Origin of the sequence: Chelatococcus sp. YT9 (genome assembly GCF_018398315.1) — a bacterium.
Taxonomy (GTDB): Bacteria; Pseudomonadota; Alphaproteobacteria; order Rhizobiales; family Beijerinckiaceae; genus Chelatococcus.
Window position 1 is genome coordinate 1,399,803 of the sequence record NZ_JAHBRW010000001.1, and the last position, 57,671, is coordinate 1,457,473.

Consider the following 57,671-nt stretch of genomic DNA (forward strand, 5'->3'; position numbering starts at 1 on the left):
ATCTCGATGCCGGTCAGGGCGCCACCGCCGACCGTGCCGAGCACGCCGTGCCCCATCGATGCAACGTAGAGGCGGTGCCATAACCGGTCGATGTCCCCCGCCTCCTCACCCACGAGGATGGAGGCATAGTCGTTGACCGCCGTCTCGATGACGCGCGGCCAGCCGGAGCATTCACCGACGCCCGTGATACCCTCGTCGGTAAAGATCTTCACAAACAGCCAGTTGCGCGATCCCCGGAAGTCGGCATCGGCGCCTAGCGCGGCTCCTTGTTGCGAGGCGCTCGTCGCGGCCGGACGTGAGCCAACCTGCATCAGATAGGTTTTGACGGCAGTGATCTTCATGGGACTACGTTTTCACCCTTCACGGTTCACGATAACGGAAACGATGCGTCATGCCGCGCCGGCGCGGGTCGGCGACCGGGACAGCCGAAAGCAGGGATTGCGTGTAGGCATGTTGGGGGTTGGAGCAGACCGTCTCCGTTTCCCCCGTCTCCACGATGCGCCCCCGGTGCATGACCGCGATGCGATCGCAGAAGTAGCGGATCACCGCGATATCGTGGCTGATGAAGATGAAGCTGAGATCGAGCCGCTCCTGAAGGTCGAGCATCAGATCCAGGATCTGCGTCCGCAGGCTCACATCGAGCGCCGATGAGGCTTCGTCAGCGATGATGATGCGCGGATCAGGCGCGATTGCCCGGGCAATCGAAATGCGCTGCCTTTGCCCGCCTGAGAAGGCATGGGGATAGCGCTCCGCCGCCGAAGCCGGCAGGCCGACGAGCCCGAGAAGCTCGGCGACGCGCGCCTTGAGCGCAGCACCGCTCAAAGTGCCATTGACGAGCAGCGGCTCGCCGATGATCTGGCCGACCGTCATGCGCGGATTGAGCGACGAGAAGGGATCCTGAAACACCATGCGGATGTCGCGCCAGGGCGCCTTCAACTGGTTGTCCGAAAGCGGCGCCAGATCAGTCGTCTTGCCGTGACGGTCCGTATAGAGAATATGGCCGGCCGTGACAGGATGGACGCGCTGCAGGCAGCGGCCGAGCGTCGTCTTGCCCGACCCGGATTCGCCTACGATGCCGAGGTTTTCGCCGGCCTTCAGCTCGAGACTGGCATCCTGGACGGCCACGATGGAATCGTGCTTCAACCCGAGAAAGCCGGTGGAGAAGGGAAATTCCTTGCGCATGTCCGACATGACGAGGATAGGCTTGCCGGGTGCTGCCTTCGCCCGCATGGCGAGGCGCCGCTCCGAGGGCCGGTCGAGCTCCCGCACGGCATTGAGCAGGTGGCGCGTATAATCGTGCTGCGGCCTCTCAAAGATCGAGAACACGTCGCCGCGCTCCACCATCTTGCCAAAACGCATGACCGCGATGTCGTCGGCGATTTCCGCGACCACGCCCATGTCATGGGTGATGAACATCACGGCCATGTCGCTGTCGCGCTGGAGCTGGCGGATCAGGGCCAAGATCTCGGCCTGGATCGTCACGTCGAGGGCGGTGGTCGGCTCGTCGGCGATGAGCACTGCCGGGTTGCAGGCCAGTGCCATGGCGATGACGGCCCGCTGGCGCATCCCGCCGGAATACTCAAAGGGATAGCGGTCGATGGCGACCTCCGGCCGGGGGATCTCGACCTTCCGCAGGAGCTCAATGGTCCGGGCCCGCGCCTCCTTCTTCGAGACATGCTCGTGCAGACGGATGACCTCTCCGATCTGGTCGCCGATGCGATGCACTGGCGATAACGAGCTCATCGGCTCCTGGAAGATCATCGCGACGTCACGCCCGCGAATGGAGCGGATTGCCGACGAGCGCGGATCAAGACTGACGAGATCCACCGTGTTCTCGGCGCCGCGCCCCCGCGCCGTGAGATGGCGGTGCAGCAGCACCTGACCCGACGCGACCCGCCCCGGAGGATCGACGATCTGCAGGATCGACCGGGCCGTGACGCTCTTCCCGGAACCGCTTTCGCCGACGACACAGAGCGTGCGGCCGGGGAACAGCGACAAGGTCACATCATCGACCGCGCGGAATACGCCGCGGCGCGTGGCGAATTCGGTGACGAGGTTCCTGACTTCCAGAACCGGCAGGGCGTCACCCTGGGCGACGTCCCGTGGGGCGGCAGAATGATCGGCGTTCCCGCTCATCAGCGGCCCTCCTGCGCATAGGGATCGGCCGCGTCACGCAGGCCGTCGCCGAGGAAATTGAGGGCGAGAACCGCGACGCAGACGGCCACGCCCGGTGCGAACAGCCAGGGCGCCTGGGCAATGCTGCGGACGTTCTGCGCTTCCTTGAGAAGCACGCCCCAGGAGATCGTGGGCGGCAGAAGGCCGAGGCCAAGGAAAGACAGCGACGTCTCGGCGATAATCATGACCGGGATCGCGAGACTGACCGAGGCGATGATGTGGCTGACCATCGATGGCATCATGTGGCGGAAGATGACGCGCGCCTTGCTGCCACCGTCGAGCCGCGCGGCGACGACGAAATCCTCGGTCCGCAGAGCCAGGAAGCGCCCGCGCACCACACGTGCCAACTCCGTCCAGCCGACGAGCGACAGGATCAGTGTGATGGCGAAATAGCGGGTCAGCGGCGCCCAGTCCTGCGGCAGGGCGGCGCTCAATCCCAGCCAGATGGGGATCGTCGGGAGGGACAGCTTGAGCTCGATAAGCCGCTGCACCCCCGTATCGACCCAGCCCCCATAGTACCCGGATAGCCCGCCGAGCACGAGGCCGAGCAAAAGGCTGACGGCAACGCCGGCGAGACCGATCGACATCGAGACGCGCGTTCCGGCGATGATTCGGCTCAACATGTCCCGCCCCAGCCGGTCAGCCCCCAGGAGGTAGAAGCGCTCGCCGGGTGTGACCGCGGCGATCAGACGCTTCTCCATCGGGATGAGACCCCACAGCTTATAGGGCGTGCCATTGCCGAACAGCGTGAGATAGATCTTCTTGTCCGGGTCTGGCGCGAAGGTCGTCTTGAGGGTGAAACGGTCCCGCGACAGCTTCATGCCGTTCACATGGGGGCGAAAAGCCCAGCTTCCGTCCGCAGTCGTGTCGAACAGATGGATCATCTGTGGCGGATGGTAGACATCGCGCGATGATGGCGCGTCAGGATCGAACGGCGCCAGGAACTCCGTGAAGAGCGCCACGAGATAGAAGGCGATGACTACGACCGCGCCTGTCATAGCAAGGCGATGCCGGCGGAAAGACCCCCAGATCAACCGCCATTGCGACGCGCTGTCCTCGCCGGCGATGGCCCGGGGATCCGCATTCGGATCAATATGTGGATCGGCGACGACACTCATTGGCGCGATCTCCCATCACCGGTAGCGGATGCGCGGGTCGATGACCGCAAGCAGTATGTCTGAGACAAGCATCCCGACGACCGACAGGCAGCAGAGCAGCAGGATGAACGCGCCGGCGAGATACATGTCCTGCGCCAGCAAGGCTTGCAGCAGGAGGGGCCCCGATGTCGGCAGGGAGAGCACGAACGCCGTGATGACCGCTCCGCTGATGAGCTGCGGGAATGCCCAGCCCAAGGTCGATACGAAGGGGTTCAGCGCCATCCGCACGGGATATTTGAGAATGAGCCGGAGCTCTGAGAGCCCCTTGGCGCGGGCAGTCGTTACGTAAGGCTTGTGCAGTTCATCCAGAAGATTGGCGCGCATGATGCGCGTGAGGCTGGCGGTGGAACCAAGCCCAAGGATGATGACCGGCAGCCAGAGATGGGACAGGAGGTCGCCGACCTTGGCGAGCGACCAGGGCGCCTTCTCGAACTCCTCCGAGAACAGACCCGATACATCGCTGCCGAAGAAGACGACCGCAATATACATGAGCACGAGCGCTACGAGGAAGCTCGGCATGGCGAGGCCGATAAAGCCGACCGCTGTGATGACATAGTCACCGAGCGTGTACTTCTTCACGGCGGAATAGACACCGATGGGAAAGGCGACCGCCCAGGTGAACAGCAGGGTCGACAGCGCCAGCGTCACGGACAATGCCATGCGCTCCCAGATGAGATTGGAAACAGGCTGCTGCCACTCGAAGGAAATGCCGAAATCGCCAACGAGTACGCCGGTAATCCATTTCCAGTATTGGACAATGAAGGGCTGATCGAGCCCATAGCGCTCCCGCAGAAGCTCCAGGCGCTCCTGGTCGACCACATCACCCGACTGCGCGAGCGTCGCGGCGAATGTCGTCAAGTAGTCGCCGGGCGGCGCCTGAATGAGGGCGAAGGCAATCAGCGACACGACGAAGAGAAACGGCACGGACCACAAGATGCGGCGAATGATATAGGTGATGAGCATCAGCGATCATCTCCGGCGATCATGTCTGGCCCCGATTGACTGCCGCAATCCGCCGGGGCGTTCCTGTCACGGATCAGGGATGTGCTCGCCCCGGAAAGCCACCCGGCTCCGCGGAGCCGGGGGCATGATCGGCACATGGCCAGCCCATCGTGCATTTCGGCCGAAACCGTTACTTTGAGGCGCTACGAAGCGCTACTTGGCCCAGAACCACGTCTGCGGCAGGGTTGGCGCGGGCGTGGGATAGTACCAGGAGCTTGGCATCGTGGCGGGGACGTTCTTGAGGTTCGTCTTGGCGATGCCATAGGTCGGCAGGGCTTTCGTCACCGAGAACACCTCGAACTCGTCCGCGGCGATGTCGGCGATCTTGAGCATCAGCGCCCGCCGCTTTTCCGGATCGGTCGTCGCGCGCGCCTCGTCATAGAGCTTCATGCGCTCCTTCACCGAAGCCGGCGGTTCCTCGCCCTGCTTGCCACCCGTCTTGTACCACTGCACCCACGGGATGCCCCAGCGCGAGTCGTGGTGCACAGGCACGATCTGCTGCGGGATCTCCCCAGGCACCCAGCTCGCCTGGCCGCCCCAGACCGCGGCGTCATGGTCGTTGCTGTTTGACGTCCGCTCATAGAAGAACGTGCGCTCCAGCGAATTCACATCCATGTCGATACCGATCTTGGCCCATTGCCGCTCGATCAACTGCAGCATGTCCACCTGTTCTGGCTGCAGCGTGGGAATAACGTCGATCTTGAACTTGACCGGCTTGCCGCTGGGGAGAAGGCGGGTGCCATCCGGGCCGCGCTTGGTGAGGCCGAGGCCGTCCAGCAACGCGTTCGCCTTGGCTTCGTCATACTCCAGATACTGCGTCGCGATGCGCTTGTGGAAATTCGGGTGATTTTCAAAGGGGCCGTTCTGCCAGGGCTCACCATCGCCGAGCAGTGCCGTGTCGATGATTTCCTTGCGATTCATGCCGTGCGACAGAGCGATGCGGAAATCCTTCTTGTTGAAGAGCTCCCTCAGCTCCTTGTCCTTCGACATCAGGTTGAGATTGATCACCATATTGGTGCCGCCGACGGCCGAGGCCTCGAACATCTCGTAGCCGCCCTTGGCGCGGTTTTCCGCGAGCACGGCGCGATTGGCTGGCGCGTCGAGATGGCGAAGGCCGAAATCGATGCGGCCGCCGATGGCTGCGAGGATCAGACTTTCCACATCCTGAGCGATGGGCGCATTCAGCTCATCGATGTAGGGCAGCTGGTTGCCGTCCGTATCGACCTGCCAGAAATAGGGATTACGGACCATGATCACGCGGGTCGCCCCGCCGGTGTAGGGATCTTTCACCACCCACGGATCGAGGGTCGGACGATCGACATTGCCCCAGCGCGCCGGGATTTCGATGTCGCCGCATTTCTGGAGGAACAGGTTCTTCCAGTCGGAGGCGTTGTTCGCCTTGACCGTATCCGCGATATTGGCGTTGTACTTCGGGTGGAACTGCGAACAATAATGCTTCGCATAGAGGACCGGATGCTGTCCAAGCGGGCTGGCGAGCTCCGCGAGGAAGTCACCATACGGTTCCGTAAAGGTGAACTTGACGGTGGCGTCGTCGATCTTCTCGACCTTCATCGGTACGCCACCCGTCATATAGCGGGGTTGCGGAGCCGCAAACTCTGCGTTGAGGATGAGATCGTTGACATTGAACAGAATGTCGTCGGCGGTGAACGGTTTGCCGTCAGACCATTTCATCCCTTTGCGCAGAGTGAAGGTGAAAACCTTGCCGTCCGGGCTGACGTCGATCTTCTCGGCGACGTTCGGCACGATCTTCGTATACTCGGGGTCCCAACGCACCAGGCCCTGGTTTCCAACCATACGCAGGATGTGGTTGTGGTCCGAGGAGCCGCGCAGGCCGAAGCGCAGCTGCCCGCCATAGGTTCCGATGGCATTCAGCGGCTTCACCACCTCTGGATGCTCAGGCAGGCGTTTGTCGACCGATGGCAGTTGGCCGGCCTTGACCGCCGCGGCCAGCGCCGGCGCCTCCTTGTAGTCAGCAGCAAGGACAGGCAGCGCGACCGCCAAGAACGCCCCCGCCGCGCAAGAACGTAATAATGCTCTCGCCGTAAAGATCATCTCGTTTCACTCCCCAGTGAATTATTCTTATTTGCGACAACGATGATTTATACGTTTTACTAGAAAAATATGGGCTTTTTACATCATCAAAATCCAAGATCCTTGCACATATACAAGCTTGGATCGAAGAGCTTGCCCAAATACCACCCGATCAGTTTCGGCGCGCTCTCGATTGGGTCCCGGGCGACCGTTCTCTGCGGTCGTCTCTCTCTCGCCGGCCCGATCATCGCCGCCCGTAGAAACAAGGTTGCCGGCTCAGGATGGGCTCGTTCCGCTAGGTCTTTCGGCCGATCAAACCGTGTCTCAAGTCCTCCGTTCAACGCACCGGACAGGAGCCTATCTCGTATGTCATCTTACATCGATACAACTGGAACGCCAGCGCGACGTGCCCATGTTCGACGAAAGCCTTAGAAAGGCGACGCGTGCGCCGCGCCCGTGCCCCCTTTCCGGGTTAAGGCACGCCGCGACTTTCCCGCACTGCGACGTGCTTTAACATATTGGTTATACGCGGTCCTTCTCGAACCGGTCCCGCTGCCGCGAGAAGACATGCTTTAGTGGATCTCCGGCTCGGCAGTCGGCGCTCCAGCGTGCAGGAAATCGAAGTCACAGCCTTTGTCAGCGGAAGTTATATGCTTGGCGAACATCGCGCCATAGCCCCTTTCGTAGTGGGGTTTGGGCTGCACCCATGCCGCCTTGCGGCGGGCGAGTTCCGCGTCGTCCACATGTAGCTCCAGCCGGCGGGCGGGAATGTCGAGTGTGATGAGATCGTCGTCCTTCACGAGCGCCAGTGGACCTCCGAGGTAGGATTCCGGCGAGACATGGAGCACGCACGCGCCGTAGCTCGTGCCGCTCATCCGCGCGTCGGATATCCGCACCATGTCGCGGACGCCTTTTGCGAGGATCTTCTGCGGGATCGGCAGCTGGCCCCATTCGGGCATACCAGGCGCGCCGAGGGGCCCGGCGTTCTGCAGCACGATCACGCAGGTCTCGTCGATATCAAGCGCCGGATCATCGATGCGTGCGGCCATATCATCATAGTTGCGGAACACACGGGCCCTGCCGGTGTGCACGTGCAAATGCGGCTCGGCTGCCGGCGGCTTGATCACCGCGCCGTTGGGAGCGAGGTTGCCCCTAAGCACGGCCAGCCCGCTCGACACCGTGAGGGGATTGTCGCGCGGGCGGATCACCTCGTCGTTGTAGACCTCGGCGGCGCGCAGATTCTCGCCAAGCGTGCGGCCGTTTGCCGTGAGCGTGGTCAGGTCGAGGTGGTCGGTGATGCGGCTGAGCAATCCCCGGAGGCCACCAGCGTAATAGAAATCCTCCATCAGGAAGCGGCCGGAGGGACGGACGTCCGCCAGCACCGGCGTGCGCTTGGCGATCTCGTCGAAGCGCTCGAGCGGCAAGTCGATCCCGACGCGGCCGGCCATCGCCACGAGGTGGATAATGGCATTTGTCGAGCCCGACAGCGCGATGTCAGCGGTGATGCCGTTGTCGAAGGCCGCCGGTGTGAGAATATCGCTCGGCTTCAGGTCCTCCAGGATCATATCGACGATCCGGCGTCCGCTCTCCGAAGCCATGCGGGCATGGCCCGAATCCGGCGCGGGAATGGACGATGCGCCCGGCAGCGTCATCCCCATCGTCTCGACAATGGCGGTCATGGTCGAGGCAGTGCCCATGGTCATGCAATGGCCAGGCGAGCGGGCGATGCCTTCCTCGATCTCCTGCCAGGCCTGCTCGGTCAGGTTGCCGGCGCGCTTCTCCGCCCAGTATTTCCAGGTATCGCTGCCGGAGCCCAGCACCTTGCCGGCCCAGTTGCCGCGCAACATCGGCCCGGCGGGCACGAAGATGGCCGGCAGGTTCATGCTGATCGCGCCCATGATGAGCGCCGGGGTAGTCTTGTCGCAGCCGCCGAGCAGCACGACGCCATCCATGGGATGGCTGCGCAGGAGCTCCTCGGTCTCCATGGCGAGGAAGTTGCGGTAGAGCATCGTCGTCGGCTTGACGAAGGGCTCGCTCAACGACATCGCTGGCAGTTCAACGGGGAAGCCGCCAGCCTGCCAGATACCCCGTTTCACCTCTTCCACGCGCTGCTTGAAATGACTGTGGCAGGGATTGATGTCGCTCCAGGTATTGACGATGGCGACCACCGGCTTGCCCATGAAGTCAGCACGCGTATAGCCCATCTGGAAGGTGCGGGAGCGATGGCCGAAAGCCCTGAGGCCTGGATCACCGTACCAGCGCTGGCTCCTTAGCTCGGAAATGGCACGCCGCGGCCGGATCTTCGCTTTCCCCGGGGTGGTCGGAACGTCGTCGTCGGTCGTCTTGCTCACGCGCTTCTCCCTCGCGCAGCGCCATCGCCGCAGAGGCGCGCCGCGCTTGTTGTAACGAGCAGGTTATAAAGGTGCCGACCCACTCGCAAGGATCGAGATTGGAGACGATACAATGAGCCGCAGACCCGATCTGCATGCGCTTGCTTCGCTGGCAATGAAAACTGGTGGTTGACTGTCCTGAGGACCGGTCTTCGCGGATCAACAACGATAGGATCAGAAATTCACCATGTGAGGCTATAGGCTATTGACAGAACAACCATGAAAGACGAAGGCTTCGCCGTAAGCAAAATCATCTGAATACGGACAGGGATTCGCTTCAATGGCGTTTGAGCTGAATCGGCCGGGCCGCGTGCGTTTGGGAGCGGTGCTCGCCATAGGCGTATCACTCTTCCTTCCGCCGCTAACAATCACCGCATATGCACAGAACGCGCAGGGGACACCCCCGGCATCTCCCGGGGCCACGCCCGCGCCTGCGGACGGCAGCAAGCCGATCCTCGACCAGGCGGTGCTCGACCTATTGAAGAAGGCGACGGGGCGCATCGCCGAAGCGAAGTCCTTTTCTGTCGAGACATTCGGCTCGCGCGAGGTTCCTTCCAGCCAGGGCCAGATGCTGACCTTCTTCGACACCGCCGAAGTGGATGTGAAGCGGCCCAACAAGCTGAAGGCCGAGATCAAGGGCGGCAACGGCGAGGTCGACGTTTACTACGACGGCAAGTCGGTCACCATCTCCGACGATAAGGCGAAGCTCTATGCTGTCGCGGATGCGCCGGACACGCTCGATGCCTTCCTGACGGATGTCGCGCAGAAGCGGGGCATCCATTTTCCCATGGCGGATTTCCTCGGAAGCGACCCCTACAGCCAGCTCGCCAGCGGGCTGACGAACGCCTATGACGTTGGCCAGACCACCGTCGACGGTCGGGCAGTCCGACAGCTCGCCTTCGCGAAGCCCGGCGTCGAATACCAACTCTGGCTCGATGCAAGGACCGACCTTCCGCGCCTCATGACGGTGACTTACCTCGACGTGCCGAAGGCACCACGGTTCACCGTGTCCTTCAAGGACTGGGAGTTCCGCAACCTCCCTGATTCGGCATTCCGCTTCTCCCCCGGCAAATCAGACGCGAAGATCGACTTTCTGCCAGCTTCGCAATGATCGACCAGCCACGACTTTCTATTTCCAACGAAGAGATATGTCCGATGCGGTGTGAAATGACTGGTCAGGACACGACGGCGATCAGCGGCGCATCCCGGCGGCGCCGGATGCACCGTCACATTGCGCTGGCGATCGCCGCGGCCGGTGCCGCTCTTGCGGTCGTCTCGGCGACGTCGCCAGCATCAGCATGGGTTGCCTATCACGGCGGCGGCGTCTGGCGCGGACCCGCTGGAGGCTTTCACGCCTGGCACGGGGGAGCCGCCTGGGGCGGTCCGGTTGTTCGGCCCGGCTGGGGCTACGGCTGGGGCTATGGCGGCCCATCCCCGGGGGCCGCGGCCGCGGTTGGCGCGGCGGCGGGGCTTGCCGCGGGGGCGGCGCTCGGAGCCGCGGCTGCAGCGCCACCGCCTGTCTATTACGCGCCACCGCCTGTCACAACGAGTGCGCCGATCGGCGCCATGTTTGCCAGCCTGCCAGGTGGCTGCACATCGGCGACGGTAAGCGGCGTGCGCTACTATCGTTGCGGCTCGACGTTCTACAGGCCCTACTACTCCAACGGCCGTGCCGTTTATCAGGTTGTCGCCAACCCGTTCTAAAGCGTTTCCGAAAGCGGGAACGCTGCTTCGCTTCGCGAGAAATGCTTGGCCGGCTGCGCGGCGGTCCCGAGCTGTGGCGAAATAATAGGCCGGGACCAAGTATCTCGGCCTCCTGGACTTCTTGACCTCCGTGACCGCAGGAAGTGCGGGCTCGGAGTTGTTTGGTTTGAGCATTCCGCCCGCGCGGCGGGAATCTGCAGTCGCGGGCAGTGTTGGGGGTTCGCATGGCGTTTGAGAGGCTTGTCACACACACCGGCCGACATGCCGAGGTTTCGGGTCTTTGCGGTATCGCGAGCGCTCAGCCTCGTCGCATGGCTGGTCCGGGCGTCGGCGCTGTCGCGCTGATGCTTCTGGCGCTGGCGGCCTGCAACGATAAGAATACCTACGTGCCGCCGCCTCCGCCGCAGGTCTATGTCGCAACACCCGTCCAGCAGCCGGTGCAGCGCTATCTCTCCTTCACCGGCAATACGGCAGCCGTGAACTCGGTTGATCTCGAGGCGCGGGTGCAGGGCTTCCTTGAGAGCATCAACTACAAGGACGGCGCGCTGGTCAAAAAGGATACGCTGCTGTTCACCATCCAGCGTGACCAGTATCAGGCGCAGCTCGACCTGCAGAAAGCCGAGCTCGCCTCGGCACAGGCGACACAAGCCAATGCGCAGACCGAGTACAACCGGCAGGCGCAACTCGGCAGGCAGGACTTCGCATCCCAACGTGCGATCGACGATGCCAAGACCAATCTCGACAAGGCCACCGCGCAGATCGCGGCCGATCAGGCCAATATTCAGCTCGCGACGATTACGCTGGGCTACACCCAGATAAGCGCCCCCTTCGATGGCATCGTGACACGCCATCTGGTAGATGTCGGCGCGCTTGTTGGGTATTCCGGCCCCACCAAGCTCGCGACGATCGTCCAGGTAGATCCCATCTACACCTATTTCACCGTCAGCGAGCAGATCGTGCTCCAGATCAAGGCGGAACTCGCTCGCCTTGGGCGCAATCTTACCGAGATCCACAACGTTCCGATCGAGATTGGTCTCCAGGATCAGACGGACTTTCCGTATCGCGGCACGATCGATTACATCGCGCCGCAGGTTGATCCGAGCACCGGCACCCTCGAAGTCCGCGGCGTTTTTCCGAACAAGGACCTCGCCCTCATTCCCGGCCTCTTCGTGCGGGTACGTATTCCCGTCGGGCAACCCGAGAACGCGTTGCTGGTGGATGATACCGCCATTGGCAGGAACCAGCTTGGCAGCTACGTGCTCGTCGTGGGAGCGGACGGCGTCGTTCAGCAGCGCCCGGTCACGGCGGGGCGGCTCGAAGGCCAGCTCCGGGTGATCGAGAAGGGAATTGAGGCCGGCGACAAGGTGGTCATCAACGGTCTCCAACGCGCCGTGCCGGGCAGCAAGGTCAATCCGCAGACCGGCACCATGGCGGCGAATAGCCCGGCGCCGGCCAGCCCGGCACCGACGCCGACTCCCGCGCCTGCCCCCACAAAACCCTGACGCTCCGGCCAGAAGGCGGTTCCCATGATTTCCCGCTTCTTCATCGAGCGGCCGGTCCTCGCCAACGTTCTCGCGTTGGTCATGGTTTTGATTGGCGCGGTGGCGCTCTTCAATCTTCCGGTTGCGCAGTATCCCAACGTCACACCGCCGACCGTGCAGGTGACGACACGCTATCCGGGCGCCAGCGCCAAGACTGTCGTCGACACCGTTGCCCTGCCTATCGAGCAGCAGGTCAACGGCGTCGACAAGATGATCTACATGCAGTCGACCAGCGCCAGCGACGGCTCCTACACGCTGACGGTGACCTTCGCCATCGGCACGGATCCGGATTTCGCGCAGGTTCTGGTGCAGAACCGCGTCAGCATCGCCATGTCCTCCCTGCCCCAGGCGGTGCAGGTGCAGGGCGTGACGACGCAGAAGAAGTCCACGTCAATTCTGCAGTTCGTGACCCTGTCATCGCCCGACGCACGGTATGACAGCCTGTTCCTGGCGAACTACGGCGTCATCAATATCCAGAACGAGCTGGCCCGCCTGCCCGGCGTGGGCAACGTCAATGTGTTCGGCGCCGGCGAATACGCCATGCGTGTGTGGATGGACCCGCAGCAGATGCAGGCCCGGGGCTTGACGCCGCCGGACGTCATCAGCGCCATCCAGCAACAGAGCCAGGAGGTCACGGCAGGCGTGGTCGGCATGCCGCCGGCGCCCGCTGGCCAGAATTTCCAATATACGATCAACATCAACGGCCGCCTCGACAACGCGCCGGACTTCGAGAACATCATTGTCAAAGTCGACAATGCCAACGGCGGGCAGATCACGCGCGTCCGGGACATCGGCCGCGTGGAACTCGGCGCGCAGACCTATAGCCAGTCGTTCACGTTGAATGGTAAGCCGGCAGCCGGCATCGGGATCTTCCAGCTTCCCGAAGCCAACGCCATCGCAGTGGCGGAGGAAGTCCGCGGCAAGATGGAGGAATTGTCGAAGAACTTCCCGCCAGGCCTCGTCTATGGCGTGCCCTTCGACACCACGATGTTCGTGAACGCCTCGATCACGGAAGTGTACAAGACCCTGTTCGAGGCCGGCATCCTGGTGCTCGTCGTCATCCTGCTGTTCCTGCAGGACTGGCGAGCCATGCTCGTGCCAGCGACCACCGTCCCCGTGACCATCATTGGTGCCTTTGCGGCAATGTCGGCGATGGGCTTCACGGTCAACCTGTCGACGCTCTTCGCGATCGTCCTGGCGATCGGCATCGTCGTCGACGACGCCATCGTCATCGTCGAGGGGGTGTCACGCCACGTCGAGGCCGGCATGCCCGGCCAGGCGGCGGCGGAAAAGGCCATGGACGAATTGTTCGGCCCCATCATCGGCATCACCCTCGTCCTGATGTCCGTGTTCATTCCAGCGGCTTTCTTGCCGGGTCTGACAGGCCAACTCTTCCAGCAATTCGCGCTGGTGATCGCCGCGACCGCCCTGATCAGTGCCGTCAACGCCTTGACGCTGAAGCCGACCCAGTGCGCGCTGTGGCTCCGCAAGCCCGTGCCACCGGAGAAGCGCAACGCCTTCTATCGCGGCTTCAACGCCATCTATGATCGCTGCGAGCGGGGATATTCCCGACTCATCGCGCATATGGTGCATCGCAGCGGGTTCATGGTGGCGATCGCCCTGGTGCTGATCGGCTTTGCCGGCTGGGCGCTGACGCGCGTGCCCACATCCTTCCTGCCGACGGAAGATCAGGGCTACGTCCTCATTGGCGCGCAGCTCCCCGACGGCGCCTCCCAGGAGCGCACTAACGCCGTCCTCGCCAAGGTGTCGCAGATCGCGCAGGAAACCCCCGGCGTCGAGAATGTCATCGGCATCAGCGGCATCTCGATTCTCGACAACAGCGCAACGCTCGCCAACGCCGGCGTCGCCTATGTCGTTCTGAAAGATTGGGACACTCGCGGCAAGGCCAAGGGCGAGGATCTTCTCAGCATCTACGAGCACCTCAACCGCGCGCTACAGGCGGTGCCGGAAGCGACGACCTTCGTGCTCGTGCCGCCCCCCATCCAGGGTATCGGCAACGCCAGCGGCTTCACCATGCAGACCCAGGTGAAGGACGGCAGCTTCAACTATCAGCTGCTCGAGGCCGTGACACGCCAGATCGTCGAGGCCGGATCGAGCCAGTCCGGGTTGCAGCATCTCAACACCTCCTTCCGCGCGGGTGTGCCCCAGTTCGAGGTGAAGGTCGACCGTGTGAAGGCCGAGACGCTCGGCGTCACCGTTGGCCAGCTCTTCTCCACCATCTCCGGCTACGTCGGGTCGAGCTACGTCACCCAGTTCAACGCCTTCGGCATGACGTTCCAAGTCTATACGCAGGCCGAATCGCAGTACCGCGTCAGTCCGCAGGATCTCTTGAGCCTGAAGGTCCGCGCCGGCAACGGCACGATGGTGCCGATCGGCACGATGGTCACCGTCGAACCGATGACCGGGCCCGCCCTCATCAGTCTCTACAATCTTTATCCGAGCGCGACGATCGTCGGCACGCCGGCGCCCGGCTTCTCATCCGGGCAGGCACTGGACCTGATGGGCCAGATCGCCGCCAGCATTCTGCCGCCCGGAACCGGCTACGAATGGACCGCCATGTCCTACCAGGAAATGGCTGTCGGCTCGCAGATCTATGTCGTCTTCGGGCTAGCCATTCTGCTCGTCTATTTTGTCCTCGCCGGGCAATATGAGAGCTGGATCCAGCCGCTGTCGGTGCTGCTGGCGGTACCGCTCGCGCTACTCGGGACGGTTGGCGCCCTCGTCGGGCTCGGCATCGCCAACAATCTCTACACGCAGATCGGCTTGATACTGCTCATCGCATTGGCGAGTAAGAACGCTATCCTGATCGTGGAATATGCGCGAGAGAAGCGCGCGGAGGGCATGGAGATCGCCGAGGCCGCGGTCGAGGCGGCACGCCTTCGCTTCCGCCCCATCATCATGACCTCCTTCGCCTTCATTCTCGGTGTCCTGCCCCTGGTGCTCGCCACGGGAGCCGGTGCATCGGCGCGCAAGTCCATCGGGATCGCCGTGTTCTCGGGCATGCTGGCATCAACCTGCCTTGCCGTGTTGTTCGTTCCCTCGTTCTTCACCGTCCTGCAACGGTTCGAGGAATGGCGCGCGCGCCGCTCAGCCAAGCCGGCGTCCGAAGCCGGATCGGCATCTGAAGCCTAGGCATGATGACGCCCAAGAGCTGACGCAATCGCAGACCCCGCTGCCTAGCCCTCCGCTTGGACAGCGGGCCTGAACCGGTCGAGCGCCTGCCACTTAGAGAAACCTTTAGCGGCGCTGTTTGCCTCTGCGCCGGGGGAAAACCCTCGCGCAGCGAGGCGAACATTCGGCCTGATCGGCCGGCGATGGAATACGAGCAGGATTAGCTCGTTGGAGCGCAGGTGTAGGGTATGGGAAGCTAATCTGCACCGCCTTGAAGCAGCCGAGGCACCGCCGATGCATTAAAGCGCCACCGAATCACAACACATCGTTGAGGCAAGCCCTGTTCAGGCATTTCGGCGTTTGCTCGACGTTCCCGGAAGGCACAAGCGTGCGGAGCCTTGGCCTCACACATCTGCCGGCGAATAAAGAACCACGCAACCAGGCACAGATCATTGCGCTTTTTCAACAAGACTTATGATATCGGCGCGCACAATCAATATATCTCCAAGATATGCTGGCAACCCCTTGCGCAACCAAGATTGGATGCGATAGATTCTACTGCGAATAGCAGGATTCATCATATATATTGATCTTAACGGCCCCTTAATACCTGACACATACATCTACGAGCGTAAGCCAAGTGGCACTTCCGTCGGTCACGAGCATTGGCGGCGAGCACGAGGCAAACGGGACAGCGTGTCGCACGGCATTTTTTTGCCGCGCTACTGGAAAAGCTTGATTTCGCCAACCATTATATCTCTTGCGTATCGGCGGCAGACTTGCTACTCGCTCATCGTCCAATAGCTCTTGCTGAACGCGATGTCGGCTTCGATATCATCGTGCTGGGTTTTCCCTTCACGACGAGGAAGAAGGGCTGGGTTCACGCGTGAATATTCGCTATACTTAAGCGGGGAATGGCGAATCAGCGCTGGCTATTGAGCAAGTTTGTGCGGGGCACCAATTTGTCGTCGATCATACCGGTAGTTGCGGCAGTGAACGCCGCGCGAATGGCTCTGTGTAGATCGCTGAACAGTTATAAGACTAAAGACAACACTCAAGAGGACTTATGAGACGACAGTCGCGACCTTTCGTGGTCGAGGTTAAGCGCACGCGGAAGGCTCCAACCAATATTTGGGGATCTTCTTCCATTTTTGATGATGCGGAAGCGCCAACCAACCGCCCTGGCGCGGCATCGGCAAGTCTGGAAGGTCTCTTCAAGAAGTCACCGACGCAGGCGCCGGAACAACCCGGCAATACCAGCGCCACGCCGCGAATCCTGCCGAGCCTTCTTACGGAGGAAACTCCGGTTCTCGAGCGTGTCGCCGCAAGCGACCATAGCGAAGACGATCATTCCGGCATCGAGGACGATGTATTCTCGCTGCGTACGGCGGCTCGAACCACGCGCAAGGTTTCCTCGAGGTCTCCGAGCAAAGGCCCGAGCGTCATTACACGCGATCTCGCGGTCCGCATGCCAGCACCGGCAGACGCCGCACCCGCCGGCGTGCCGTCCACGGCCGGCCTCTGGGACGACCCGCGCTCGCGGGAAGCCTTCGCGGAACACGCGAAGCCGCTCAGTTCCGAGGACGCGACAGCTGCTCTGGGCTGGAGCGTGAAGCCAAAGACAGAAGAGAGCGTCGCGCCAGTCGAGCCCAAGCTCGCAGCGGACCTTTTTGCCGGCCAGTTGCCCCCGGACGAGGCAGCGCCCTCCAAGACGAAAGCAAGTCCGCGGCGCAAGGGGCAGAAAGCCGTTCCGAAGGCGCCCAAGGCCTCACTCGCCTTCTCTCTTCCTTTGGATGACGAGAGCGAGGACGATGAAGTCCTGGACGCGGTCGATGCCGCACATGACATCCAGCCTCTGGCGGACGCTGCGCCCCGTCGGGACGTAAACGCCTCCGCCGTTCGCCGTCGCCGCAAGCAGCCAACTGCCGCGCTGCCGCCAGGTCAGCGCTGGAAGCGCCGCCTGCCTTCGAGTTTGCGCTGAGCCGTCGCAATCTCCGCCAGTCAGCGCGCCGATTCAATCAAGCGCCTGTCCCGTGAGCAACGGGGCGGGCGTTTTGCCGTTATGGGGTCTTCAGGAGCCGGATGCAGAGTCCGGATGAAATCCCCGCCATCATGCCGGGCCTCGCATCAGCGGGGAGCCCGGATCCATGAACACGAGGCCTGACAAGAAGACGCGTCGGACTCCGCCAAGTCGGATGTCCAGGTTAAATGTCAACTCATGCTGCCTAGCCACTCTGATGGTGGCAGCATTTGAGAATCATTAAATCTAATTGCAATTAGCGCACCTGATGGTCCGTCAGGCAGCAGTATTTCTGATCGTTAGCAAGGATTGCTTCAGCAACACCCGCGTCGAATGCCACTCACTGCAAGATTGTGCGTGATGGAACGGGATGATGGGTGGAGAAATTTCGCGACCAAGCGGTTGGACACGGCGGTCAGTTCTTGTCCTGCCCGCGCTGGGTTTTCCGGCGGGGCTGCTAGGCCTGTCAGCGGATGCAACAGCAGCGCCCAGCCTCGCGTCCATGGAAGGGCCGCCCCCAGGCACGGTGCTGGTGCGTACACGCGAACGCAGGCTTTATCTCGTTCTTGGCGGGGGACAGGCTATCCGTTATCCCGTGGCCGTCGCCAAGCCGGGCAAGCAGTGGCATGGCGCCGTGCGAATCGACGGCAAATATGTTGAACCGGCATGGATGCCGCCGCCAGATGTGAAGCGCGACAATCCACGGCTTCCCGATTACATCGCCGGCGGGGCGCGCGACAATCCCATGGGCGCGCGGGCATTGACCCTATCAGGGGATCTTTATGCCATTCACGGAACAACGCGCAGCATGCGGCGCAGCATTGGCACCTATGCGAGCTATGGCTGCATCCGCATGCTGAACGAGGACATCATCGACCTTTATCAGCGCGTGCGCGTCGGCACCCCCGTCATCGTTGTTCCGTGACGTCCTCGCGAATATAGAGATCGGCCCGCGTGGGTGGCAGGCCGGATGGCCCGCGTGCGCGGCGGGTTGCCACGGTCTGGAAAATGCCGATCGTGCCCCGTTCAAATCCGAGCGAGACACCGGCAAGATAGAGCAACCACAGCCTGGTCTTGGCCTCGCCCACCTCCCGGACAGCGGCCTCGCGCTCTGCGTAGAGCCGCTCGCACCAGCGCCGCGTGGTCAGGGCATAATGCTCGCGCCAAGCTTCCACGTCGTGGATCTCGAAGCCGTGGCGCTCCAGGCTGGTGATGGATCCGCCGATATGGTCGAGCTCCGAGCCCGGGAAGATGTAATTGACGATAGCCGCATACTCCGGCCGCTTCCGGCGAAAGGCTCGCGCGCTCTTCTTGGCCGGACGCGTGATGGCATGGTTGAGCAGGATGCCGCGCGGCTTCAGCAACTCTCGCAGTTTCGTGAAATAAGCCGTATGGTTGTCGAGCCCCACATGCTCGAACATGCCGATCGAGGCGATCTTGTCGAAGGTCCCGGAGACGTCCCGATAATCCCGCAGCTCCACATGCACGCGTCCCTCGAGGCCAAGACGGGCGATCTTCTCCTTGGTGAAGGCAAGCTGCGCCTCGGACAGGGTCACGCCGTGGGCCTCGACCCCATAATGTTGCGCGGCATGGCAGACGAGGCCACCCCAGCCGCAGCCGATGTCCAGGAAACGCTCACCAGGCCTCAGGCGCAGCTTCCGGCAGATCATGTCGAGCTTGGCCCGCTGGGCATCCTCCAGCGAACTCTCCCAGGTCGGGAAATAGGCGCAGGAATACTGCATCTCCGGGTCGAGGAAGAGCTGGTAGAAGGCGTTTGACAGGTCATAGTGGAACTGAACCAGGGCCTTGTTGTCCCGTCCGCCCGCATCCTTGTCGATCTGCTCACCTTGGTAGGCCTCGCTTTTGAGCGGCGTCGCCGCGGCATCGGCCTTTGCGGAGAACAGGAAGGGCCAAAGCGCCCGCGCCAGCGACAACTTGCCGATCTTCTTCCAGATGCCCTTGGTGCCGCTGCCGCGCCGTGCCGCAAGATCGAGCAGCGTGCCGCCGATGATATCGACATCGCCCGAGGCGGCGAGATCGACGAGGGTTGTCAGACGCGGCTGGCGAATGAGACGGCTCAGCACGGCGGGACTGTTGAGGGCAACGAGCAGATCCGTGCGCGCGTTCGGGCCCAGCGGGATCACCTCGCCATCCCACAGCCTGATGCCGAAATCGGCGTTGATATGCTCCGAAGCCTGCCGCAGCACACGTTTCACCGCTGCGAGACGCTTGTCCCCACCCTCACCCGTCTTCCCACTCGTCATCACGCTTTCCTATTCCGTTCGCGCGCGACGTTAGAACATTGGAGGCAAAAGTGGCACCCCGATTGGAGGCCATGCATCGATCCCAAGGCCCGCGCGTTTAAAACGTGTGGCGTCGTTCGGGCGAATAGGTTGGTTCGCAAAAGGGCAATAGCGGGCTTCTGCAAAAATCGCAGTGGATCGTGCGATAGAGATAGCCACGTTTATGGAGTGCCTTGATGAGCGTTGAAAGACGCGTAGGAACTTTGGGAAAGCGGCGCCTGACCGTGATCACGTCCATCGTCCAGATGCCATGCCGGGACACCAAGTCTTTGTATATGGGAACGCCGGAGTTCGCGTAAAGCGCAGCAGCCTCGGAGTGCGGCCGACTCATCGGACGGTCCTCTGGCCGCCGCATCGAATAGCGATGAGCGACATGTAGGGGCAGGTTGCCTAGCAATTCATAGGTCTCGTCCGGCCCCTGATACTTACTGAGAAAATAGTCAGGGTATGGGCCGCACGCCATCGACTCGTAAGTTGGATAGGTCTCGGCCAGGACGCCGATGATGTCTGTACTGATCGGCTGCACGAGCGAGGCACCTTCAGGGCCATAAAAAACAAGCTCAACAATTGGCCACGAGAAATATACGCCATGAAATCTGGAGCCATGCGTTGATATAACACATGCATGAACCCCGGCCGAAGGCCTTCCTTCAGCGAGAGTCCATGCATATATGTCGTCACCGACGGGGTTTGTAAAAAGTTTAATGGGATTTTGCATGGGTAATACGTTCCAGTAACTATATCGTTCATGTTTACCAAATAATATATTTTAACTTGAATTTATAACTGGAAGGCATTGCAATTTCCGCATCCGGCATTAATGATCGGGCAAAGCTGCCGCCTAGACGGAACAGAATAATCGGACATCCAATCCGTTTGCCAACCACCCGCATGACACATTATGAAACCCGCCGGGCTTACAGCCCTTCCATAATGTGCTCCTGGGAGGATGCCGGATGAAGCGTCGTGATTTCCTGAAAGGTGCCCCCGGCGCTGTCGCCGCCGGCACCGTAGCCGCCGCGGGCGTGGCGATGCCCGCCATCGCCCAGTCCACGCCCGCAATCAAGTGGCGCATGACGTCGAGCTTCCCGAAGCCGCTCGATGCCTTGTTCGGCAACGCCGAAATGTTCGCCAAATATGTGGGCGAGGCAACCGACGGACAATTCCAGATCCAGTGCTTCGGTCCCGGCGAGATCGTGCCCGCATTGCAGGCGCTGGACGCCGCGCAGAATGGCACCGTCGAATGCGCCCATACGCCGATCTATTTCTACACAGGCAAGGAGACGGCGCTGGCCTTCGGCACGGGCGTTCCCTTCAGCTTCAATTCGCGCCTCCAGTATGCCTGGCTGCTCAATGGCGGCGGCAATGCGCTGATGGACGAAGCCCTGGCTAAGTTCAACGTAGTTGGGTTCCCATGTGGCCAATCCGGAACCCAAATGGGCGGTTGGTTCCGTAAGGAGATCAACACGCCGGACGACTGGAAAGGACTCAAATTCCGCATCGGAGGCCTGGGTGGCGACGTGCTCGCGCGGCTCGGCGTGGTGCCCCAGCAGATCGCCGGCGGCGACATCTATCCGGCGCTCGAACGCGGCACGATCGACGCCGCCGAATTCGTCAGCCCATACGATGATGAGAAGCTCGGCTTCGCCAAGGTGGCCAAATACTACTATGCGCCCGGCTTCTGGGAGGGCGGCGCCATGCTCCACATGGTCGTCAACAAGGAGAAGTGGGACGCGCTGCCCAAGCACTACCAGGCGATCATGCGCCAGGCGGCCGATGCCTCAACCAACTGGATGCTGGCGAAATACGACGCCTTCAATGGCCCAGCCCTGAAGCGCCTCATCGGAACCGGCACGGAGCTGCGTTTCTTCCCGAATGCGGTGCTCGATTCCGCGTGGAATGCGGCTCATGAACTCTACGGCGAAATGGCCGCCAAGAACCCCTTGTTCAAGAAGGCGCTGGAATCGATGATCGCATTCCGCACGGAGAATTATCTCTGGTGGCAGGTCAACGAATACGCGTTTGACACCCTGATGATCCGCAATCGCACCAAGGTGTGACCCTCTGATCAGAAGTCGCTGGCGATGCCTTTGACTTCCCAGTCATCATAGCGCACGGGCTCCGGCCCGTTGCGCCCGTTGATTTCGCGGTTGGCCGTCAACGCAGCGGTACGGGCGTCGATCGCCGCGCGACGTTCGGCGGCTTCGGCCAGCGCGCGTTGGGCGGCGGGAGTAAGCGGCTTGCGCGGCGTCTCCGCCACCGACCCGGCGCCGGCTATGCCGGAGGGCAGCTTGTCGGGGCTAGTCACAGAAATTGCTCCACTTATGGACGTTCCATGCTCTTGAACGCAGGGGCTATCCTCCTCCACATATAGAGCACGATCCCAAGGATGCCATATCCTTATGGCAGGTAGAACCCAGGCTCGACGGAGCTGACTGGGGATCGGTGGAGGGTGCGGATGAACTACGTGAAGACCGGTATGCTGCTTGCGGCACTGACGGCGCTGTTCGGCGTGGTCGGTTATCTCATCGGCGGCGCGGCTGGCCTTCTCATCGCCCTGGCGCTCGCGGCGGGCATGAATCTGTTCAGCTATTGGAATTCGGATCGCCTCGCCCTGGCGGCTTACAACGCCCAGGAAGTCGACGAGCGCGCCGCGCCGGAATACGTCGGCATGGTCCGCCAGCTCGCTGAGCGCGCCGGACTGCCAATGCCGCGCGTCTATATCATCGACAACCCCCAGCCCAACGCCTTCGCGACCGGCCGCAACCCCGAGAATGCCGCCGTGGCCGCGACAACGGGCCTCATGCGCATTCTGAGCCGCGAGGAACTGGCCGGCGTCATGGCCCATGAGCTCGCCCATATCAAGAACCACGACACGTTGACGATGACGATCTCGGCCACCATTGCCGGCGCGATCTCCTCGATCGCCCAGTTCGGCCTGTTCTTCGGTGGCGGAAACCGCAACAACAACGGGCTAGGCACGATTGGCACCATTCTGCTCGTCGTGCTGGCGCCGATTGCGGCGATGATCATCCAGATGGCAGTCAGTCGCTCGCGCGAATATGAGGCCGATCGGATGGGGGCGGAATTCTGCGGCAATCCCTTGTGGCTCTCCACCGCTCTCGCCAAGATTTCCCAGGGTGTTGCCCATATCCCGAACGAGGACGCCGAGAGCCATCCGGCCACCGCGCCGATGTTCATCATCAATCCTCTGTCCGGGCGCGCGATGGATAATCTGTTCTCCACTCATCCGGCCACGGAAAACCGGATCGCCGCACTTAAGCAGCTTGCCCACAGCATGGGCGTGACACCGCCGCGCTCATCCTCCTTCCTCGGAGGCGCCCAGCGCGCCGCGGGCCCCTGGGGGAGCAGATCACGCCCGCGCAGCGGCCCCTGGGGTTAAGCCGGCGCGAAGGCGTGCGCGCAGGGCAACCATCGCGATCCCGCGTGATTAAATGTCGACAAATGCCATCGCTTCGCGGAAAAGGCGTGCTGATGGCATGGCCTGGCGCGCCCGCCGCTTCCTCGATCCGGATTGTCGCGCCAGCCTGTCGCCCGAAGTTCTTCAGAGTTTAAGCCCATGACAGGTCCTGCCACAGGGGATCGGCCCAGTTGAAACCCTCGGTTCCGGCACACCGCGGCCGATCACGGCGGGATGATCCGCCTGGACTCGCCGCGCGTCGCATGGCCGCGGCGGCGTTGACTCGCATCCTGGGCCATAGCGAGGGCTTGGAAGATCTGTTTGACGGCACCGCAGCACGCCGTGCCGCTTCACGGGATAGCAGGCCCGCTGGCGTCGAGCTCGATCTGCGCGACAGGGCTTTGGCGCGCGCCATTACGACCGCCGCCCTTCGCCGTCTCGGCACCCTGCGCAAGGCGATAGGCGACCGTCTGCAGAAGGGCCTGCCGCGCAACTCCGGCGCGCTTGAGGCCATCCTGCTCGTCGGGGCGGCCCAGTTGCTGCTGCTCGACGTACCGGATCACGCGGCTGTGACCACAGCGGTGGACCTTGCCCGCGGCGACAAGCGCGCTTTTCCCTATGCCAAGCTGGTCAACGCCGTGCTGCGCCGTATCGCAGCCGACCGTGAGGCGATCCTGGCCGCGACAGATCCTTTCGATGTCGATACGCCGACGTGGCTGCGCTCCCGCTGGAGCGACGCGTACGGCGAGGCGACAGCACGGCAGATCGCGGCTGCGCACGGGCGAGAGCCCTCGATCGACATCACCGTGAAAGCCGACGCGCCGCATTGGGCGGAACAGCTCGGCGGCCTCCTCCTTCCAACCGGATCGATCCGCCTGACGACGCGAACGCCTGTGGCGGAACTGCCCGGCTATGCCGAGGGCGCCTGGTGGGTGCAGGATGCCGCGGCCGCCGTTCCGGCTCGGCTCCTTCGCGTCCGGCCTGGCGAGACAGTGCTCGATCTCTGCGCCGCGCCGGGCGGCAAGACGGCTCAGCTCGCAGCCGCCGGCGCCGACGTCACCGCCGTGGACAGAGCTGAAGCGAGGCTGGAGCGCCTCAAGGAGAACATGAAGCGGCTCAGGCTCACTGCGGCCTGTCGGAGGGCGGACGCGGGCACCTTTCAGCACCCGCCCGCCGATGCCGTCCTGCTCGACGCGCCGTGCAGCGCGACCGGCACTATTCGCCGCCATCCTGATGTGGCCTGGACAAAGCGCCCGGAGGATATTGCGGCGCTGGCTTTGATCCAGCAGCAGTTGCTGGACCATGCGGCCAGCCTGGTCAAACCCAGAGGCGTGCTCGTCTATTGCACCTGCTCCCTTGAGCCCGAGGAAGGTGAAGCACAGACCAGTGCATTCCTCGCCCGGCATCCGGAATTCCGTCGCGAGGCCATCGCAGCGGCCGAGGTCGGCGGTGTCGATCATCTCATCACGCGTGACGGCGACTTCCGCAGCCTTCCCAGCGCAAGCGTCACATTGGCCGATGGAACCGTCGTCGATGGCTTTGATGGCTTCTACGCCGCCCGTTTGCGGCGGAGTGACACCTGAAACGAGGGCAACTGAAACGTTAACTTCTGCCCGCTATCTTCGCCGATTGGTAACGGTGCTGGAGCACTGAGCGGTCATGCGCATCGACCGGTCGGTTGATACGGGACGGGATGAGTGGACGCAGTTGCCGTGAGGAGAGCTGAAGTACAGAAGACAAAAACGGTCGCGTCCCCAGGAACCGACCGTTGGCGTCTTTACGGGCTCGCCCTTGGCGAGGGCTGGCGACGCCTGCGCTATTGTGCCGTCAGCGCATGGCGCAGCGTTTTTTCCCTGCATCGTTTCGCGCCGGATCGCATTCTCATCGTGCCCCAGGACCTGCGGACCGCGGATCCGACCGTCGCGGGTGACATTTACTCCGGCTATTACGCTCTCGCCGGCCGGGTTGTGAATACGCGCGGATCATCCCCGTTCAACGAGGAGCCGCCGAGCCGCGCTTGGGCGGAGGCTCTTTATGGCTTTGGCTGGCTACGACATCTACGGGCCGCGGATTCGGCGCTGTCGCGCGCCAATGCGCGCGCCCTGGTCGATGATTTCTTCAATCACGCCACCTCGCGCCACGGCATCGCAACCAAGCCACGCGTCGCCGCGCGCCGGCTCATCTCGCTCCTCGATCACTCCCCACTCGTGCTCGACGGCGCTGACCGCGGCTTCTACCGGCGGTTCACGCGCACCCTCGGCCGGACCGCCGTTCAGCTCCAGCTTTCGGTCGCCGGCGGATTGCGAGGTAACGACAGGCTTATCGCAGCCGTCGCGCTGGCCTACGCCGGGCTCTGCCTGAACGGCCCGAGCCGGGTGCTACGGCAGGCGAACCGCCTGCTGACCGACGAGTTGAACCGCCAGGTGCTGCCCGATGGCGGCCATATCAGTCGCAATCCACGCGTCGTGGTGGAGCTCCTGACCGATCTGCTGCCGTTGAGCCAGACGTACGCGGCGAGGGGTGCTGAACCGCCGCCGGCGCTCATCGGCGCCATTGATCGGATGATGCCCGTACTGCGCATGTTCCGGCATGGCGAAGGATCGCTAGGCCTGTTCAACGGCATGGGTCTCACAAAGCCGGACCTCATCGCGACCCTCCTCGCCTATGACGACGTGCGCGCCAAGGCGATGGAACATGCACCGCACTCTGGCTACGAACGTCTCGAAGCCGGAGAGGCGATCGTCTTGATGGATGTCGGCACACCGCCCCCCGCTGAATTCTCGCGTGAGGCCCACGCTGGCTGCCTGTCCTTCGAAATGTCAGTCGGGGCGTACCGTCTCGTGGTGAATTGCGGAGCACCGCGCCCTGGCACCGGCCCGTCGGCATTCGCTGCGCGCTCCACAGCGGCTCACTCCACCGTCACCATGGGCGACGTGTCGTCCTGCCATTTTGCAGGCGCTACCAGCGGCAACACGGTCGGCTGGTGGCTCAGCCGCTTCATCGGCACCCCTGTGCTGTCAGGACCGCGCCACGTTCCAGCAACGCGAGAGACCCTCCCGGACGGCATCAGCATCAAGGCCTCGCACGATGGCTATCTCAGCCGCTTCGGAGTGATCCACGAGCGCCGGCTCGATCTGGGCGGACACGGCGACAGGCTCGAAGGCGAGGACAGCTTCATTTCGGAAGGGCCGGCGAGGCCCGGCGAGACTGACACGACGCTACGGTTCCATCTGCATCCCTCCGTCCGCGCCTCGCGGATCGCCGATGGCCCAGGCATCTTCCTCGTATTGCCGAACCAGGATTGCTGGAGCTTCGAGGCGGACGCGGGAGAACTCAGCCTTGAAGAGAGCGTGTTTTTCGCCGCCTCGGATGGGATCAGGCGCACGACACAAATCGTCGTGACCCTTGACGCCGGCTTGACGCGATCGGTGCGTTGGCGCTTCCTGCACCTCGGCCACAGACCGCAGGGGGAAAGCGAAAGCTGACCGCAGCGCCCCTTTCAGGGGAACCAGCGCGCCGAACCCGCGTCGATCCTGCAGCTTTTGCCGAAGGCCGCTTTCGTGCTAATCGCGACGCATCCACATCTAAGGTGGAGCGAAGCGACATTCTCGACGGAAGCCGATGCTTGAACATCCAAAGCCCCTGACACGTGCCCTTCTCTCGGTTTCGGACAAGACCGGCCTCGTCGATTTTGCCCGCAGCCTCATTGAACACGGCGTCTCGCTAATTTCCACCGGCGGCACATACAAGGCCATTGCCGAGGCAGGCCTGCCAGTCACGGAAGTGTCTGATGTCACCGGTTTTCCCGAGATGATGGATGGCCGCGTGAAGACCCTTCACCCTGCCGTCCATGGTGGTCTTCTCGCAATCCGCGAAAATCCCTCCCACCAGGCCGCGCTCCTTGCGCACGGCATCGCGACCATCGATCTGCTCGTCGTCAACCTCTATCCCTTCGAGGCGACGCTTGCGGGCGGCGGCTCCTTCGATGATTGCGTCGAGAACATCGACATCGGTGGCCCCGCCATGATCCGCGCCGCCGCCAAGAACCACACGGATGTCGCCGTTGTTGTTGAACCGTCCGACTACGAGGCGGTTCTGCAGGAGCTCGCCGCCCACGACGGGTCCACCACCCTGCCGTTGCGCCGCCGTCTCGCCCAGAAGGCCTATGCCCGCACCGCCAGCTATGACGCTGCCATCTCCAACTGGCTGGCCCGTGAGATCGGCGAGGAAGCGCCGGCTTTCCGCGCCTTGGGCGGTTCGCTGATCCAGCCCATGCGCTACGGCGAAAACCCCCATCAGCCGGGGGCGTTCTACCGTACGGCGGAAGCGAGGCCCGGCGTCGCCACTGCCCGCCAGCTCCAGGGCAAGCAGCTTTCCTACAACAACATCAACGACACCGATGCGGCCTTCGAATGCGTCGCGGAATTCGACCCCGCGCGCACGTCCGCCGTCGTCATCGTGAAACATGCCAATCCCTGCGGCGTGGCCGAGGGATCTTCCCTGCTCGAGGCTTATGAGAAGGCGCTGGCCTGCGACCCCGTCTCCGCCTTCGGCGGCATCGTCGCCCTCAACCAGACCTTGGATGCCGACGCAGCCCGCAAGATTGTCGAGATCTTCACTGAAGTCATCATCGCCCCCGACGCGAGCGAGGAGGCGATTGCATTGGTCGCCGCCAAGAAGAACCTGAGGCTTCTCCTGACCGGCGGCCTGCCGGATCCGCGCGCGCCGGGCCTCGGCTTCAAAACCGTGGGAGGGGGGTTCCTTGTCCAGGCGCGCGATAACGCCGTCATCGACGACATGCCGCTCGAGGTCGTGACGAAGCGCGCGCCAACGGAGGCCGAACGCGCCGATCTGATCTTCGCCTTCCGAGTCGCGAAGCACGTGAAGTCGAACGCCATCGTTTATGCCAAAGGCGGCGCGACCGTCGGTGTCGGCGCAGGCCAGATGAGCCGCGTCGACTCCTCGCGCATCGCGGCCTGGAAAGCTGCCGAGGCAGCCCGTACCGCCGGCTTGCCGCGCTCATTGGCCGAAGGTTCCGTCGTCGCGTCCGACGCCTTCTTCCCCTTTGCCGATGGGCTTCTGGCAGCGGCTGAGGCGGGGGCCACGGCCGTGATCCAGCCCGGAGGCTCGATGCGCGACGACGAGGTGATCAAGGCCGCCGATGGAGCCGGACTCGCAATGGTGTTCACCCGCCATCGCCATTTTCGCCACTGACCCGGGTGGCCGATGCCGGCGTCGGCCGGCAACACGGTTTGCGTAACAGGGAGACCCCAATGTTTCCGGAGCAACTCACGGCAGGCTATCGGGCTTTTCTCGATAGCCGTTTTCCCAGCGAGCGCAGCCGCTACAAGCAGTTGGCGGAAAAGGGACAGAAGCCGGAGGTCATGGTCATCGGCTGCTGCGATTCGCGTGTATCACCCGAGGTGATCTTCGACGCCAGCCCCGGCGAGCTCTTCGTCGCCCGCAATGTGGCCAATCTGGTACCTCCTTACGAGACCGGAGGCGACTTCCATGGGACCAGCGCCGCGCTCGAATTCGCGGTGCAGGCGCTCAAGGTCAAGCACATCGTTGTGCTCGGCCATGCGAGCTGTGGTGGCATCCGCGCCTTCGCTGATGACGCCGAACCCTTGTCACCGGGTAATTTCATTGGCAAATGGATGGCCCTTATCGCGCCCGCCGCAGAGAAGCTCGGCAGTCCCGCCGGGGACCGCAGCTCCTATCTGACAAAGCTCGAGCATGCCGCGATCGAGATGAGCCTCGCCAATCTCATGACCTTCCCCTGCATCGAGATCCTGGTGAACCAGGGCCGGCTCCAGCTGCATGGCGCCTATTTCGGCGTGGCGAGCGGACAGCTTCTCGTGCGGGACCCCGCAACTGGCGTCTTTGAGGCCGTTTTTCCGGACCACCCCGGCAGAGCCTCGTTGTTCGACTGCCGGTGATCCCCGGCCGCCTATCGCGAGCTCACGCCACAAAGCAAAAGCGCGGCCATGAAGCCGCGCCTTTTCCTATGACCGCTCTGTTGCGCGAGGTTACGCCGCCTTGGCCTTCGGCGTGATCAGCTTACGGTTCACCAGGGCCTCGGCGATCTGCACCGCGTTGAGCGCCGCACCCTTGCGGAGATTGTCCGACACGACCCACATGGCGAGGCCATTCTCGACAGTGCCATCCTCACGAATGCGCGAGATGTAGGTCGCGTCTTCGCCGGCAGCCTCATGAGGAGTGATGTAGCCGCCGTCCTCGCGCTTGTCGATCACGACACAGCCAGGAGCCGAACGCAGGATATCCCGGGCCTCATCGGCCGTGATCGGCTTCTCGAACTCGATATTGACCGCTTCTGAATGGGAAATGAAAACCGGCACGCGTACCGCGGTAGCGGTCAGCTTGATCTTCGGGTCGAGGATCTTCTTGGTCTCCGCGACCATCTTCCACTCTTCCTTCGTGTACCCGTCCTCCATGAACACGTCGATATGGGGGATCAGGTTGAAGGCGATCCGCTTCGTGAACTTGGTGGTCTTGAGCTCGCCGGCGGTGAAGATGGAACGGGTCTGGTTGAACAGTTCGTCCATGCCGTCCTTACCGGCGCCGGAGACCGACTGATAGGTCGCCACCACGACACGCTTGATCACCGCGTGGTCATGCAGGGGCTTGAGTGCCACGACGAGCTGAGCGGTCGAGCAGTTGGGATTGGCGATGATGTTCTTCTTCGTGAAGCCGGCGACCGCCTCGGCATTCACCTCGGGCACCACCAGCGGCACGTCCGGGTCCATGCGCCACGTCGAGGAATTGTCGATGACGACCGCGCCCTGAGCGCCGATCCGCGGCGACCATTCCTTCGACACGGCGCCACCGGCCGACATCAGGCAGATATCGATATCGGAGAAATCGTAGGTCTCGAGATCCTTCACCTTCAGTGTCTTGTCACCGAAGGAGACCTCCTGACCGATGCTGCGACGTGACGCGAGAGCAACGACCTCGTCGGCGGGAAAGGCCCGATCGGCGAGGATCTCCATCATCTCACGGCCTACGTTGCCCGTGGCGCCGACCACGGCGACCTTGAACCCCATCATCATCTCCTGTTGCGCTTCTCTCCCCGTCACCTATGGCGCCTTGCGGCACCGTCCTCTCGCCCCGCGGGAGAGAGAACGGGGAACGAGCGGAGGCTCAGCCGGTCGCTTTCGCGACCGTCGTGACGGTTTTCCGTTTCGTCGTGGTGTGAAGCGCCACCATGGCTGTTCCGTCGCAATCCGGCTCAAGTCTGGGAGTGAGCAACATCAGACGGAGGCTCCTGTCAAGGGGGCAGATGCGAAAGCGGCCGACGGAGCGCACTAAATCACGAGTGGATTGCACAACATGCCACTAGCGCTCGAACCCGGCGGAGCGCTCAATCCGTATCGGGATATCCGCAATCCTTTGTTCACCCTTCGTGGAAAAAGGCGGGCACCAATAACGGGTGAACAACGTTGGGGGTCCAAAGTCGTGGCGTCGATGTGGCATGAGTGGGCGGTCACGCCCGGCTATCGCGTCCGGACCAACAGCAACGGATCTCGATCACGCTATGAATTCTCGTTACGGCGATACGAATTGGGACGAGGATTCGGAATTCACCCGGCTGGCTGACGCCATCTCCGGCAAACGCGCCGCGCCGAAAGGATCGCCCTACAAGACTCTGCACCGCCAGAGCACGAAGAAGCACGCGGGCAAGCCTGATCACGCGGGTATCTCGCATCATCGTGTGCATATCAGGGCAACACCCGATCGCCAGGTCCGTCGCGCGGCGCCCAAAAGCAATCGCATCAGTGCAGGGCTGGTCGCGCTCGGGCTTCTGGCCGCGGCCGGCGGGGCGCTCCTTACGCACAAGTTGCTCGAGCCGCCGGCCACTCCCGACGTGCGGGAAGAGCGCAACGCCCCGCTCGACTACACGATAAAGCCGACCCCGGCGGTCGATGCTCTGGGGCAGGCGCTTCCCATATGGGTTCGGCTGGCGAAACCGGCAATCACGGTCGTCAATCCGGCATCCGCGCTCAAGACCGTCGACGTTGCCTATGAAACTTGGCAGCACGGGCTTGGCGGGCAGCGGGACATCACGGTTTTCGGGCGCTTCACCGAGGGCCTTTACGTCTTCATGTCCTTCTACCGGCAGGGCGAGGAGGCGCAGGCCGCTCCAACATTCTTCGTCGACGCCGCGCGCCAGGCGGCCGAAGCCGGCATCGGCGTGATCCGAACGGATGTTCCGGCCGTTCGCTCAACGAAATTCGGCCCCACGGAGATGGCCAACGGCGTCTTGACCAATGGAACGCTGCGCCGCGACTGCCTCGTGTTCCGCAATCGCAGCGCCGACAGCAGCTTGAGCATATCAGGCTGGGCCTGCGGGGCTGCCGATCACCCGATCGAGGGCGACACGCTGGCCTGTCTGATCGACGGCACGGGGTTCGCGGCGAGTGACGCGGCGCTCAACCAGCACTTGGCTGCATCCGAGACCAAGAGGCGCCCGGGTTGCGCCGCCCAACCGGCCGCGCCCGCGAAATTGCCGCAGCGTCGCTCCTGACCCGACCGCCGGGCCGTGCCACATGCGCACGCAGCAGCGTGCAAACGCGACGGCTGCTCGCCTGCGCGGGAGACCGACAGCGAAGCGGCTCTGTTGCCTGAAATTGCATCATGGCATGTGAAGAGGCACGGGCGCCTTCTGGCGCGTTCCGCGTACCGTTTGACAACGATACACCAACGGTTACGATCGCCTCAGAACAGTTGCGTGCAGCAATGCATGCAGCGGATATACTAAGGGAACGCTCGTTAGTCTTTAGTATTACGGAAATTTGATCAACGTCTCGCTCCAACGTTGAGGGATGCCCTATTTGCGTATCTTTCGACAAGACGCCCGAGGACTTTCGATAGGACAGAATGATATCATCAGATGTCACCTCTATCTTGCCGGAACGCGCAAGTATTCCCGCGCAACGCAAATACAGATCGTCCGGGATCGTTTTTGACAATGAGCGCATATGGCATTGATGTTCAATGCAGCGAGGCGACTACCGTCAAAGCGAGGGGAAATAATCATGATCATGATGCGCAAAAACTGGAAGAGCGCCGCGATGGCCGGTGCCATGGCGGGGCTCATGGCGGGATTGCTGGCCAGCGTGTCACCTGTCGCAGCCGCCACCCCAAAAGATACGCTTGTGCTGGCTTGGGCAATCGACGACATCATCACGCTCGACCCGGCTGAATCGTTCGAGATCAGCGCCGGTGAGATCATGGGCAATACCTATGATCGGCTTGTGCGCTTCGATATCAACGATCCGTCCAAGCTTTACGGCGACATCGCCGATTCCTGGACAGTCTCGGACGACGGCAAGCTCTATACTTTCAAGCTGAAGCCGAACCTGAAATTTGCATCCGGCAACCCGCTGACGGCCGACGACGTCGTCTATTCGCTGCAACGGGCCGTCAAGCTCGACAAGACGCCGGCCTTCATCCTCACCCAGCTTGGATGGTCTAAGGACAACGTCGATAGCAAGGTCAAGAAGGTCGATGACCTGACCGTGACCCTCGAGACCGACAAGCCCTACGCGCCAAGCTTCGTCCTGAATTGCCTCACCGCCAATGTTGCGGCGATCATCGACAAGAAGCTCGTCGAGGCCAACGCCAAGGACGGCGACCTGGGCTATGGCTGGTTGAAGACACACTATGCCGGGTCCGGCCCGCTGAAGATCCGCGACTGGCGCGCCAACGAAATCCTCGCCATGGAGCGCAACGACAACTATTACGGCGAAAAATCCAAGCTGCCGCGCGTCATCTACCGCCACGTGAAAGAGAGCGCCACCCAGCGACTGCTCCTGGAAAAAGGCGATGTCGACATCGCGCGCAATCTGGAGCCCGGGGATCTCGACGCCGTCGCCAAGAATGCCGATGTGAGTGTCACCAATACGCCGAAGGGCACGATCTACTACTTCAGCCTCAACCAGAAGAACCCCACGCTGGCCAAGCCTGAGGTCCGGGAGGCCATGAAGTATCTCGTCGACTATGACGCGATCGGCAAGACCTTCATCAAGGGCATCGGCGAGATCCATCAGACCTTCCTGCCGAAGGGCCTGCTCGGCGCCTCCGATGAGAAGCCCTATAAGCTCGATGTCGCCAAGGCCAAGGAGCTTCTGGCCAAAGCAGGCCTGAAGGACGGGTTCACTATCACCATGGATGTGCGCAACACCCAACCGGTGACGGGCATAGCCGAAGCGGTGCAGCGCAGCTTCGCCCAGGCCGGCATCAAGATGGAAATCATTCCCGGAGACGGCAAACAGACGCTCACCAAATATCGTGCCCGCAATCATGACCTCTACATCGGTCAATGGGGGGCGGACTATTGGGACCCACATACGAATGCCGATACCTTTGCCCGCAATCCGGACAACTCCGACAACGCCTCCTCCAAGACCCTGGCTTGGCGCAATGATTGGGATATTCCGGAATTGACGAAGAAGGCCGATGCGGCCGTCCTGGAACGCGACACCGAAAAACGCGCTCAGCTGTACAAGGACATGCAGAAGGATGTGCTCGCGACGAGCCCCTATGTCATCATCTTCCAGATGATCGAGACGGCGGGCGTGCGCAAGGACGTCAAGGATTTCAAGCTCGGACCCACCTCGGACACGACCTACACCTTCAAGGCTTCCAAGAGCTGACGGCGCGTCATGGTCGTCACTGAGACGCCCCGGCCGGGTGGCATCAAGCCCACCCGGCCTCGCGCGAGATCCCGTTCATTAGCGGCCGCATCCAGCGTCGGGCGCTTCCTCGTCATCGTCGTTCTGACCTATCTCGGCCTACTGGCGGTCACGTTCTTCATCGGACGGGTCATTCCCGTCGATCCCGTGCTCGCCATCGTGGGTGACCGCGCGCCCACCCATGTGGTCGAACGCACCCGGGAGGAGCTCGGTCTCAACAAGCCGCTCATCGAGCAGTTCGTCATCTACGTCCGCAACGTGCTGACAGGAGACCTCGGCACATCGGTGCTGACATCGAACCGCGTGATCGACGATATCCGGCGCGTCTTTCCGGCCACGCTCGAGCTCGCGACGCTCGGCACACTCATCGGCGCTGTCTTCGGCATTCCGCTCGGCGTGCTTGCGGCCGTCAGGCGCGGAAGCCTTGCCGACCAGCTCGTGCGCGTGATCGGGCTCGTCGGCTATTCCGTGCCGATCTTCTGGCTCGGTCTGATGGCCCTGCTCGTCTTCTATGCGCGCCTCGGCTGGACGGAGGGACCGGGCCGCTTCGACATCATCTATGAATACACGATCACGCCGGTGACCGGCATTCTGCTCCTCGACACGGCGATGGCAGGGGAATGGGACGCGTTCCGCAACGTCGCGGGCCATCTCATCCTGCCCTCGGCGCTGCTCGGCTATTTCTCGCTGGCCTATATCAGCCGCATGACACGCTCGTTCATGCTGAACGAGCTCAGTCAGGAATATGTCGTCGCTGCCCGTGCCAAGGGCATTTCCGAGGCGCGCGTCATCTGGCGCCATGCCCTGCGTAACGCCGCCGTACCGCTCGTGACCGTGATCGTGCTGTCCTACGCCGGCCTGCTTGAAGGATCGGTGCTGACCGAATCCGTCTTTGCCTGGCCAGGGTTAGGACTTTACATCACCAATTCGCTCCAGAATGCCGACATGAACGCGGTGCTCGGCGGCACCATCGTGGTCGGCTCGGTCTTCATCGGGCTCAATCTCCTGTCGGACCTGCTCTATCGCTTCCTCGATCCAAGGACGAAGCGGCGATGAAGGCCGGCGAGCAGCGACATCTCATCATGACAGACATGCGATGACGGATATGGCTCAGCCCCAGGACTGGCGGGCATGGCTCACCAGCGATCGGCCGGCCTCTCGCAGCCAAGCACGCCTCGGCCGCGCCTTCGCCGGCTGGCAGCGTTTCACGGCCAACAAATTGGCCATGGTCGGCTTGGCGATCGTGCTCGGCCTCGTGCTGGTCGCGATCTTCGCAGACGTGATCGCCCCCTATTCCCCGGTGGAAGGGGGGGACCTGCGCACTGAAAGGCTGTTGCCACCAAGCGCCGCCCATCTCTTCGGGACCGACGACCAGGCGCGTGACATCTTCTCGCGCGTGGTCTACGGCTCGCGCATCACGCTGTTCGTCGTGGTGCTGGTCGCCATCATCGCCGCGCCCATCGGCCTTGTCGTCGGCACCGTCGCTGGCTATGCCGGCGGCTATGTCGATGCCATCCTGATGCGCATCACGGATATTTTCCTCGCCTTCCCGAAGCTCATTCTGGCGCTCGCGTTCGTTGCCGCGCTCGGCCCGGGAATCGAGAATGCGGTCATCGCGATCGCCATCACCTCATGGCCGCCATATGCCCGCATTGCTCGCGCCGAAACGCTCACCATCCGCTCCAGCGAATTCATCGCGGCCGTTGAACTGATGGGCGCATCCTCCTGGCGCATCGTGCTCCGCCACATCATGCCGCTGTGCGTGTCCTCTTTGATCATCCGCGTTACCCTCGACATGGCCGGCATCATCCTCACGGCCGCGGGCCTCGGCTTCCTGGGTCTCGGGGCTCAGCCGCCACTGCCGGAATGGGGCGCGATGATCGCCTCCGGCCGGCGTTTCGTGCTCGATCAATGGTGGGTCGCCGCCGCGCCGGGCGCCGCAATCTTCATCGTCAGCCTGGGCTTCAACCTGCTCGGCGATGGCCTGCGCGACGCGCTCGATCCCAAGGCCTCGGACCAATGAGCGGCGGACCTGTGAGCGATGGCCATGCGGCGGATCCGCGACTGAGCAAGCCGCTCCTCGAGGTCGAGGACCTGCGGGTGAGCTTCCCAAGCCGCAATGGTCCTGTCGAGGCGGTGCGTGGGGTCTCCTTCACCCTGGGGCGGGAAAGACTCGGCATCGTTGGGGAATCCGGCTCAGGGAAATCCCAGACGGGTCGCGCCATCATGGGGCTGACGCCGCCGCATGCCGAGATCACCGCGAGACGCCTCGCCTTCGCCGGAACGGACCTGATGGAGCTTTCAGCGCGCGAGCGGCGCGCCTTCCGCGGCGAGCGTATCGCGATGATCCTGCAGGACCCGAAATATTCGCTCAATCCCGTCATGACCATCGGCCAGCAGATCACAGAGACCCTGCGCGCCCACAGCGATGTGACGCGCGCGGTCGCGCGCGACCGCGCGTTGGAAATGCTAGCCGCGGTGCAGATCCGTGATCCCGAGCGCATTTTCGGGCTCTATCCGCATGAGGTGTCCGGCGGCATGGGCCAGCGCGCCATGATAGCCATGATGCTGATAGCCGACCCGGAGCTTCTGATCGCCGATGAGCCGACCTCCGCGCTCGATGTCACCGTGCAGCTGCAGGTTCTCGGTATTCTCGACCGGCTGGTCAGCGAGCGCGGGATGGGGCTCATCTTCATTTCCCACGATCTCCGGCTCGTCTCCTCCTTCTGCGACCGCGTCCTCGTGATGTATCGCGGGCGGATCGTCGAGGAGATCGCCGCCAATCGGCTCAGTGAGGCCACGCATCCCTACACCCGCGGGCTCATCAACTGCCTGCCGAAGATCGGCGATGACCGCCACCCCCTGCCGGTGCTCGACAGGCGGCCGGAGTGGGCGCAATGACCGACGCCCTCACCATCAGCAACCTCACTGTCTATTTCGAGGATTTCGCGGCAGTCGATGGTGTTTCCTTCAGCGTGCCGGCGGGTTCGTCCTTCGGGCTCGTCGGGGAGTCGGGCTCGGGCAAATCGACAGTACTGCGGGCCATCGTCGGGCTCGCGCCGGTGAGTGGCGGCGCCATTCTGCTCGACGGCAAGCCCGTCGCGCATCCACGCGGCAAGGCCTTCTACCGCCATGTCCAGATGGTGTTTCAGGACCCTTACGGCTCATTGCATCCCCGCCAGACCATTGACAGGGCCCTTGCCGAACCGCTCGCCATCCACGGCATCGGCGACGGCGAACGCCGCATCGCCCGCGCGCTCGACGAGGTGGGGCTGGGAAAAGGCTTTCGCTTCCGCTATCCGCACCAGCTGTCCGGCGGCCAGCGCCAGCGCGTCGCCATTGCGCGGGCGCTCCTTCTGGAACCGGAGGTGCTGCTCCTGGACGAGCCGACCTCTGCCCTCGATGCCTCCGTGCAGGCCGAAGTCCTCAATCTGCTGGAGCAGCTCAGACGCGAGCGCCGGCTGACCTACGTGCTCGTCAGCCATGACCTCGCTGTGGTCACCCATATGTGCGACCGGCTGCTTGTCATGCAGAAGGGGCAGGCGGTGGAGGAAATTTCGGCCCAGGATCTCGCCGCCCGCCAGATCAGCACCGCCTATACCCACGATCTCATGGTTGCGAGCGCCGGCTTCAGGCGAGGCTGAGCTTCGTGAGATCCCAGCCCCCACCCCTCCGCGCACGGGCGAGCGGTATGGCATTGTTAGCGAAAACAGACTGCGCGCAGCGTGCCGCGGCGGAGGAGCTACGGGCCGCGATATGCAATTCGCGACGTGAGACCCCCTCCCCTGCGGCAGGGAGCAACGGGGCCGACGCTTACCGCCGGCCAGCCCGCCGGGCCGCCAGCGCCACTGACCAGAGGCATTTCAAGGCCAATTCACTGGCAAGGCCCGCCTGCCGTCGTGTCGCAGCAACACCGGCACCAAGGTCAACGACAACGCCACGCAGCATCGGCGTCGTCCAGACCCGCAACTGCCGCTCTACGGTGCTTTCGCGCTTGAAATAGAGGCCGCGCATCGTCTTTACGGCCGCGGCCGTCGGCGCGCCGCGATCAACACCGACGCGCGCCTGCGCCAACATGAGCGCATGCCGTAACGCATAGCCCAGCAGCGTCCCGGCATCCGTCCCCTCACCCATGAGCCTGGTGAAAGCTCGGTCGAGTTCAACCAAGTCGCCCGTAAAGGCGGCGTCGACAGCTGCATCCATGGCGAGCGCGGAAACATCGCCGATCACTGCCTCGATATCTTCGACGGTGATAGCCCCTTTGCCATGGGCATAGAGGACGAGCTTGTCGATCTCGCCCCGCGTTGCGCCACGGTCGGCGCCGAGGAGGCCTAGCAGATGCGCCTTGGCCTCGGCATCGATGGTGAGCCCTGCGCTCTTTACGCTCGTGTCGATGAGCGCCGCGAGGCTGCGAGCGTCGTCGGCATAGCAGGCGATCGCGAGCGCGGCCGGCGATTTCTCGCAGAGAACGCGGAGCGGCGAAGACTTCTGGAGTTCGCCCGCCTCGATGACGATGATGGCGTCCTCCGGCGGCGTCGCCAGCACCGTCGTGACGGCAGGAGCCAGATTGCGGCTGCCGACCCTGACGCGAATGGCACGCTTGCCGCCGAAGAGCCCGATGGTATTGGCCTCGTCGGCCAGCCGCAGAGGGTCGCCGGCGATATCGTCGCCGTCCATCTTGACGAGCTGGAAAGGATCGCCCGGATCACTGACGCTGCGTTCCGCGAGCGCCCGCGCTCGCTCCGAAACAAGCCCGCCGTCAGGACCATACAGGAGCACGACGGCAGCGCGGAGATCCTGCCGCCGCAGCACCGTCTCGGCATCGCTGGCCTTGACCGCGACCATCGGCGATCAGAGGCCCGCGACCTGCCGATTGGCCATCCGCGCCGCAAGCTGGGTCTTGATCTGTTCAGCCAGCTGCTTGGCGACCAGGATCTCCGCATCCCGGGCCGCGCGCAGGGACGCAAAGCGTTGCGGGCTACGGTCGTAGGACGCGGATGCAACGGCCTTGCCTGTGAAGATCGGATCACCCCCGGCGTAGGGCCGGAGCGTGTAGTTCGCGGTCCCGATCAGTGTCGCCGACTGTGCGTTACCGGTGGACGAATCGACGATCGCGGTCTGAACGCGCTCTGAAACCGTCAACTCGAGCCGGTAACGTTTGTCGCCGGCCGGGGCGCCCCCGTTTAGCGCAAAAACGGTCTCGTTGCGCAGGTAGTGAGCCATGCGCTCCTGGCCGACGGCCGCCCCCATCGGAGCGACCTCGATCGCAGCCAGGTCCGACCGCACAGAAGTGCCGGCAGACGTCGTCCCATAAAGTGGGCGGAAACATCCGCCCAGCGACAAGGCGACGGCCAGTGTGAGCACAACGGGTAGAAGCGGTGCTCGACGCTTCACGTCAGGCGACGACATTCACGATCCTTTGCGGAACCACAATGATCTTCTTGATCGGCCGCCCCTCAACGGCCCGCTGCACGGCTTCCAACGCGAGCACCGCCGCCTCGACGGTCGCCGAATCGGCGTCACGAGCGACGGTGACATCGCCGCGGCGCTTGCCGTTGACCTGAACCGGCAGCGTGATCTCGTCCTCGACGAGGAGAGAACTGTCTGCGACCGGCCATGCGGTCTCAGCCACCAGGTTGGTATAGCCGAGAACCGACCAGCATTCTTCGGCGAGATGCGGCATCATTGGGGCGGCGAGTTGCACGAGAATGGTCGCCGCCTCGTAGAGCGCGAAACGCATGTCGGCCGAGATATCCTCGATACCGCCAGCCTCGCCCGCCTGACGCGCACCAACGGCCGCCGCTTGGAGGGCATTGGTGAGTTCATAGAGCTGGGCTACGGCGCGGTTGAAGCGCAGGCGTTCGATATCCTCTCCGGCCGTCGCCAGCGCGCGATGGGCGGCTTTGCGCAACGCGAGCGAGGCCGCGTCGAGCTCGGTGGCCGCCGGCTCGTCCTTCACGATGCCCGTTATGGTGGCAACTTCATTGATGAGGCGCCAGACACGCTGGACGAAGCGGTGAGAACTTTGCACCCCGTCCTCTGTCCAGATGACGTCGCGCTCGGGCGGCGAGTCCGACAGCATGAAGAAGCGCGCGGTATCCGCGCCGAAGGTGCCGATGATGTCGTCAGGGTCGACCGTGTTCTTCTTCGACTTCGACATCTTCTCGATGGAGCCGATCTCGACATCCGCGCCAGTGGACAGCTCGATGGCGCGGCGCTCGCCGCCTTCCGTGGTGATACGGATCTCTGATGGCTGCAGCCATTGCCCGTCCACCCCGCGGTAGGTCTCATGCACCACCATGCCCTGGGTGAACAAGCCCTCGAAGGGCTCGTCCAGCCCGGAATGGCCGGTTGCGCTCATGGCCCGCATGAAGAAGCGGGAGTAGAGGAGATGCAGGATCGCATGCTCCACGCCGCCGATGTACTGGTCCACCGGCAGCCAGCGATCGACCACCGCCCGGTCCGTCGGCTCGGTTTCCAGGAAGGGATCGGTGAAGCGGGCATAGTACCAGGACGAATCCACGAAGGTGTCCATGGTGTCGGTCTCACGCACCGCCGGCTTGCCGCAGTTGGGGCAGGCCACATGCTTCCAGGTGGGATGGCGGTCGAGCGGATTGCCCGGCACGTCGAAGGAGACGTCCTCGGGCAGAGTCACCGGGAGGCTTTCGGCGGGCACCGGAACGACACCGCAGCTCTCGCAGTGAATGATCGGGATCGGGCAGCCCCAATAGCGCTGGCGTGACACACCCCAGTCGCGCAGGCGATAGTTGACCTTACGCTCGGCCACCGGCCGCCCGTCGAGGTCGCGACTTTCCAGACGCCTGGCGACCTCCTCCTTGGCCTCTGGAATGCCGAAGCCATCCAGAAAGGCCGAGTTGAAGAGACGGCCGTCGCCGTCATAAGCCGTGTCAGCGACGGTGAAGTCATCGTCGGCGCCGTCCGGGCGCACCACGGCCTTGACCGGCAGGCCGTAGGCCCGGGCGAACTCGAGGTCGCGCTGGTCATGCGCGGGGCAACCGAAGATGGCGCCCGTGCCGTAGTCCATCAGCACGAAATTGGCGACATAGACCGGCAGCGTCCAGTTGGGATCGAAGGGATGTACGGCCTTGAGGCCGGTGTCGAAACCGCGCTTCTCGGCCTTGTCGATGATCTCCTGAGCCGTGCCGGTGCGCTTGCACTCCTCGATGAAGGCCGCGAGCCCGGCATTGCCCTCGGCAGCCTTGCGGGCGATGGGATGATCCGCCGCGATCGCCACGAAGCTCGCGCCGAACAGGGTGTCCGGCCGCGTGGTATAAACCTGGACCTCACCGGGCTCACCGCCCTTGAGCGCGAAGCGGACCAAGAGGCCTTCCGACCGGCCGATCCAGTTCTTCTGCATGATGCGGACCTTCTCAGGCCAGCGCGTCAGCCCATCGAGGGCGTTCTCCAGGTCTTGCGCGTAACGTGTGATGGTGAAGAACCATTGCGTGAGCTCGCGCTGCTCCACCAGCGCGCCGGAGCGCCAGCCACGTCCATCGATGACCTGCTCGTTGGCGAGCACGGTATGGTCCACCGGATCCCAATTGACGCGCGCCGTCTTGCGAGAGACGAGGCCCGCCTTCAGGAAATCGATGAACATGCGCTGCTGGTGGCGATAATAAGCGGGATCGCAGGTCGCGATCTCCCGGCTCCAGTCGAGCGACAGGCCCATCGATTTCAACTGGTCGCGCATCGATGCGATATTGGCGTAGGTCCACTCGCGCGGATGCACCTTGTTCGCCATCGCCGCGTTCTCGGCCGGCATGCCGAAGGCGTCCCAGCCCATGGGGTGCAGCACGTTGAAACCCTTGGCGCGCTTGTAGCGCGCAACCACGTCGCCCATGGTATAGTTGCGCACGTGACCCATGTGGATGCGTCCCGAAGGATAGGGAAACATCTCGAGCACATAGTATTTTGGGCGCGGATCCGCATTGTCGGTGCGGAAGAGCTGACGCTCGTCCCACACCTTGCGCCATTTCGGCTCGGCTTCCTTCGGGTTGTAACGCTCCACGCTCATTGCTGTCGTCGGTCCGGTCGTTCGCTCCTGAGGGAGCGCAAAATGAAGGGAATCGGCTCAGAACCATGCCCCATGCGTCAAAAGCGGCGCAGCGGCATTGCCTCACCGAGGTCGATCGGACTAGGACACGAATGAAGGAAGCGGTCAACAATGGGCAGCCTTTTAACGCCCTCTGTGGCCGGATGGACAAAGACGGATTCAGTGAAAGATTTGGTGAGGACAATGGCTAGTGCATCGTCCATCGATACGAGTTCCGGGTCCGACGCTGCGACGCGGCTGGCAGCGGTTCGCGATGCCATTGCCCGCACCGCGCGTGAGGAAGGGCGCGATCCGTCCGACGTGACGCTCGTCGCTGTCTCCAAGACATTCGCCGCAGCGGAAATCCTGCCTGTGCTCGAGGCTGGCCAGCGCGTTTTCGGCGAAAACCGCGTTCAGGAAGCCAAGGCCAAATGGCCGGCGCTCCGGGAGCGCTTTCCGGGCGTCGAGCTCCATCTCATCGGGCCCTTGCAGAGCAACAAGGCCCGCGAGGCCGTGGCCCTGTTCGACGTCATCCACACGCTCGACCGCGAATCACTTGCCGCCGCGCTCGCCAAGGAAATTCCGCGCGAGGAAGCGGCCACCGGCCGCCGCCCCCGCCTCCTAGTCGAGGTCAACACCGGCCTCGAGCCGCAGAAGGCCGGCATTGCTCCGGCGGACCTCGATGCCTTTCTCGCCCGTCTGCGTGACCATCACGGTCTCGCGATCGAGGGCCTGATGTGCATCCCGCCAGCCGATGAACCGCCCTCCGCGCATTTCGCCCTGCTCGCGACGCTCGCGCGCCACCATGGCCTGCCGCTCCTGTCGATGGGCATGAGCGGCGATTTCGAGCAGGCGGTCATGCTCGGCGCGACCCATGTGCGCGTGGGGAGCGCCATTTTCGGGCACCGCCCGCCTCTCTAGCGGCAATCGTTACGCCTGTTAGAGGAGATCCCGCAGAGCGCCACGCGGCTCGGCCAGCCAGCGCTGGTCATCGAAAAGACAGGTCACCCTCTTTCCTCCGGCTGTGAGATGATATCGCAGCAATAGCCTCCCCACAGGCGCAAAGCCGGGCGGAAAAACGATGGTGAACGGCATCGGGGGCCGCAACGCTTCCAGGAAGTCCGTAAACTCCGATGCGGATATGGCCCGATCATCCGCTGGTTGGCCGTCCGGGCGTTCCTCCTGAAACAGATGGCGGGCCAGGATATCGCGGCCGCAAGCCGTTTGCCGGCAAAAGACTTGAATGGTGGCATCTCGGCCCAGCATTGAAAACGCCCCGGGCTCGACTGCTGACAAGCCGAGTGCATCGACCTCGAAGGTGGCAAAGCGCCGATGACGCGGCGTGGTCAGGTACATCTGGCTCAGCGGCAATTGCGCCAGTATCCGGGCATCATCCGAGTTGCCGAGGTAGAGCAGAGCGGGATTCCGCATAAGGTGTTGCGTTCGCAGTCGCGTGAGGCGCTGCCCGTCCTTAGGTGACTGACCGCAGAGCCGTGCTAATCCGGTGTGAACGCTCGGCCGACTTCGGCATTTCACCGATAAAGTCAGGAAACCAGGCGGCCGGTGAAGTCACCAAGGTGATGGGAACGTCATTGGTGGCGAGGAAATTGTTGATGTGAAACATGGCGTTGTCGGTCAAGCCTGGAGCCAGGTTGACGCGGAAACGCGGCTGAACCCCAAGATCGAGGAGGAAATGGCCAATATCGAGCGCCCCGATCAACCTGTCGCGCCCGTGGTCATGGGGCGGCAGCCAAACCGACGGAAAGATTTTCGCCCGGCGGTCCATCAAGCCACGGCGGATGCGCCCGAAGGAAGATGGTACATCGGGGAAAAGATGGGTGCGGCCTATGACTTGTCGGCCATCCGGGGCGGCAATGAAACCGAGGTGAACGGTGCTGAACTCGGGCAACACCGACAGACAGCCTCGTACGGCTGGCGAAAAACTCGAGCCACGGTTACAGAACGTCGCAAATCGGTAATCCGGGGACGACTCAACATAAAACCTGCATTGCTTTATAACTGCCGCGGAAATATTTCCGATTTCATTACCGAGAAAAACAAACGCATTCTGCATATTTCACGCTCCTGCATGAGATATGCTTTCATATATTAAGCTATTTAATCATCGCAGATGGCGCATGATATTGCGCAGCACCTGCCGGATGCCGCCAATCTTGCCCCTGCTAACCTATTCCAAGATGGTCGCGAATGAGGCTTCCCAACCGTGGATCCGTGAAATCGTTCACGGCAAGTGAGGCCCCGGCGTCCATCAAGGCCGCTTCGCTGAGCGACGTCGTCAGGCCGACAGTCAGGATGCCGGCCGCCGTGGCAGCCTTGATGCCGGAGCGAGAATCCTCGAAGGCAAGAGCGCGTCGCGCGTCGCCGTTCAGGACCTCAAGCCCGGTGAGATACGGCAAGGGATCGGGCTTCTGGGCAGGGAGTTCATCGGCGATGACCACCGCTTCGAAACGGGCATCGAGCTTCAGACCCTTCAGGAGGAGCATCGCGTTATCGCGCGGCGCGTTAGTGACGACGGCGCAGCCGATGCCATGTGCACGAGCAAAGGCCAACAGATCACCCAGCCCGGGCGTCGGCTCGAGTCCCTCAACTTTGCTGCGGAACAGGGCCTCCTTGGCGGCCGCAAGGCGCTCATGCTCGGCGATCGGGAGCTCGGGAAACAGGCCCACCATGATGTCAGCATTGGCGCGCCCGATGATATCGCGCTCGAACACGTCCCACTCCATGGTGCGATCGAAATCGCCCAGCAGATCCTGAAAGGCCCGCCAGTGCAGATGATCCGTGTTCACGAGCGTGCCGTCGAGGTCGAACAGAAGCGTGGCGGGGGGCATTGATGTCACGGGCATTACCAGTCAATGGATGATGAGGCGGGTATGAGGGCCGATCACGGCCAAAAGCCGGCGGATGGCGTTCGCATCAACTGCCACACAGCCCTCCGTTGGACTGAAGCCGGATCGCGCGATATGCAGGAAGATGGCGCTACCGCGGCCGGGAATCCGCGGCCCGCGGTTCCAGGCAATATCCACCACGGCATCATAGAGATGATCGTCGCGCCATAGGCTCTCGGCGCTGGCGGGATAGGGAAGGACGACCGGGCAATTATAGCGGCGGTCGCCCGGCGCGTCGCACCACCCATCGCTCTTGCGAGTCACGCGCGTGGGAAGGCCCGAGCGGGGCCGGCGGCCGTGATCGGCCCGATAGGTGAGGCTGAGAAGCCGGAAGCGTCCGCGCGGCGTATGGCCATCGCCTTCGCGTTTGACAGTCGCGACGCCGGAGCGCCCCAATGCACAGGGCAGATGCAACGCCCCCGCGACGACGACCCCGCGGGTGCGATCGAGAGGAGAGGCGTAGACGTGGACAACAGGAATTGTTGTGCGCTTCATGCTTGCAGGAGCTTTTGCGGACAGCCCGAAGCTGCTTCAGGCCTTGTTTGCCGCGTGGGGCATACATAGTCTAGGAATTCCACGGTGCTGCCTGTGTTAAGGAGCCTTTTCACTGTCTAGCGCGATTGTTCTCAAATCCAAGATAATTTCCCGCCTCGATCCTTCCGTCGCTCCATTCTAAGGAATCCCCCCACATGCCCAGTGCTCGCCACCTCCTGATTGTGGACGACGAGCAGGATCTCCGTGAGACTCTCGCGGAGCAGCTCGCGCTTGTTGAGGAATTCACCGTCGCAACCGCGGCGAATGCCACGGAAGCCATCGCATCCGTCGCGGCCGGCCGGGTTGATCTCGTGATCATGGATGTCGGTCTGCCCGACAAAGATGGGCGTGATGCTGTCAAGATCATGCGGGAAGCCGGTTTCCGCGCACCGATCATCATGCTCACCGCGCTCGGTGGCGATTCGGATACTGTTCAGGGACTGGAAGCCGGCGCCAACGACTACGTGGTGAAGCCTTTCAAATTCGCGGTGCTGCTCGCACGCATCCGCGCACAGCTTCGCCAGCACGAGGCCAGCGAGGACGCCGTTTTCTCCATCGGCCCCTATACGTTCCGGCCCAGCGCGAAACTTCTGGTCAATGCCCGCGGCTCAAAACTGAAGCTGACTGAAAAGGAAACCGCCATCCTGCGCTTTCTTTACCGGGCCGATCAGAAGGTTGTCGGCCGCGATACCCTTCTCGCAGAGGTCTGGGGCTATAACGCCGGAGTGACCACCCACACGCTGGAAACGCATATTTATCGGTTGCGGCAGAAGATCGAGGAGGATCCTTCCGAGGCCCGGATCCTCGTGACCGAAGCTGGCGGGTATAAGCTGATCCCGTAGTCTGCCTGCCGGAACCAGGATATCCCGGCGGCGACGCGTGACACGTTTCGGTATGACCCGGTATGGCCGTGTCATCGCAGTATTGGGAAGAGCTTGCAGGCGGCACGGGCATGGGACTGAACGACGACCTCGAAACGTTGAGCCGGGTGCCGCTCCTCTCGTTGATCGAACCCGATGCCTTGCGGCTTCTTGCCTTTGCTGCGGAAACGCGGATTCTCCGAGCGGGCGACATACTGTTCCGCCGGGGCGAGAACGCGGACGGTGGATACATCGTTGTGTCGGGCGCGATAGCGCTGGACGCAAGTGATGACGGCTCTCCGGCAAACTACATCGCGAGGCCCGGCACACTTCTTGGGGAATCCGCGCTCTTCGCGGAGTGCACTCGCCCGGCCACAGCCATCGCGCGGGAGCCATCCAGTGTCATGAAAATGCAGCGGGGCCTCGTGCATCGCGTGTTGGGCGAATTTCCCTATTCAGCCCGCGCGCTTCATGACGCCATTGCGGCGCGGCTCATCGCCTTTTCTCAAGAACTCGGGGAAATTCGCGACACGATCGATGCAGCCGGCGCCGAGCCGGCGGCCCAAGCCCCGCTAGATCAAGCCCCTACAGATCAAGCGTAATCGACACCGGCACGTGATCTGACGGCCGCTCCCAGCCGCGTGTTTCACGCGCGATGGTGCTGCCCGTCACGCTGGAGGCCAAATCCGGCGCAACCCACACGTGGTCAAGGCGGCGGCCCTTGTCCGCGGCAGCCCAATCCGGCGAGCGATAGCTCCACCACGTGAACACCTTCTCGGGCACCGGGCGCAGCTGGCGTATGGCATCGACGAAGCCCGACGTCTCACGAAATTCCTCCAGCCGGGTGGTCTCGATTGGCGTATGGCTGACGACGTTGAGCAATGCCTTGTGGTTCCAGACGTCGGCTTCGTACGGCGCGATATTGAGGTCCCCGAGCAGAATGGTTGGGGCAGCGGTCGGGCGCGCGCGGTCTTGCCACTGCATAAGCTCGTCCAGGAAAGCGAGCTTATGGGCAAAGCGCGGATTGAGCTCCGGATCCGGAATATCGCCGCCAGCGGGCACATAGAAGTTATGGATCGTCACGCCAGATGCAGCCTTGGCACCGGTGCCCAGGGTCACGGCGATATGGCGCGAATCATTCTTGTCGCAGAAGCCCATGACGTTGGTCGAGGCAAATGGCAGCCGGGAGATCACCGCAACCCCGTGGTAGCCCTTCTGACCATTGAGCGCCATGTGATGGTAGCCAAGCGCCTTGAAGGCCGCCGAAGGAAAACGGTCGTCGGGGCATTTTGTCTCCTGCAGGCAGAGCACATCCGGGCGCGTTTCCGTCAGGAAACGGACGACGTGGTCCAGCCTCATGCGGACAGAATTGACGTTCCAGGAGGTGACGACGAGTTTCATGCCTTGCTTTCGACGTGCTGGCAGGGGGGGCTTTGGTCAGGCGACCACCGGCTTGCTTTCGCAGAAAACGGTCCTTCTCGCAAACGGACGCGCCGCCGCAGCCGCTCTACGAACTCAACGATGATGACGGGCCGGTCTCATCGAGCTCGCCGGTTTTTTCGGTTCGCGGACAGGGCCCCGGCGGTCGGCGTTTCGCCGCGCTTCAGTAAACGTGCGTGCGCTACGGTTTTCGCTCCGGTTAAGCGAACGCGCGGCGATTCCTGGATGCGCTATGGGACACGTGGGAAGCGTAGGCCGCAGCCTTCCTATTCCGCCTGTGCGCGGCTGGCGAGGCGCAGATCGGACAGCGCCACGGAGGTCTCGTAGCCCTGCGGGTCAACAACGGTCCACTGCCTCAGGGCATTATTACGGGCATCGAAACGCAGGGTGATGCGCGATGTGCCGCCGATGGTGGCGCTATCCTCGAAACTCACGGTCACGACGCCGTCGTTGCCGATGTCCACCGCGCGAACCTTCGTATCACGCGTCAGATCGAAACGATCCTTCAGGAGAAATTTCAGAGGCGTCTGGCCGATGGGATAGACATCGTTGGTCTTGAGCTTGGAATCGCGGATGGCGACAGACCGTCCATCCGCTACGATCTCGAGCGTTGACGGCGGGTTATAGGCGAACCGCAAACGCCCCGGCCGCTGAATATAGAGCGTGCCTTCGGCCCGACGGCCGTCACCGCCATACTGGACGAACCGCCCCGTGAGCGTGTCGATGCTGTTTACGTAGGAGTTCACGCGTTCAATGGCCGCCGCCTGGCTGGTGGGCACCACATTCGTGGCGGCACGTGGCGCGGCTGCCGGAGCGATGGACGCCACCGGTGCAGCGGGAGCTGCCGGCGCAGCCGTAGCGACAGGCTGAACAGACCCGCCGTCGCCACCGCCCAGGGCTACCGGCCGACGTGGCGGCAACGGAGGCCCGCCCGCCGCGGACTGGGAGGGGGCCGCTGGGGTCGCGGCTTGCGGCGGCGCCGCTGGCGACGAGGCGGTATTGGCCCTCGGCGGTGCAGGTACAGGTGCCGGCGCAGGGGCGGCTCGAGCCGGGGCTGGATCTTGTGCGGGCCCTTCAGCCGGCGCTTTCCCGAACATGCCGTCGAGGAACCGGGTGAGGGGGTCATTCTGCGCTTGTGCAACGGGCACACCGCCACTGGCCGCGAAGGCGGCCACAAGCGCCAATGTTGCACAACCAAAACGCTTCATCTCACCATCCGCGCTAGGGGCGAAGCCCACATGTCCCCGCCATCACTTCGACCGACTGAAAGAGATCTTCACGAGGTGATCCCTCCCTTAAGATCGTGAACCATACGCCAAATTCCAACGCTCTTCACAGAAAGCTGAGGAGTTTCACATAAACCAGCGTTATGGCGAAAGAGGGACCGATAAGTCCGTCTGAAGGAGCCTGCCCATTCTGCCGATGGGCTCACGGCCCGCCGCCCGCCCTCACGACCTCCCGTCCATCGGGGGGCAGTGGATCGGGTGCCCACCTAGTCTTCGTCGTCGCGGTCGCCGCCTTCCATCAGGATTTCACGTTTTCCGGCGTGATTCGCCGGACCCACGACACCCTCGTTCTCCATGCGCTCCATGAGTGAGGCCGCACGGTTGTAGCCGATCTGCAGGCGACGCTGGATATAGGACGTCGAAGCCTTCCGGTCGTGCAGCACAATGGCGACGGCCTGGTCATAAAGATCGCCGCCGGGGGCGCCGAAGGACGAATTGTCGAACACGGCGCCATCCCCGCCCGCGTCAGCGCCATCATCATCGCTGGCAGTGACGGCGTCGAGATATTGCGGCCGGCCCTGGCGCTTGAGATGGGCGACGATCTTCTCGACCTCATTGTCGGAGACGAAGGGCCCGTGCACGCGCATGATGCGGCCGCCGCCCGCCATATAGAGCATATCGCCCTGCCCCAGGAGCTGCTCGGCACCCTGCTCGCCCAGAATGGTGCGGCTATCGATCTTCGACGTCACCTGGAAGGAGATGCGTGTGGGGAAATTCGCCTTGATGGTGCCGGTGATAACATCGACGGACGGCCGCTGGGTGGCGAGGATGACATGGATACCCGCGGCGCGCGCCATTTGCGCGAGGCGCTGGATCGTGCCCTCAATCTCCTTGCCGGCGACCATCATCAGGTCAGCCATCTCGTCGACGATGACCACGATATAGGGCAGCGTCTCCAGATCCATGAGCTCTTCCTCATAGATCGCCTCGCCCGTTTCCTTGTCGAATCCGGTCTGCACCGTGCGGGTGATGACGTCGCCCTTGGCTTTGGCCTCTGCGACCCGAGCGTTGAAGCCGTCAATGTTGCGGACACCGACCTTTGACATTTTCTTGTAGCGTTCCTCCATCTCCCGGACCGCCCATTTCAGAGCCACAACGGCCTTCTTCGGATCGGTGACAACCGGCGTCAGGAGATGGGGGATGCCCTCATAGACGGAGAGCTCGAGCATCTTGGGGTCCACCATGATCAGCCGGCATTCCTCCGGCTTCAGCCGGTAGAGCAGCGACAGGATCATGGTGTTGATGGCGACGGACTTGCCCGAGCCGGTGGTGCCGGCGACGAGCAGATGCGGCATGCGCGCCAATTCCGCGATGACGGGCTCGCCCCCGATGGTTTTGCCGAGGCATAGGGCGAGCTTCAGCTTCGTCTTCTCGAAATCTTCGGAAGCCAGCAGCTCGCGCAGGAAGACCGTCTCGCGCTTGGCATTCGGCAGCTCGATGCCGATGGCGTTGCGGCCGGGTATAACGGCGACGCGCGCGGAGACCGCGCTCATCGAGCGCGCGATATCGTCCGCAAGGCTGATGACACGGGACGATTTGGTGCCCGGGGCGGGTTCCAGCTCATAGAGCGTGACGACTGGACCAGGGCGCACGTTGACGATGTCGCCGCGCACACCGAAATCCGTGAGCACGCCTTCCAGAAGCGCTGCGTTCTGGTCAAGCGCCTCCGGGGATACCGGCATCAAGGTTTTCTTCGGTTCTGCCAGCAAGCCAAGCGGCGGGAGCTGGTAATGCTCCGCGTCGAGGAAGGACGGCTGGGCCTCCCGCGCCAGGCGTCGGCCCTGCTTGGGCGCCGGAGCACGCGGCGCCACGCGGCTCGGCGGCGGTTCCACGGCGAAGCTGTCGTCACCTCCATAGGGGGCGCCGGCGTAGTCCTCATCGTCCTCGTACTGCGGATATGGCGATGACATGGCACGCCGCGACACGCCCGCCCCCGCTCCCTCCAGCATGGGTTCCCCGCGCGGTCGTGGTGCGGTTTTCGGTGCTGCGAAGCGGCGGGCTAGAGCTGCCTTCGTCGCCATCACGCCATGGGCGATGGCTCCGAGTGAAATGATGCCCCAACCCGGCTCGCTGCTGCCGTCGGAATCGTCGTCGCTGTCGGCCACCGTGTCGTGATTGTCATCATCGGCATTCTCGAGGCGATCATCGACGAGACCGATGCCGCAAGCCGCCGTCAGCGCCAGGATGGCGACACCCGCGTAAATCAAGGCGACAAGGGCACGCTCCGGGCCGCCGCCGAAAGGAATGATACCCCGCGCCGCGAAGACGAGCGCGTCGCCGACCACGCCGCCGAGGCCCGTTGGCAAAGGCCAGCGCGCGGTTGACGGCAAGGCGCTGGCAACCGCGGCTGCGGCGGCACCGCCGAGCAGCCACAGGCCGATCTTCAGGGGCAAGCGCGGCAAGGCCCTGCGGGTCATCAAACCGAGCCCCCAGGCCGCGACCGGTAGAAGGAAGGCAATGGCGCCCAGCCCAAAAACCTGCATGGCGAGATCGGCGGTGATCGCCCCAGGCAGCTTCAGCAGATTGGCAGCCGGCTGACTTGTGGCGTGCGTCAGGCTCGGGTCGTCGACCGACCATGTCGCGAGCGCGAGTGCGGTCGCGCCCGCAACGCCCAACAAGGCGAGACCGACCATCTCCACGGCACGGCGCGCGAAAAAGCGGCGCAGGGCGTCGGAGAGACCGTCGGTGGGAGACGAAGGCCGGCGTAGTGTTCGCATTCGCAGAGGGACCCGGAAAAGTCACGCTAACGGCCGCAGCGTAAGACCCGGCGGTTAAGGCGTGATTAACCTTCCCAGCAAAGTCGCATCGCGTCTCTTATTGGTATGGCCCTGCGCAGGTATGGCTTCATAGTCCGCTCAGCGACACATCCCACGAGAAAACCCGCATACGAAAAAACCCCGGCCTTGCGGCCGGGGTTGAGTTTCCAGGAGAGGATGGAAGAAGCCGTCTCAGTAGTTGTAGGCACGTTCTCCGTGGTCGGCGAGGTCAAGCCCTTCGCGCTCGCCCTCCACGGAGATTCGCAGGCCGACTATGAGATCAACCACCTTGTAGAGGATGGCCGACCCGATACCGCTCCAGATGAGCGCGACGACCACCGCCACAAACTGGGTCCAGAGCTGTCCGCCCATCGAATAGTCCGCAACCCCGACGCCGCCGAGGGCCGGCGCGACCAGAATGCCGGTGAGCAGCGAGCCGACGATGCCGCCAATGCAGTGGATGCCGAAGACATCGAGCGAGTCGTCATAGCCGAGCGCGTTCTTCACCGTGGTCGACGCATAGAAGCAGATGACGCCGGCGATAATCCCGAGGATGATCGAGCCCATCGGTCCGATGAGCCCGGCAGCCGGGGTGACCGCAACAAGACCGGCGACCGCGCCTGAAACCGTGCCGAGCAGGGAGGGATGGCCCTTCGTGCCCCATTCCGTGAACTGCCAGGCCATGCCTGCCGCCGCCGTGGCGACGAACGTGTTGAGCATGGCGAGCGCCGCCCCGCCGTTGGCTTCGAGATTCGACCCGGCGTTGAAGCCGAACCAGCCCACCCACAGCAGCGAGGCGCCGATCATCGTCATTGTCATCGAGTGCGGCGGCATTGGCTCCTTGCCGTAGCCGGTACGCTTGCCAATCATCAAGGCGCCGACGAGGCCGGCCATACCAGCGTTGATGTGGACCACCGTGCCGCCGGCAAAATCGAGTGCGCCCATCTTGAACAGGAAGCCCTCGCTGAACCACACCATATGGGCCATGGGGAAGTAGACGAAGGTGACCCACAGGACGGTGAACAGGAGGAGCGCGGAAAATTTGATGCGCTCGGCGAAGGACCCGACGATCAGTGCCGGCGTGATGCAGGCGAAGGTCATCTGGAAGCAGATGAATACGAATTCAGGGATGACGACACCCTTGGTGAAGGTATCTGCCGTCGAATCACCCGTGATGCCGGCAAGGAAGGCCTTGGAGAAATTGCCGATGAAGGCGTTCGTGCCGGTGAAGGCCAGGCTGTAGCCGTAGATCACCCATATCAGTGAGACCACGCAGACGATGGAAAACACCTGCGTCAGCACGGACAGCATGTTCTTCGTGCGCACGAGACCGCCGTAAAACAAGGCAAGCCCCGGAATGGTCATGGCCAGCACGAGGATCGCGGAAACCAGCATCCAGGCCGTATCACCTTTATTCGGAACCGGTGCGGCTGCCGGAGCCGCTTCTGCGGCAGCCTGGGCAAATGCCGGCTCGGCACCTGCAATGGTGCCGGCGGCAAGTGCAAGGGCGAGTGCCGCAAGACCCGCCTTATGCTCGCGCTTGAACGTCATGAAACAAACTCCTCGAATGTAGCAGCAGGCGGGGGATCAAAGAGCGTCGGTGTCGGTTTCACCCGTGCGGATGCGAACAGCTTTCTCGATCGACGAAACGAAGATCTTGCCGTCGCCGATCTGGCCGGTGCGCGCGGCACCGACGATCGCGTCGACCACCTTGTCGGCGATGTCGGCCGCGACCGCGACCTCGATCTTCAGCTTGGGAAGAAAGCTCACCGCGTATTCGGCGCCGCGATAGATTTCGGTATGCCCCTTCTGTCGCCCGTATCCCTTGACCTCGGTCACGGTAAGCCCGTTCACGCCGATGGCAGTCAGGGCGTCGCGGACCTCCTCGAGCTTGAAGGGCTTGATGATAGCCACCACGAATTTCATATCTCGGCTCCCTCGCGGATGGTGCTGGACGCCTTGTGAGGCGCCCCTGACCAGCTAATCCGTCCCAAGGGAAATCAAGCTTCGTGCCAGATAGGCCCAAGTTGGCGCAAAGCGCACTTTTTCAGGGCAAACACCGGCCGGTGGCCGCCATTTCCCCTCACGCCGCAGCCGAGCCTGCGCGATCGATCATCATTCCGCTTAGAAAATAGGCAGTCAGACGGCCAGATCAGGACGTGGGCGAATCAGGCCTTCCTGAGCCACCGAGGCAATCAGGGTCCCGTCACGGGTATAGATCAGGCCGCGTGAAAAGCCGCGCGCGCCCCCTGAGAAGGGCGTATCCTGAGCATAGAGCAGCCATTCGTCGGCACGGAACGGCCCATGGAACCAAAGGGCGTGATCGAGGCTCGCGCCCTGGATATCCCGCTCGAACACCGTCCTACCGTGGGGGATGAGGCTGGTATCGAGCAGCGTCATATCCGAGGCATAGGCCAGTACGCAGCGATGGATCGCGGGATCATCGGGGAGGCGCTGCGTGGTGCGGATCCAGACGTTGAACTGGGGTGCCATCGGCGTGCCCGATTGCTGATAGCGCTGGTATTCGACGGGCCTGAGCTCAATCGGCCGCTCGCGCTCGTAGTAGGTCCGCATCGGATGCGGCATCGCCGGAAGGAAATTGGCGCGCAGATCGTCCTCCGTGGGCAGATCCTCCGGCATCGGCACATCTGGCATAGGGAAGTGGTAGGTGAGGCCGGTCTCAGGCGTGTGAAAGGAAGCGGACATGGAGAAGATCGCTTCGCCATGCTGGATGGCAACCACGCGTCGGGTCGCAAAGGAGCGCCCATCGCGGATGCGGTCGACCTCATAGATGATCGGAACCTGCGGATCGCCCGGCCGCATGAAATAGCCATGCAGCGAATGAATGTCTCGCCCGGGATCTACCGTTCGCGTCACCGCGACGAGGGCTTGGCCGATGACCTGTCCACCGAAGACGCGTTGCCAACCGACCTTGGGGCTACGCCCGCGGAACAGGTTGCGCTCGAGCGGCTCAAGATCGAGAATATCGAGGACTTCATCTACGGGATTGGCCATCGGTCACCCATTTCTGCCGTGTGCGATGCGTGACTGCGGAAGGACGATGTCCATCCACCTCACAAGCCTCTTTCATCCCATGTGCGCCCTGACGGGTTGGGGCGTCAAGCGCCGGTGGGCGAATGTCCTCGCTGGGACGCGGCCCGATGACATGGTCCGGTTCGCGCATAATAGTGGTAGAGGCTGCCGGGGATTCGCGTCTGCCATGCTGCCTTTGATCTGGGGCAATGGTCATGGCCGCGGTGCACGATAGAGACGCTGGTGGTGGAACGGTATGGCAAACGACTCGCAGGCGGCCCCGCTGCCGATGATTGATGTCACCATCGCTGGTGGAGGCGTTGTCGGCCTATGCCTTGCCGTGGCCTTACGACAGGGTGCCGGCCTATCGGTCCTGGTTTGCGATCCCCTGCCCGCTGGCAAGGATGTCGGGCGTGCCTCCGCGGTCGCGGCAGGTGGACGGCGCATGCTGGCTGAGCTTGGCGTCTGGGATGCGATCGCTCCAGCGGCCCAGCCCGTTGCCAGGATGGTCGTAACCGATAGCCGCCTTACCGACCCGATACGGCAATCCTTCATCACTTTCGATGGTGAGATCGCGCCGGAAGAGCCCTTCGCCCATATCATCGAGAATGCCGTTATGACCGAGGCGCTGCGTAAGGCGGCGGAGAAGGCAGGCGTTGTCGCGGCAGCGACCTCCGTGAGGGCGTTCTCGCGGCGGGGCGGTGGTCTCGATCTCACCCTAGCCAACGGAGACAAGAAGCGAACGGCTTTGCTTGTCGCAGCCGACGGAGCCCGTTCGGCCTTGCGGTCCTATGCGGGCATCGCCTGGAGCGGTCATGACTACGAGCAATCCGGCATCGTCGCCACCATCGGGCACGAGAGGCCCCATGACGGCTGTGCTGTCCAGCACTTCCTGCCGTCCGGGCCCTTCGCGCGGCTTCCCCTGACCGGAAACCGCTCGTCGATTGTCTGGACGGAGCGACGCGAGGAGGCAAACGCGCTTCTCGCTCTAGATCCGGATGATCTCGTCGAAGAACTGGAACGCCGGTTTGGGCTCGATCTGGGACGGATCACGCTCGAGACTGCGCCACGCGCCTTCCCGCTCGGCGTCGGCATGGCGCGTCGCTTCATCGGTAACCGCTTCGCCCTTGTTGGCGACGCGGCGCATCTCGTGCATCCGCTCGCCGGCCTTGGTCTCAATCTCGGCCTGCGTGACGCAGCGGTGCTCGCCGAATTGATCGTCGACAACGTTCGACTCGGGCTGCCGCCCGGCGACGCCACTGTGCTGGAAAGCTACCAGCGGGCCCGGCGGTTCGACACATTGACGCTGGGTGTCGCAACCGACGGCCTGAACCGGCTGTTCTCCAATGACCGGTTGCCGCTTCGCCTTATACGGGACCTGGGCCTTGGCCTGGTAGACCGCATGCCGGCACTGAAGAGCTTCTTCATCCGCGAGGCAGCCGGTGTCGTCGGCGCCGTGCCACGCCTCATGCGTGGTGAGCCGCTCTGATCATGGAGGTCCAGGCTGTACGGAGCCTTGAGACCGGTCGGCCTTAGGGTATGTGCCGGCGGATGAATGCGACGATGGTCTGGACGAGACCTTCGGCGAGGGCCCGGTCCGGGTCGCGGTAGGCCGCCAGATTGTCGGCAGCGCCTGGTTCCACGTCCTTCAACACGTGATTCATGGCGGGCAAGGTAAGCGCCACGCCGCCAGGCCGGGCGTCGACCGGCGGAACCTGGATATCCCGCCCGCCTGCGATCACCAGCAGGGGCGCCTGCTGCTGGCGCGCCAGGCCATCGGGGTCAAGAGCCATAAGGGATCTGAGAAACGGCTGGATGCTTGGCCGGAACAGCGGCGCAAGCGCGGCAGGCACCTGCTCGATATCGTCCCCGTGCTGGAGACGCTCCAGGATCGTGGCCGCCTCGCCGCGCAAGGGTTCCGGTGCCTCAGCCAGCTGCTTCCTGATGAGCTCCGCGACAGGCTTACCCGGCGTGGTGAGCAGCACAAGGCCCGCGACCGGCTCGCGTTGGGCAAGCGCGAGCGCGATGACACCACCTTCGCTATGTCCAATGAGGAAAGCCGCGGAAATGCCAGTCTGCGCACGACACCAGCGAAGCCACTCTGCGGCATCTGCGATCGCGGCATCGATAGTCAGCTCCCGTTCTGCGTCCGCCGTTGAAGGCAGACGCTTGTCATATCGGAGAGTGGCTATTCCTCCGGCGAGAAGCGCGTCAGCAAGGAGAGCGTAAGGGCGGGCGCTGACGCCGTAGGGATTGTTGCCATCCCTGTCCGTCGGCCCCGATCCCGGTACGATGACCGCGCAGGGAAATGTCCCCTTCCCGGCCGGGGCAGCGAACACACCGGTCATACCGCTCCGGCTCACGATGGTTTCGGCATGGACCGGGAAGGCCGCGATCATCAAGAGGAACCATGCAACACAGCCGGAAAGCCTCGAGCGGGGTGCAACGCAGCTCACTCGATGGAACGTGCCTCTTCCGGCAGCATGATCGGGATGCCGTCCCGGATGGGATAGGCGAGCTTGGCCGGGCGGCTGATGAGCTCCTGACGCGCGGCATCGTACTCCAGGCTTGCCTTGGTCAAAGGGCAGACCAGGATCTCGAGGAGCTTGGGATCGACGGTCGTGCCTTCAGCTAGAGAAGGCTCTTCGCTCATGGGGTTGGCGGGGGAAGTGGATTCGTCCGTCATGGAGGCTCACTGCAATGTGGAATCAGGATTTTCGGAATCGCGCACCAACTCGATTTCGGTGATCGCGATCAGCATTTCTGCGCGGCTCTTGAGATCAGGCGCTTCGAGCAATGCCTGCTTCTCACGGGTTCCGAATGGACTCATCATGGAAAGGGCATTCACCAGCGCCTCGTTGGGCGCTTCGTTGATGCCCTTCCAATCCACCTTCAGGTCGTTGGCCTCGGCAAACTCCTTCAGAGTGCGAATAACACCGGCGCGATCGGTCTCAGCTTCCCCGGCGCGCGGCTCGAAATCGACCTTGAAAGGCTCGTAATCGACGCGCGCCTGGCGATAGGGCGTCGCGACGGTCAGTTCCTCGACAATGCGAAAGCGGGAAACGCCTGTTAGGGAAATCACATAGCGCCCATCGCCGGTTTCGGCGAACTGGGTGATGCGGCCCGTGCAGCCCACGGAGTAGAGCCGTGGCATGGCCGCATCCTCTTCGTCATCCGGCTGGATCATCCCA

Annotated in this window: 48 protein-coding genes (2 of these 48 cut by a window edge); 22 read left to right on the plus strand and 26 right to left on the minus strand. The window is 63.1% G+C overall.

Annotated features, from left to right (window positions below; all coding sequences use genetic code 11):
* The 6 genes from KIO76_RS06335 to araD form a co-directional block, all read right to left on the minus strand.
* Positions 1–341, minus strand: partial view of a mandelate racemase/muconate lactonizing enzyme family protein gene (locus tag KIO76_RS06335; protein ID WP_213321976.1) — the 5' end (the start) only. It extends 889 nt beyond the left edge of the window; only the first 341 of its 1,230 coding nucleotides appear in the window; its start codon is at positions 339–341; the stop codon falls past the left edge of the window.
* Between the two features lie 19 nt (positions 342–360).
* Positions 361–2,136: an ABC transporter ATP-binding protein gene (locus KIO76_RS06340; protein ID WP_213321977.1), complete on the minus strand. Its 1,776-nt coding sequence runs from the start codon at positions 2,134–2,136 to the stop codon at positions 361–363.
* Positions 2,136–3,302, minus strand: coding sequence for an ABC transporter permease (locus KIO76_RS06345; protein ID WP_502761875.1), 1,167 nt, complete (start codon positions 3,300–3,302; stop codon positions 2,136–2,138). Before KIO76_RS06345 ends, KIO76_RS06340 begins: the two co-directional genes overlap by 1 nt.
* Before the next feature lie 6 nt (positions 3,303–3,308).
* Entirely contained in the window at positions 3,309–4,295 is a 987-nt protein-coding gene (locus KIO76_RS06350; protein ID WP_213321979.1) for an ABC transporter permease, read from the minus strand.
* Between the two features lie 192 nt (positions 4,296–4,487).
* Positions 4,488–6,407 carry an ABC transporter substrate-binding protein gene (locus KIO76_RS06355; protein ID WP_213321980.1) on the minus strand — a complete coding sequence of 640 codons (1,920 nt, stop codon included), beginning with the start codon at positions 6,405–6,407 and terminating at the stop codon, positions 4,488–4,490.
* 551 nt (positions 6,408–6,958) lie between these two features.
* Positions 6,959–8,686: an L-arabinonate dehydratase gene (gene araD / locus KIO76_RS06360; protein ID WP_213325078.1), complete on the minus strand. Its 1,728-nt coding sequence runs from the start codon at positions 8,684–8,686 to the stop codon at positions 6,959–6,961.
* Positions 8,687–9,056: 370 nt separating this feature from the next.
* On the opposite strand from araD, the gene KIO76_RS06365 reads away from it, so the two are divergent.
* The 6 genes from KIO76_RS06365 (at position 9,057) to KIO76_RS06390 (ending at position 18,098) form a co-directional block, all read left to right on the plus strand.
* Positions 9,057–9,887 carry a DUF2092 domain-containing protein gene (locus tag KIO76_RS06365; protein WP_213321981.1) on the plus strand — a complete coding sequence of 277 codons (831 nt, stop codon included), beginning with the start codon at positions 9,057–9,059 and terminating at the stop codon, positions 9,885–9,887.
* A 107-nt stretch (positions 9,888–9,994) separates the two neighbouring features.
* Positions 9,995–10,480, plus strand: coding sequence for a DUF6515 family protein (locus tag KIO76_RS06370; protein WP_213321982.1), 486 nt, complete (start codon positions 9,995–9,997; stop codon positions 10,478–10,480).
* 311 nt (positions 10,481–10,791) lie between these two features.
* Positions 10,792–11,982, plus strand: a complete 1,191-nt coding sequence (locus KIO76_RS06375) for an efflux RND transporter periplasmic adaptor subunit (protein WP_502761876.1) — start codon at positions 10,792–10,794, stop codon at positions 11,980–11,982.
* Positions 11,983–12,006: 24 nt separating this feature from the next.
* Complete coding sequence (locus KIO76_RS06380) at positions 12,007–15,174, plus strand: efflux RND transporter permease subunit (RefSeq protein ID WP_213321983.1); 3,168 nt, start codon at positions 12,007–12,009, stop codon at positions 15,172–15,174.
* A 1,045-nt stretch (positions 15,175–16,219) separates the two neighbouring features.
* A complete protein-coding gene (locus KIO76_RS06385; protein ID WP_213321984.1) occupies positions 16,220–17,134 on the plus strand; it encodes a hypothetical protein in 915 nt (304 codons plus the stop codon).
* A gap of 412 nt (positions 17,135–17,546) precedes the next feature.
* Positions 17,547–18,098 (plus strand): L,D-transpeptidase, encoded by a 552-nt coding sequence (locus tag KIO76_RS06390; protein ID WP_213321985.1) that lies wholly within the window; start codon positions 17,547–17,549, stop codon positions 18,096–18,098.
* Here KIO76_RS06390 and KIO76_RS06395 read toward each other — a convergent pair.
* On the minus strand, positions 18,082–19,437 hold the full coding sequence (locus KIO76_RS06395) for a class I SAM-dependent methyltransferase (protein ID WP_213321986.1): 1,356 nt from the start codon (positions 19,435–19,437) through the stop codon (positions 18,082–18,084). The genes KIO76_RS06390 and KIO76_RS06395 overlap by 17 nt on opposite strands.
* 97 nt (positions 19,438–19,534) lie before the next feature.
* On the minus strand, positions 19,535–20,194 hold the full coding sequence (locus tag KIO76_RS06400) for a putative adhesin (protein WP_213321987.1): 660 nt from the start codon (positions 20,192–20,194) through the stop codon (positions 19,535–19,537).
* Between the two features lie 238 nt (positions 20,195–20,432).
* Between KIO76_RS06400 and KIO76_RS06405 the strand changes: the two genes are divergently transcribed.
* Complete coding sequence (locus KIO76_RS06405; RefSeq protein ID WP_213321988.1) at positions 20,433–21,536, plus strand: TRAP transporter substrate-binding protein; 1,104 nt, start codon at positions 20,433–20,435, stop codon at positions 21,534–21,536.
* 8 nt (positions 21,537–21,544) lie between these two features.
* Here the strand turns inward: KIO76_RS06405 and KIO76_RS06410 are convergent, their stop codons facing one another.
* Entirely contained in the window at positions 21,545–21,784 is a 240-nt protein-coding gene (locus KIO76_RS06410; protein WP_291976086.1) for a DUF1674 domain-containing protein, read from the minus strand.
* A 150-nt stretch (positions 21,785–21,934) separates the two neighbouring features.
* Between KIO76_RS06410 and htpX the strand changes: the two genes are divergently transcribed.
* The 5 genes from htpX to KIO76_RS06435 all read left to right on the plus strand — a co-directional run bounded on the left by htpX (position 21,935) and on the right by KIO76_RS06435 (position 28,836).
* Positions 21,935–22,879, plus strand: coding sequence for a zinc metalloprotease HtpX (htpX, locus tag KIO76_RS06415; RefSeq protein ID WP_213321989.1), 945 nt, complete (start codon positions 21,935–21,937; stop codon positions 22,877–22,879).
* 281 nt (positions 22,880–23,160) lie between these two features.
* Entirely contained in the window at positions 23,161–24,480 is a 1,320-nt protein-coding gene (locus tag KIO76_RS06420; protein WP_213325083.1) for a transcription antitermination factor NusB, read from the plus strand.
* A gap of 114 nt (positions 24,481–24,594) precedes the next feature.
* Positions 24,595–26,382: a heparinase II/III family protein gene (locus KIO76_RS31555; RefSeq protein ID WP_291976087.1), complete on the plus strand. Its 1,788-nt coding sequence runs from the start codon at positions 24,595–24,597 to the stop codon at positions 26,380–26,382.
* A 136-nt stretch (positions 26,383–26,518) separates the two neighbouring features.
* Positions 26,519–28,111: a bifunctional phosphoribosylaminoimidazolecarboxamide formyltransferase/IMP cyclohydrolase gene (gene purH / locus KIO76_RS06430; protein WP_213321990.1), complete on the plus strand. Its 1,593-nt coding sequence runs from the start codon at positions 26,519–26,521 to the stop codon at positions 28,109–28,111.
* 59 nt (positions 28,112–28,170) lie between these two features.
* A complete protein-coding gene (locus tag KIO76_RS06435; protein ID WP_213321991.1) occupies positions 28,171–28,836 on the plus strand; it encodes a carbonic anhydrase in 666 nt (221 codons plus the stop codon).
* 90 nt (positions 28,837–28,926) lie between these two features.
* On the opposite strand, the gene KIO76_RS06440 is transcribed toward KIO76_RS06435, so the two are convergent.
* Positions 28,927–29,961 carry an aspartate-semialdehyde dehydrogenase gene (locus KIO76_RS06440; protein WP_213321992.1) on the minus strand — a complete coding sequence of 345 codons (1,035 nt, stop codon included), beginning with the start codon at positions 29,959–29,961 and terminating at the stop codon, positions 28,927–28,929.
* A gap of 491 nt (positions 29,962–30,452) precedes the next feature.
* Here KIO76_RS06440 and KIO76_RS06445 point away from each other — a divergent pair, with 491 nt between their 5' ends.
* The 6 genes from KIO76_RS06445 to KIO76_RS06470 all read left to right on the plus strand — a co-directional run bounded on the left by KIO76_RS06445 (position 30,453) and on the right by KIO76_RS06470 (position 37,256).
* Positions 30,453–31,442, plus strand: coding sequence for a hypothetical protein (locus tag KIO76_RS06445; protein WP_213321993.1), 990 nt, complete (start codon positions 30,453–30,455; stop codon positions 31,440–31,442).
* Between the two features lie 511 nt (positions 31,443–31,953).
* On the plus strand, positions 31,954–33,573 hold the full coding sequence (locus KIO76_RS06450) for an ABC transporter substrate-binding protein (protein WP_213321994.1): 1,620 nt from the start codon (positions 31,954–31,956) through the stop codon (positions 33,571–33,573).
* Positions 33,574–33,582: 9 nt separating this feature from the next.
* A complete protein-coding gene (locus KIO76_RS06455) occupies positions 33,583–34,668 on the plus strand; it encodes an ABC transporter permease (protein WP_213321995.1) in 1,086 nt (361 codons plus the stop codon).
* Positions 34,669–34,717: 49 nt separating this feature from the next.
* Positions 34,718–35,635 carry an ABC transporter permease gene (locus tag KIO76_RS06460; protein WP_502761837.1) on the plus strand — a complete coding sequence of 306 codons (918 nt, stop codon included), beginning with the start codon at positions 34,718–34,720 and terminating at the stop codon, positions 35,633–35,635.
* 11 nt (positions 35,636–35,646) lie between these two features.
* A complete protein-coding gene (locus KIO76_RS06465; protein ID WP_291976088.1) occupies positions 35,647–36,513 on the plus strand; it encodes an ABC transporter ATP-binding protein in 867 nt (288 codons plus the stop codon).
* The gene (locus KIO76_RS06470; protein ID WP_213321998.1) at positions 36,510–37,256 is read left to right on the plus strand and encodes an ABC transporter ATP-binding protein; all 747 of its coding nucleotides are present in this window, start codon (positions 36,510–36,512) and stop codon (positions 37,254–37,256) included. Before KIO76_RS06465 ends, KIO76_RS06470 begins: the two co-directional genes overlap by 4 nt.
* A gap of 169 nt (positions 37,257–37,425) precedes the next feature.
* Here KIO76_RS06470 and holA read toward each other — a convergent pair whose 3' ends face one another.
* From holA to leuS, 3 genes are read right to left on the minus strand one after another with little or no spacing between them, the layout of a single operon-like run.
* The gene (gene holA / locus KIO76_RS06475) at positions 37,426–38,457 is read right to left on the minus strand and encodes a DNA polymerase III subunit delta (RefSeq protein WP_213321999.1); all 1,032 of its coding nucleotides are present in this window, start codon (positions 38,455–38,457) and stop codon (positions 37,426–37,428) included.
* Positions 38,458–38,463: 6 nt separating this feature from the next.
* Positions 38,464–39,021 (minus strand): LPS assembly lipoprotein LptE, encoded by a 558-nt coding sequence (gene lptE, locus KIO76_RS06480; RefSeq protein ID WP_213322000.1) that lies wholly within the window; start codon positions 39,019–39,021, stop codon positions 38,464–38,466.
* Positions 39,008–41,647: a leucine--tRNA ligase gene (gene leuS / locus KIO76_RS06485; RefSeq protein WP_213322001.1), complete on the minus strand. Its 2,640-nt coding sequence runs from the start codon at positions 41,645–41,647 to the stop codon at positions 39,008–39,010. Before leuS ends, lptE begins: the two co-directional genes overlap by 14 nt.
* A gap of 222 nt (positions 41,648–41,869) precedes the next feature.
* Between leuS and KIO76_RS06490 the strand changes: the two genes are divergently transcribed.
* On the plus strand, positions 41,870–42,586 hold the full coding sequence (locus tag KIO76_RS06490) for a YggS family pyridoxal phosphate-dependent enzyme (RefSeq protein ID WP_213322002.1): 717 nt from the start codon (positions 41,870–41,872) through the stop codon (positions 42,584–42,586).
* Positions 42,587–42,604: 18 nt separating this feature from the next.
* Here the strand turns inward: KIO76_RS06490 and KIO76_RS06495 are convergent, their stop codons facing one another.
* From KIO76_RS06495 to KIO76_RS06510, 4 genes are all read right to left on the minus strand, one after another.
* Positions 42,605–43,096: a hypothetical protein gene (locus KIO76_RS06495; protein ID WP_213322003.1), complete on the minus strand. Its 492-nt coding sequence runs from the start codon at positions 43,094–43,096 to the stop codon at positions 42,605–42,607.
* A 40-nt stretch (positions 43,097–43,136) separates the two neighbouring features.
* Positions 43,137–43,739: a hypothetical protein gene (locus KIO76_RS06500; protein ID WP_213322004.1), complete on the minus strand. Its 603-nt coding sequence runs from the start codon at positions 43,737–43,739 to the stop codon at positions 43,137–43,139.
* Positions 43,740–43,848: 109 nt separating this feature from the next.
* Entirely contained in the window at positions 43,849–44,514 is a 666-nt protein-coding gene (locus KIO76_RS06505) for an HAD family hydrolase (protein WP_213325085.1), read from the minus strand.
* A 21-nt stretch (positions 44,515–44,535) separates the two neighbouring features.
* A complete protein-coding gene (locus KIO76_RS06510; protein ID WP_213322005.1) occupies positions 44,536–45,066 on the minus strand; it encodes a L,D-transpeptidase family protein in 531 nt (176 codons plus the stop codon).
* Between the two features lie 194 nt (positions 45,067–45,260).
* On the opposite strand from KIO76_RS06510, the gene KIO76_RS06515 reads away from it, so the two are divergent.
* The gene (locus KIO76_RS06515) at positions 45,261–45,947 is read left to right on the plus strand and encodes a response regulator transcription factor (protein WP_213322006.1); all 687 of its coding nucleotides are present in this window, start codon (positions 45,261–45,263) and stop codon (positions 45,945–45,947) included.
* Between the two features lie 62 nt (positions 45,948–46,009).
* A complete protein-coding gene (locus KIO76_RS06520; protein ID WP_249729511.1) occupies positions 46,010–46,567 on the plus strand; it encodes a cyclic nucleotide-binding domain-containing protein in 558 nt (185 codons plus the stop codon).
* Here KIO76_RS06520 and xth read toward each other — a convergent pair.
* The 6 genes from xth to tesB form a co-directional block, all read right to left on the minus strand.
* Entirely contained in the window at positions 46,551–47,366 is an 816-nt protein-coding gene (xth, locus tag KIO76_RS06525) for an exodeoxyribonuclease III (protein ID WP_213322007.1), read from the minus strand. The two genes, KIO76_RS06520 and xth, sit on opposite strands and share 17 nt — an antisense overlap.
* A 305-nt stretch (positions 47,367–47,671) precedes the next feature.
* Positions 47,672–48,613 (minus strand): outer-membrane lipoprotein carrier protein LolA, encoded by a 942-nt coding sequence (locus KIO76_RS06530; RefSeq protein ID WP_213322008.1) that lies wholly within the window; start codon positions 48,611–48,613, stop codon positions 47,672–47,674.
* A gap of 284 nt (positions 48,614–48,897) precedes the next feature.
* Positions 48,898–51,408 (minus strand): FtsK/SpoIIIE family DNA translocase, encoded by a 2,511-nt coding sequence (locus KIO76_RS06535; protein ID WP_213322009.1) that lies wholly within the window; start codon positions 51,406–51,408, stop codon positions 48,898–48,900.
* A gap of 231 nt (positions 51,409–51,639) precedes the next feature.
* Positions 51,640–52,998, minus strand: a complete 1,359-nt coding sequence (locus KIO76_RS06540; RefSeq protein WP_213322010.1) for an ammonium transporter — start codon at positions 52,996–52,998, stop codon at positions 51,640–51,642.
* Between the two features lie 36 nt (positions 52,999–53,034).
* Positions 53,035–53,373 (minus strand): P-II family nitrogen regulator, encoded by a 339-nt coding sequence (locus KIO76_RS06545; protein WP_213322011.1) that lies wholly within the window; start codon positions 53,371–53,373, stop codon positions 53,035–53,037.
* Positions 53,374–53,586: 213 nt separating this feature from the next.
* On the minus strand, positions 53,587–54,462 hold the full coding sequence (tesB, locus tag KIO76_RS06550) for an acyl-CoA thioesterase II (RefSeq protein WP_213322012.1): 876 nt from the start codon (positions 54,460–54,462) through the stop codon (positions 53,587–53,589).
* A gap of 274 nt (positions 54,463–54,736) precedes the next feature.
* Between tesB and KIO76_RS06555 the strand changes: the two genes are divergently transcribed.
* On the plus strand, positions 54,737–55,969 hold the full coding sequence (locus KIO76_RS06555) for a ubiquinone biosynthesis hydroxylase (RefSeq protein WP_502761838.1): 1,233 nt from the start codon (positions 54,737–54,739) through the stop codon (positions 55,967–55,969).
* 43 nt (positions 55,970–56,012) lie between these two features.
* Here the strand turns inward: KIO76_RS06555 and KIO76_RS06560 are convergent, their stop codons facing one another.
* The 3 genes in view from KIO76_RS06560 to KIO76_RS06570 are tightly spaced (at most 53 nt apart) and all read right to left on the minus strand, a layout consistent with a single transcriptional unit that may run on beyond the window.
* Positions 56,013–56,879, minus strand: a complete 867-nt coding sequence (locus KIO76_RS06560) for an alpha/beta hydrolase (RefSeq protein WP_213322013.1) — start codon at positions 56,877–56,879, stop codon at positions 56,013–56,015.
* A 53-nt stretch (positions 56,880–56,932) separates the two neighbouring features.
* Positions 56,933–57,133, minus strand: a complete 201-nt coding sequence (locus KIO76_RS06565; RefSeq protein ID WP_213325088.1) for a Trm112 family protein — start codon at positions 57,131–57,133, stop codon at positions 56,933–56,935.
* Positions 57,134–57,172: 39 nt separating this feature from the next.
* Positions 57,173–57,671, minus strand: the 3' portion of a protein-coding gene (locus tag KIO76_RS06570; RefSeq protein WP_213322014.1) for an LON peptidase substrate-binding domain-containing protein. It continues 167 nt past the right edge of the window; 499 of the gene's 666 nt are visible here — the last part of the coding sequence; its start codon lies beyond the right edge, outside the window; the stop codon is at positions 57,173–57,175.

Excerpts from the sequence above, each read along its gene's own strand:
- KIO76_RS06340 (WP_213321977.1), bottom strand. The coding sequence starts at position 2,136 with ATGAGCGGGAACGCCGATCATTCTGCCGCCCCACGGGACGTCGCCCAG.
- KIO76_RS06350 (WP_213321979.1), bottom strand. The coding sequence starts at position 4,295 with ATGCTCATCACCTATATCATTCGCCGCATCTTGTGGTCCGTGCCGTTT.
- KIO76_RS06355 (WP_213321980.1), bottom strand. The coding sequence starts at position 6,407 with ATGATCTTTACGGCGAGAGCATTATTACGTTCTTGCGCGGCGGGGGCG.
- KIO76_RS06365 (WP_213321981.1), top strand. The coding sequence starts at position 9,057 with ATGGCGTTTGAGCTGAATCGGCCGGGCCGCGTGCGTTTGGGAGCGGTG.
- KIO76_RS06370 (WP_213321982.1), top strand. The coding sequence starts at position 9,995 with ATGCACCGTCACATTGCGCTGGCGATCGCCGCGGCCGGTGCCGCTCTT.
- KIO76_RS06375 (WP_502761876.1), top strand. The coding sequence starts at position 10,792 with ATGGCTGGTCCGGGCGTCGGCGCTGTCGCGCTGATGCTTCTGGCGCTG.
- KIO76_RS06380 (WP_213321983.1), top strand. The coding sequence starts at position 12,007 with ATGATTTCCCGCTTCTTCATCGAGCGGCCGGTCCTCGCCAACGTTCTC.
- KIO76_RS06385 (WP_213321984.1), top strand. The coding sequence starts at position 16,220 with ATGAGACGACAGTCGCGACCTTTCGTGGTCGAGGTTAAGCGCACGCGG.
- KIO76_RS06390 (WP_213321985.1), top strand. The coding sequence starts at position 17,547 with ATGGGTGGAGAAATTTCGCGACCAAGCGGTTGGACACGGCGGTCAGTT.
- KIO76_RS06395 (WP_213321986.1), bottom strand. The coding sequence starts at position 19,437 with ATGACGAGTGGGAAGACGGGTGAGGGTGGGGACAAGCGTCTCGCAGCG.
- KIO76_RS06400 (WP_213321987.1), bottom strand. The coding sequence starts at position 20,194 with ATGCAAAATCCCATTAAACTTTTTACAAACCCCGTCGGTGACGACATA.
- KIO76_RS06405 (WP_213321988.1), top strand. The coding sequence starts at position 20,433 with ATGAAGCGTCGTGATTTCCTGAAAGGTGCCCCCGGCGCTGTCGCCGCC.
- htpX (WP_213321989.1), top strand. The coding sequence starts at position 21,935 with ATGAACTACGTGAAGACCGGTATGCTGCTTGCGGCACTGACGGCGCTG.
- KIO76_RS06420 (WP_213325083.1), top strand. The coding sequence starts at position 23,161 with ATGGCCGCGGCGGCGTTGACTCGCATCCTGGGCCATAGCGAGGGCTTG.
- purH (WP_213321990.1), top strand. The coding sequence starts at position 26,519 with ATGCTTGAACATCCAAAGCCCCTGACACGTGCCCTTCTCTCGGTTTCG.
- KIO76_RS06435 (WP_213321991.1), top strand. The coding sequence starts at position 28,171 with ATGTTTCCGGAGCAACTCACGGCAGGCTATCGGGCTTTTCTCGATAGC.
- KIO76_RS06440 (WP_213321992.1), bottom strand. The coding sequence starts at position 29,961 with ATGGGGTTCAAGGTCGCCGTGGTCGGCGCCACGGGCAACGTAGGCCGT.
- KIO76_RS06445 (WP_213321993.1), top strand. The coding sequence starts at position 30,453 with ATGAATTCTCGTTACGGCGATACGAATTGGGACGAGGATTCGGAATTC.
- KIO76_RS06450 (WP_213321994.1), top strand. The coding sequence starts at position 31,954 with ATGATCATGATGCGCAAAAACTGGAAGAGCGCCGCGATGGCCGGTGCC.
- KIO76_RS06455 (WP_213321995.1), top strand. The coding sequence starts at position 33,583 with ATGGTCGTCACTGAGACGCCCCGGCCGGGTGGCATCAAGCCCACCCGG.
- KIO76_RS06460 (WP_502761837.1), top strand. The coding sequence starts at position 34,718 with ATGGCTCAGCCCCAGGACTGGCGGGCATGGCTCACCAGCGATCGGCCG.
- KIO76_RS06470 (WP_213321998.1), top strand. The coding sequence starts at position 36,510 with ATGACCGACGCCCTCACCATCAGCAACCTCACTGTCTATTTCGAGGAT.
- holA (WP_213321999.1), bottom strand. The coding sequence starts at position 38,457 with ATGGTCGCGGTCAAGGCCAGCGATGCCGAGACGGTGCTGCGGCGGCAG.
- lptE (WP_213322000.1), bottom strand. The coding sequence starts at position 39,021 with ATGTCGTCGCCTGACGTGAAGCGTCGAGCACCGCTTCTACCCGTTGTG.
- leuS (WP_213322001.1), bottom strand. The coding sequence starts at position 41,647 with ATGAGCGTGGAGCGTTACAACCCGAAGGAAGCCGAGCCGAAATGGCGC.
- KIO76_RS06490 (WP_213322002.1), top strand. The coding sequence starts at position 41,870 with ATGGCTAGTGCATCGTCCATCGATACGAGTTCCGGGTCCGACGCTGCG.
- KIO76_RS06495 (WP_213322003.1), bottom strand. The coding sequence starts at position 43,096 with ATGCGGAATCCCGCTCTGCTCTACCTCGGCAACTCGGATGATGCCCGG.
- KIO76_RS06500 (WP_213322004.1), bottom strand. The coding sequence starts at position 43,739 with ATGCAGAATGCGTTTGTTTTTCTCGGTAATGAAATCGGAAATATTTCC.
- KIO76_RS06505 (WP_213325085.1), bottom strand. The coding sequence starts at position 44,514 with ATGCCCCCCGCCACGCTTCTGTTCGACCTCGACGGCACGCTCGTGAAC.
- KIO76_RS06510 (WP_213322005.1), bottom strand. The coding sequence starts at position 45,066 with ATGAAGCGCACAACAATTCCTGTTGTCCACGTCTACGCCTCTCCTCTC.
- KIO76_RS06515 (WP_213322006.1), top strand. The coding sequence starts at position 45,261 with ATGCCCAGTGCTCGCCACCTCCTGATTGTGGACGACGAGCAGGATCTC.
- KIO76_RS06520 (WP_249729511.1), top strand. The coding sequence starts at position 46,010 with ATGGCCGTGTCATCGCAGTATTGGGAAGAGCTTGCAGGCGGCACGGGC.
- xth (WP_213322007.1), bottom strand. The coding sequence starts at position 47,366 with ATGAAACTCGTCGTCACCTCCTGGAACGTCAATTCTGTCCGCATGAGG.
- KIO76_RS06530 (WP_213322008.1), bottom strand. The coding sequence starts at position 48,613 with ATGAAGCGTTTTGGTTGTGCAACATTGGCGCTTGTGGCCGCCTTCGCG.
- KIO76_RS06535 (WP_213322009.1), bottom strand. The coding sequence starts at position 51,408 with ATGCGAACACTACGCCGGCCTTCGTCTCCCACCGACGGTCTCTCCGAC.
- KIO76_RS06540 (WP_213322010.1), bottom strand. The coding sequence starts at position 52,998 with ATGACGTTCAAGCGCGAGCATAAGGCGGGTCTTGCGGCACTCGCCCTT.
- KIO76_RS06545 (WP_213322011.1), bottom strand. The coding sequence starts at position 53,373 with ATGAAATTCGTGGTGGCTATCATCAAGCCCTTCAAGCTCGAGGAGGTC.
- tesB (WP_213322012.1), bottom strand. The coding sequence starts at position 54,462 with ATGGCCAATCCCGTAGATGAAGTCCTCGATATTCTCGATCTTGAGCCG.
- KIO76_RS06555 (WP_502761838.1), top strand. The coding sequence starts at position 54,737 with ATGGCAAACGACTCGCAGGCGGCCCCGCTGCCGATGATTGATGTCACC.
- KIO76_RS06560 (WP_213322013.1), bottom strand. The coding sequence starts at position 56,879 with ATGATCGCGGCCTTCCCGGTCCATGCCGAAACCATCGTGAGCCGGAGC.
- KIO76_RS06565 (WP_213325088.1), bottom strand. The coding sequence starts at position 57,133 with ATGAGCGAAGAGCCTTCTCTAGCTGAAGGCACGACCGTCGATCCCAAG.